Raw genomic sequence first — 57,671 nt, forward strand, 5'->3', positions numbered from 1 at the left:
CCACCGCCTAACCCACCGCCTCATTACCAGAGGAAGTGAAGCATATAAATATACAGCCCCGAACAAACGGCTGAGACCGGAGCGCACGATGCTAGCGGCGAGGATGTTTAAATTCATCGAAAATTCGTAGCATTTCTCAGGAGAGATGTCGTAATGATATTTCATCCTTTTTTCTTGACTAACCCTAGTCCTAAAGGGGGGTGGAAACGCGGATGGAGAATCTCAAAGTGTCTGTTCGCAGGAGAGCAGTAACCCTTAGGTGCTACATGCAGAAGGGCAGAAACGGGTTACAGTAGAGTATGAGGCTTTAACCCCATTGCTTATGGTTGTGCGTACTTTATATGGATGATAAAGATGGATTTTTCTTCTCTTCCTCTCTCGTTACATCCCGAATCCGAGCGCTTCCGGTTGCTCGTGGCCAGCGTAACCGATTATGCGCTCTACATGCTAAGTCCGGAGGGTTTTGTGGTCAGTTGGAACGCGGGTGCCGAGCGGTTCAAGGGCTACACGGCCGACGAGATTATCGGGCAACATTTCTCACGGTTTTATATCGAAGAAGATCAGTCCACCAATCTTCCCGCCAGAGCGCTGCAAACGGCGCTTAGCCAGGGCAGGTTCGAGGACGAAGGCTGGCGGCTGCGCAAGGATGGCAGACGGTTCTGGGCCAGCGTGGTCATTGATCCGATTTGGGACGATGAGCGTGCTTTGGTTGGTTTTGCTAAAATCACCCGCGACATCACTGAACGCAAGGAGGCAGCGGAGGCCCTGCATGCCACTGAAGAGCAGTTCCGCCTCCTGGTCCAGAGCGTAACGGACTACGCCATTTACATGCTATCGCCAGACGGCGTTATCACCAACTGGAATGCCGGCGCGGTGCGTATCAAGGGCTACCAGCATGCCGAAGCCGTGGGCACCAATTTCTCGCAGTTCTATACCGAAGAAGACAGGGTCGCGGGCTTGCCAATGGCCGCGTTAAAGACTGCAGCGGAAGTAGGTCGTTTTGAAGGCGAAGGCTGGCGTATACGAAAAGACGGCTCCAGGTTTTGGGCGCATGTGGTTATCGATCCGATTAAAAACGCATTAGGCGTTTTAATTGGTTATGCGAAAGTCACGCGCGATATTACCGAAAGGCGACAGGCAGCGGAGGCACTGGAGCGCGCCAAGGAAGCCTTGTTCCAATCCCAGAAACTGGAAGCGATCGGCACGCTGACCGGGGGTATTGCACATGACTTTAATAATTTGCTCAGTGTCATCATCAACGGCATTGAAATTCTAACTAAGGAAATTCCAACGCCAATTTCTGCCAAGGTTCTTGAGACGATGCGGCGTTCTGCCACTCAGGGGGCCAATTTAACGCAACAGTTATTGACGTTTGCTCGTAAACAACCCTTAAAGCAAGACAAATACAACGTAAACAGCGTAATAGGTTCTTTTGAGGCAGTACTTCGCAGAGCCAGTAAAGGTTCCATTAATTTTAGGATGCAACTGGATCCGCTTTTGCCTCTAGCAATAATCGATGTGTCGCAGTTCGAGGCCGCGTTATTAAACTTGATTATCAATGCGCGTGATGCCATGCCTGACGGCGGAATCATTACGCTGAGTACTGAGCAGGTCGAGCTTCATGAAAACGCAGTGGAGCAACTACCTGCAGGCAGATATGTGAAAGTCACCGTCAGTGACACCGGGATGGGCATGACGCCTGCGGTGGCGACTCAGGCAGTAGAGCCTTTCTTTACGACGAAAGAGGTCGGCAAAGGGACGGGCATGGGCTTGAGCCAAGTGTACGGTACGATCAAGCAATTCGGTGGGGGCTTGAAAATTGAGACAGCAGTTGGCAAGGGTACCGCTATTTCATTATTCGTCCCCGCGCAGGAAGGGGACGCAAATGAAGGACGGGAGGATTCGACAACCGGCAATGAAACAGCGTTGGTCGTGGACGATCAGCCGGAGGTTCTGGACATGACCCTCCAGCTGTTTCGCAACATGGGTTATAAGGTGCTATCCGCCAATAACGGTGAGGACGCGCTCACCATCCTCGAAAGGATGCCGAATGTCGATGTACTGTTTAGCGATGTGGTCATGCCAGGAATAAGTGGCATTGAACTTGCCAGAAAAGCACGCGGCCTTATTCCCAATATAAAAATCATCCTGGCTTCAGGCTATCATGGCCGTTCTTTGACGACAGAAAATGCTGACGCCGAAGACTATAAATTTATAAAGAAACCTTACCATTTGTCGGAAATAGCCAAGATTCTTCGAATGGCGAGCTAGCGGGAACGCAGTCTGGCTGTTTTTTATCTCGCTAGCCAAGAAAAGCGCGATCAGAAATGTTCTACCCTTCAGTAGTAGCCTGAGCTGCCAGAATGGGTGATGTAAACAGCTGAATAAATGACAAACACTGAATTCAACACGCTTCCGACCCGCGGTTTCGCCCGATAAAATGCCTCATCAGCAGCAGCGATGAGAGTAGAGGGGTCTTCACGCCCGCTCCCGCTGATTACGACCCCCAAGCTCGAGATCACGGCGATTTTCCCAGAAGACCAGTCCATAGCTCCTTCACCGAAAGAGCACTTCCGCGTGCGGCAATTTGTCACATGCGGCAATATGCCACATTGATTTATACCCCCTATGGGTATATCGTGAGATTCATCTCCTGCTAGCGGCGCATAGAAACGGTTCTTCAGGAGTTATCTCGATTGTCTTCTTAAAGAATTTTCTTTCAAACCGAAATTGGAATTTTTCATGGAGAATTTAAATGACTACAGGGTGCGTCACTACGTTTCTCTTCAGCGCTGCGTTGGCGAGCATGTCTCTCCTTGCAAGCGCCCATACCGAAGAATTTTTTGATTCCAGACCGTCGCCGCACGGCGGTCAAATGCGCATGACCGGGCCTTATCACTTGGAGCTCGTTTCCAGGGATAATGAGATCGTGGTGTATGTGATGGATCATGCCGATAGCGAGCTCAGCGTCAACGGTGGCTCAGGCAAGGCAATTATTCAAAGCAGCAAGACCAGGACTAAAACCTCGGTGAAACTGGAACAGGCGGGTGACAACATTCTCAAGGGGAGCGGAGATTTTTCCATCACGCCGGAGACCGTCATTACCGTATTCGTTACGCTACCCGAACAGGAAGCGTACGCTGCCAGCTTTACCCCTCTTAAGCTCAAGGCCAAACTCTCCAATAAAGCCAAGGTTACCAAACGGCAAGTAGATAGTAGTGAAGGACATTCTCACCATATGCAGCATTAAGTGTCGCAAGGCGGGACGTGGCCTAGGATGAGCTGCGTTCCGCTTGGGCGCATCAACAAGAAATACGCGGTTAAAAAGAACCTGCCCCCACCCACTTGACAAGGGACTTGAGGATAAGCAAACCCCGGCCGGGCTCCTAACCGGTTTTGAGAAGGAATCGAAAAACTAAAGTTAATGTCAGAAAGATTTCGCGAAATAATGGGCCTAAGCATAAGCAGGCCGATAGCACGCGGCTCCAGCACCTGGAGCCGGTGTTGGCAGGACGCGAATGGCTAGCCGGGACCTTCTCCGTCGCCGACATACTCATGGCGGATGTGCTGCGCCTTGTCCATCGGTTCGACGGCTGGCGGGACATCCCGCCTGTCGTGACTATGTCGCCCGCGCTACGGCCCGTCCGTCTTTCGTGAAGGCACACGCAGACCAGATGGCGCATTTTGCTGCGGCAGACTGAGCAACAACAGTATCCGCTTTATTGACGGTGCTCGCCGGAACCTTCGTGCCGCTCTTTCGGTGGACCAGCCCCCATTCCCTCCCCTTCACTGTCGCCTCGCGCACTGAGTACTGGCTGTTTGCATACAACTCGAATAGTTTCGAGATGATTGGCGCGACGATCGGATCAATGTCTACTGTGCGTTGGCGCACCGATAACATCGATATATCGGCGTGATTGTTTATGTGTCTAGCATGTTCTGGATTGTGTGCTGGATTGGATTGCCAAAGCAGAACCATTAAATGAACTATTCTTCCGTTAACATTTTTTGTTCAATAACGAGAATGGAAATCACATTAGATCAAACAGATGAAGTGCTACGTAAGGCGAAAGCGAAGGCGCAGGAAATCGGTGTTGCCGTAAATATCGCCCTTTTGGATACTGGCGGGCATCTCAAATCACTTCAACGGATGGATGATGCCTTTATAGGCTCCATTGATATTGCCATCCGGAAGGCGAAAACAGCCATGCTTTTTCGTATGCCTTCTGAACAATTGGGCGAATTTCTTAAGCCGGAAGTAGCAGCCTATGGCCTCGAATATACAAATGGCGGCCTTGTAGGCTTTGCCGGTGGCTTGCCGATCAAGCAGAACGGTGAAATTGTTGGCTATATAGGAGTCTCCGGCGGCGCAATTTCCCAGGATGCTGCAATCGCTACTGCGGGCAGCGTAATCTAAGATCGAAATTAAACCCACCAAATTATGGAAAACAAAACAATTCTGATTACCGGAGCCGGTTCCGGATTCCGTGAAGGAACAGCCATAGGATTGGCACAATCAGGGTATCAAGTTATAGCCGGGGTACAAATTTCTCCCCAGGTAACGTCACTCCGCAATAAGGCCAAGGAGTTGGGATTGGAAGGTAACCTTCGTGTTGAAAAGCTCGATATCCTTGATCACTTTGATGTCGAATATGCGTTAACCTGGGATATCGACATCTTGTTTAGCAACGCGGGCAAGGGTGAAGCCGGCCCGGTGTTTGAAATCCCAATTGAATTAGTTCGCAGCAATTTTGAAACCAATGTATTTGCCCCACTAGACCTTGCCCAAAAATTCATTGCCAAATGGATCAATGAAAAAAGAGGAGGTAAAGTGGTCTTCACTTCTTCCATGGGCGGATTATTTACGCCTCCTGGATTTGGCATTTATGTTGCCACCAAACATGCATTGGAAGCGATTGCTGAAGCTATGTTGGATGAGCTAAAAAAATATAACATTAAAATTCAGACTATTAATCCTGGTGCATATCTGACCGGATATAACGAAACAATGTCTGACAATGCTTTCCGCTGGCTGGATGATAGTAAAAACTTTACTAAACGTGATGAAATGAAGGCAACTTTCGCATCATTATTAGACAAACCGGAAGGCAGGCTGGATCCCAAGGAAATGATCGACGCAATGATCAAAATTGTTCCTTCCGACACCGGAAAATTCCGCAATGTTGTTCCCAAATTTGTTGAAGATATGATCAAGGAACATCAGATAAAAGCCTGGGATGTTGAAATATAACATTCATTTGTAAATCCTATGGCAGTGGCCGGATAGAACCGAAAAATGCAGATCGGGTTCATAAATTCTTTCCCGACCGGATCGGTAGGCTCGCTTTACTCAGATCGGAGAGAAGCCATGTCTATGGAGAATCGATACTTCACATCCGACTTCACCAGTCTTTCGTAGGCTTCGTTGACCTTCTGAATCGGGATCACTTCAACATCGGCAGTAATGTTGTGCGTGCCGCAGAAGTCGAGCATTTCCTGGGTTTCCGGAATACCGCCGATGTGCGAGCCGGAGAGGCTGCGTCGGCGCGCGATGAGGCCGAAGGCGACGACACTGAGGGGATTTGAAGGAAGGCCAACAATAGTGAGGTTGCCGTCGAGGCTAAGCAGGTTGATATAGGCGTTAATGTCATGTTCGGCGGAGACCGCGTCGAGGATAAAGTCAAAGCTGCCAGCATGCTTCTTCATCTCGTCCGCATTGCGAGAGATCACGACTTCATCGGCCCCGAGCCGGAGGGCGTCTTCCTTCTTGTGGGGCGACGTGGTGAAGACGACAACGTGGGCTCCGAGCGCATGTGCAATCTTCACGGCCATGTGGCCCAGGCCGCCGAGACCGACGACGCCAACTTTCTTACCCTTTGTGACGCCCCAGTGGCGCATGGGCGAGTATGTCGTGATCCCAGCGCAGAGGAGTGGCGCCGCCCCCGCGAGATCGAGATTGGACGGGACGCGCAGCACGAAATGCTCGTCGACGACAATGCTGTCGGAGTAGCCGCCGTAAGTCCTGCCACCCAGATACCTGTCGGGAGAGTTAAAGGTAAACCTCAGGTTTGGGCAGAAGTTCTCAAGGCCTGCTTTGCACTGGGGGCAGGTGCGGTCAGAATCAACCAGGCACCCGACCGCTACGAGGTCGCCGGTCTTGTATTTAGTGACGGCGGAGCCGGTTGCAGTGACACGGCCCACGATCTCATGGCCAGGAACAATCGGGTAAACAGTCGGCATGAACTCGCTCCACTCGTTGCGGACGGAATGAAGATCGGAGTGGCAGATACCGCAGAAAAGAATTTCGATCTGCACGTCATGTTCGGTTGGGTCGCGCCGCGCAATTGTCGTTCCGGCAAGGGGGGAGGTCGCACTGGCGGCGGCGTAAGCTTTTGAGTTGTGCATGGCTTTATGCTCCTGTTAAGTTGCACATAAGGCTTGAAGCGCGGCAAAAAAGTATTTTTGGTTTCTTATCTCTTCCCTTCTTAATCTTTATCAACACCGTTAATTTCAACGAAGTGATGATGTGTCTTGTTTTTCATTTTATTCTACCCTCCCATAAGAAGTGAATTTCAAGGCTGGCAGTAGCGCTACGAAGCTATAATTTTTTATAGACTCAAAACGCCGAATAGCAAAGAAAAACGACTCCTTCGTGATAAAGGCGGTTCTCCTTGAGATATTAGGGCAAAAAAGAGTCGCATGAGCTAAGAGCCCTGGTACGGATAATCCCCTTCTGAAGCCAGTACCGGTAAATTGCCGGACGAGGACTGATTCATTGCATGCCGGTTTTTCGGTAAAGAGGATTTTTATCCTACGCTTCTATAACTGATTGCAGAGGTCTTCACGCCGTGAAAAGCCAGGTGGCGAGCTTCCGATTAGCGCTAAGGTCGAGGCGCTGATGGGTGGCTCGGTCCACCATCAACGGTAGCTATGCTGGATACACCCGTGTACGGGCATCGAACGTTACTTTAATTGAGTCTGACCTATCATGGGCCGAGTTGGCCGCGGCAAAATGGCCGTCGTCCTCGCCTGACCCTTTCACGTATTTTATCAGCCGTTGAATTATCGAATAGTCTGTTATTCATAAGATAACGTTATGCTCCGCCCGTGGAGACGCTACTTATGGGGATGAACGATGAGTCTCTGCACTGCTTCCGCATCCGATGAGTCCGCGATCCTGGCCGCGCCAGCCGATGCGCCATGCGCCGAGCAGGTTCGCCCCATGGTGCTGGCGGCGACAATACTCGCTTCCGGTATGGTCTTCATTGACGGCACAGTCGTCAATGTTGCCCTGCCAGCGCTGCAGCACGAATTCGGCGCAAGCGCAGCACAGGTCCAGTGGGTCATCGAATCATATGCGCTGTTTCTGGCGGCCCTGCTGTTGGCAGGAGGCAGCGCTGGCGACCGGTACGGCCGGCGCCGAGTATTTCTGGCCGGCGTCATGCTGTTTGCCGCGGCATCTGTATGGTGTGGCATGGCAGCCAGCATGCAACAGCTCATCTGCGCCAGGGCCATGCAGGGCGTGGGTGGAGCACTGCTGGTTCCCGGCAGCCTTGCGCTCATCAGCGCCTCGTTCCCGACGGATGTTCGCGGCAAAGCCATCGGCACCTGGTCCGGCTATACCGCGATCACCGCCGCGCTGGGACCAGTGACAGGCGGCTTTCTGATAGAGCAGTGGTCGTGGCGCGCCGCCTTTCTAGTCAATATCCCGCTGGCGCTGGCGGTGCTGTTCCTCACTTTGCGCTACGTGCCTGAAAGCCGGGGCAGGGAAAAGGGGCCCCTGGACTGGCTGGGCGCCGCATTGGCAAGCATCAGTCTTGGCTCGCTGGTATTCGCTCTTATCCTGTCCTCTACCGCCGGCTGGCTCAATTTGCGGGTTGCCGGTTCCCTTTTACTGGCTGCCGTCGCTTCGGTAATTTTTGTGCTGCAGGAGCGTCGGCATCCGGCGCCCTTGCTTTCGCTGGAGCTTTTCCGTTCGCACGACTTTTCCGGTGCCAACTTGCTCACTCTGCTTCTATATGCCGCCCTGGGTGGGAGTTTGTATTTTCTGCCGCTCAACCTGATACAGGTGCAGGGCTATACTGCCGTGGAGGCGGGCGCCGCCTTGCTGCCCTTCATACTCACCATGTTCCTGTTGTCGCGCTGGGCAGGCGCGCTGGTGGACCGTTACGGCGCGAAGAAACCGTTGATGATCGGTCCGGCTATTGCTGCGCTGGGGTTTGGCCTATTCGCATTGCCAGCGACCGGTGGAAGCTATTGGCTTACGTTCTTCCCGGCTGTGATGGTTCTGGGCCTGGGCATGGCGATTAGCGTGGCGCCGCTCACGACCACTGTGATGAATGCCCTGGACAGCAGCCAGGCCGGCGCTGCGTCCGGCATAAACAATGCCGTCTCGCGGCTTGCTGCGCTGCTGGCGATTGCGCTGTTTGGCATCGTGATGAGCGTGGCCTTCCGGCATGCGCTAGTTGATCTCGAACACAAAGTGTCGCCTGTGGTGAGCAGGGAAGTCTTTGCGCATTGGGACAAGCTGGCCGGGATCGATGTGCCGGCCGCAGCGACCCGGGACGAGCAAATTACTGTAAAGGCCGATGTCGGTGATGCTTTCGTCTATGGATTTCGTTGGGTCATGCTTTTGTCGGCCGTGCTGGCGCTGGCAAGTTCCTATAGCGCATGGCGGCTCATAGGGCAGCGTGGTCAACGCCGACCGGAGCAGTTTTATAGCGAATAGCCATCGGCCCGGACTGCACTGATTCACATGGTAGACACGATATCAACCATGGGCCCTTGTGCTTCATGCTTGCCGGGGAAAGGAAGGGCCCGCATCCGGCCAGGAGCGGTCTTTCTGGACTGGTCTTGAGGCTCAATACCGGACATTCGAGCGCTAATGAGTCATCGTGGAATGCCAGCAACGCCGAGCTACACGCTGTAAGGCAGACCGATCATGCCGGATTTGAGCAGTTTCGGCTCAAGAAAGGTCAGCGCATGTCGCTCCCTTACGTCCTTGAACTGCGCCTTCCGTACCCTCAGACAAGGGGTGCAACGACAAGCCGGAACACATCGATCGAACCTGTGTTCGATGTCTACATAGATACGGCATGGACGGCCGCAGCGCAGTCTGCCAGCAGATTTGCGGGGCCACGAATAGGGGATGTTAAACGACAAGGTGCCATGTGAAATTGGCATTTTGCGATTTATAACGAGTTAGACTTATAAGGAGAAATACGATGGCAGCGGTCAAACAAAAGATCGTTCCGCACCTGTGGTTCGATAGAGAAGCAAAAGAAGCGGCACACTTCTATTGCTCGGTCTTTCCCGATTCAGGAATCACGAGTATGAATACGCTGCACGACACGCCGTCGGGTGACTGCGATGTTGTTTCGTTTACTCTTTCCGGCCAGCCGTTTATGGCTATCAGCGCTGGACCTTTATTCAGATTCAATGAGTCCATTTCCTTCATGGTCTATTGTGAGGCACAAGAAGAAATAGACTACTACTGGGAAAAGCTTTCTGCTGTTCCGGAGGCCGAACAGTGCGGCTGGCTCAAGGACAAGTATGGTCTCTCATGGCAGATCGTACCCATTGTCATGGACAAAATGATGCAGGATCAGGATCCTGCCAGATTGGCCCGAGTTACCCAGGCATTTCTCAAAATGAAGAAATTTAATCTTGATGCGCTGCAACGGGCATATGATGGGAATAAGCGAGAAAAGCGAAATCGTGGCTATCAGCTGGTTCGGCGGACGGCACTTCGCGTCGCCGCTGAGCCGGAGCGTTAGGTGGCGCTGTCAAGTTTGCGCCAAGAGGATGGCGATTTCCTAAAGGCTCGTTCGACTACGTGGCTCTAAAACGCGTCCTGGTGAAACCACAGCCGCTATCGACCACCAACCGACAGGGGAAACGATGATGAAAGCTGTCAATATCTACCTTAACTTTGCAGGCAACACCGAAGAGGCATTCAACTTCTACAAATCCGTCTTTGGCGGCGAGTTTATGGGCGGCATCATGCGCTTCAGGGACTTTCCGCCAACGGAGGGCATGGAGGATATGCCGCCATTAAAGGAGGAGGAAAAGGACCTTGTCGGGCACGTCGCCCTGCCTCTGACAGAACGAGTCACGTTGATGGGAACGGACATCACTTCAAACATGTCGGAGAAGCTAATCGTTGGCAATAATATCCAGATCACTCTTGAGGCCGATAGCGCTGCCGAGGCGGAATCGCTTTTTGGTAAGTTATCCGAGGGCGGCAGGGTTGTGATGCCGTTGAGCGAGATGTTCTGGGCAGAGAAATACGGCGCGTGCGCGGACAAATTCGGCATACACTGGCAGATCAACTACACCGGCGACAAGGTTCCGGGGTCATGAGCCTAGCCCTTGGCACAGGTGGAAGCATGTTTGGTCTGGGTTGACTCATCCGGGTGATCACGACCCCAAGCCCTGATCCCATGCTCGAGCGATGTCCGAATCGGTATCGATGATAAGGGGCTCAACATAGAGGATGACTCGCCCTCCTTTCTCATGCACCGCTCTGATCGCTTCCTTGAAATCCTCTTCTGTCCCGAGATCCTTTGAATCCTTGCCACAACCTGATGAAATATTTTTGCCCATTCTGAAGCCATCCGATCCGCAAAAACAGCTATGGGTGGTACCGCTTACGGTTTGAGTTGCTAACCAGGTGAGAAGCTTATTCAGCCAGCCAAGTTTGGCTACGCGTTGCCAAGTCAGCGATGCCGATGACCATGCAAAAGAACGGGCGGGAACGAAAACGAGCTGCACACGACTCATCAGTTAACTCGCTGCAAGAGTCCGTTATGCTCCGTGGTCTACTGGCATAGCTTCATGCGATGCAAGCCAGGCATGCACCTCGGCGACCACTGCGGCGCCTTCACCCACCGCGGCGGCAACACGTTTGGTTGAGTTGGCACGTGCATCGCCGATCGCGAATACACCTGGTATGGAAGTTTCGAGCTGTAGCGGTTGACGGCCCTTTTTCGAGTTCGCCGACCCAGCATATTCGTCCAGCGATAAGTCGAAGCCGGTACAGACGAATCCCTTATCATTTAACTTTACGCCGCAATTGGCGAGCCAATCGGTGTTCGGATCGGCACCAACGAACAGAAAAATGCGCCGGGTTGATTTCGTCTCCATGCTGCCGTCTGGGCGATGGCGCCAATGAACGGCGCTCACTCCTTCTTCGCAGCCTTCGATTGCAACAATCTCGGATTCCGTATGTAAGGTAACGTTCGCCAGCGCCCCGATGCGGTCGATGAGATATTTCGACATGTTTTTTGTCAGATCGGCTCCTCGAATCAAGTGATGCACGTGCGCCGCGTGGCTCGCCAGGAATACTATGGCCTGGCCGGCCGAATTGCCGCCGCCGACCAGCACCACCTCTTCCTGTCCGCATAGCGAGGCCTCGATCGGCGAAGCCCAGTAATAGACGCCGCGACCTTCGTATTTCTCAAGTTCGGGTATGGCGGGACGCCGATATTTTGCACCGGTGGCGATAATCATAGTTTTTGCAGAAACCCGTACGCCGCAATCAAGTTGGAGCGCGTAGGGAAAGCCAGAGCAATCGAGCGCCGTTACTTCGACGGGGACCACCATTTCGGCACCGAATTTCTGCGCCTGAACATAAGCGCGCCCCGCCAGCGCTTGACCGGAGATACCGGTGGGGAAACCGAGGTAATTTTCGATCCTCGCACTTGCACCCGCCTGGCCGCCGAATGCATGAGTGTCGAGCACCAATACGGAAAGCCCTTCCGATGCAGCATATACCGCAGCAGCAAGACCGGCGGGCCCAGCGCCAACGATCGCAACGTCGTAGACACGGTCTGCGCTTAGATCTATATACAAACCGAGGCGACGCGCGAGCTCCCTTTCGGTGGGGCATTTAAGGACCGTTCCATCGGGACAAACAACCAGGGGCACTTCATTTGGCCGCGGTTGGTGTAGCCTCATCACATCTTCTGCAACGTTATCCAGTGCCGGATTCAGCACCACATAGGGATGACCGTTCCTTGAAAGAAATTCCTGCAATCGCACCATGCCCGCACCGTCCGGAGAGCCAATCAGTAGCGGGCCGCCTCCTCCGATTTCGATCAGTCCTACACGTCGCAAAATCAGGGCCCTCATAATGCGCTCTCCGAGCTCAGCCTCGGCCACGACCACTGCGCGCAACGAGGGAGGGTCTATCACCAACGCTTCGACCACCTCCAGGGCGCGCCCATAGGCAAGGGGAGGACGACCCGAAAGCTGGCCCACTTCGCCCGTGAAGTTGCCCGGTCCGCTTTCAATTATGGGAATCTCGATGCCGAAGCCATCTTTGCGCGTGGTCAGAATGCGTCCACGCAGCAAAACGAACATGCCAGTCCCGGGCCTGTTGGGTTCGAATAATAGTTCACCCGGTTGCCAGGTGTGCACTGTGCCAAAACGCCGTAACCGGGTAACCTCTGCGGGGGCGAGCTTGGGAAACATCTGCTCTCGGCGCGACTCCAGGTCTGGCGGCAATGGAAAGTTTGCCGCGTTGGGTGGAACATCGTCCACTTGACCAGACGCTGGCGAGAGCGAACTGTCAGGGACTTTTTTCATCGTAGCTTGGGATCCCCGAAAGCAACCGATGAAGTGTGGAGGTGTACGGTCGGGCTGCCGGTGAAATCGAGCCTCTCTTCTTCGATGTAGCACCGGTCGCGCGGGTCTGGTGTGCTATCACAGCAACCGACGTGACCACACTGGCGGCCCACGCGGAAGTGTACACATGAGTCTCCGGTCTTAAGACAATCCTCACAGCCATTCGCGGAAGGTATGACGTCGCGAATGCTGTCGAGATGCGTACAAACCATACAACTCCCAGGCTCAATATGTTTAAATCCATCAAACCGTGCATTTCGTGAGGACGATAGCGAAATTCGCTTGACCATGATTTGCGCCTTTTGAAAAACCACGAACCGCTAGTTTTACTGTGTCATCAGAAGCATTATAGGCATCTTCAACTCCCCTTGTTTGAACGATTGTAGTCATAGCCCTTTACAGCCTCACGTCCTCGTTTATGCGTTTAGCTGCCCCGTCCGCGTTCCATAAGATAGCCACGCCGAGGATCGCCGATGCTATTGAGGCGGCAAACACCGCGATCTTAGCCACGGCAAAATCGGTCTCTGTCGGGAATGCCTGGCTGGCGATAAACAGCGACATGGTGAAGCCGATCCCTGCCAGTGCGCCGGCTCCGATTAATTGCCGCCACGAATATTCGTCGGGCTTGGTGGCGATTCCGAGCCGGACAGCGAGGACCGATGCCGACACCAGCCCTAGAGGCTTGCCAATCACCAATCCGAAGAAAACCGCAAGCATGAGAGGTTCGTGGCCGACGAGTGCGTCCGCCGCAACCGCGACTCCGGCATTGGCCAAGGCGAACAGCGGCAGCACAACGTAGCTGGACGGGGCACCAGCTTTTCGCAGCAGGCGATCAGCCGGCGATTCCAGGCGGTCGTGGATTGCGTCGAGCGCTCGCATAGCCGGAAGAGAAGGACCGTGCCGCAAGACCTCGCCGCTACGTCGTGCCTCGGTAGTGAGGATTGCATCCGCCTGGGTCATCAATGCCGTCAGATTCGGGGGGGGCCTCGTCGGAATGAATAGCGCCAGGATCACGCCCGCCATGGTGGCGTGAAGTCCGCTTGCGAGCACACAGGCCCAGAGCAGGACGCCCAGAAGCACGTAGGGCGTGACACTATAGATGCGGGAACGGTTGAGCAGAGCCAGAGCCAGAGCCGCAACAATGGCCATGGCGCCTGCGAAATAGCCGAAGTTCATCGTGCCAGAGTAAAAGATCGCCACCACGATGATCGCGCCAATATCATCCACGATTGCCGCCGCCGTCAGGAAGATGCGCAGCTCGGCCGGCACGCGGTTTCCCATCATCACGATCAGCGCGACGGCGAACGCGGTGTCGGTCGCCATTGGAACGCCCCACCCGTGCGACCAGGCTCCCGCGGGAGTCAGCAGCATATAAAGGATCGCCGGCACCACCATGCCGCCCACAGCTGCTGCAACCGGGAGGGCTCCCGATCGTATACTCGCGAGGCGGCCCACTGTAAATTCGCGCTTGATTTCCAGTCCCACGACCAAAAAGAAGATCGTGAGCAGACCATCATTGATCCAGTGGAGTAAGGACATCCTGAACTCGGCGGTACCGAGTGAAACGCCCAGATACAGCTCCCACAGCGCCACGAAGTGGGTGCCGAGGCCGGAATTTGTAAAAGCCACAGCAAGAATTGTCGCCAGTAGGAGCAGGACGCCCGCCGAAGGCGCCCAGTCGGCAAAGTCGAGCGCTACGCCCCGCAATCGGTGGGCGGGCGCACCGAGCATTGCATCAGCGAAAGAGCTCTCATCCCAGGGGTCATCATAGCGCCGACCATTGATAAAGAATGTCGGCGTGACCAAGGCGTGGCTGACTTGGGCGCTCTTTACGTCGGACTGGACGCGCGCCTTGGCACGCTCATCGGTCTCCGTGGCTTCACCAGGATCTGGTAGCGGCATTTCCAGATCTCGGGCAACCGCAATCAGATCCTCCTCTGTCAACGTCTCCGAACGCGTCATCAACGCGATATGAGCGTCCCAGAAGCTGTTGGTGTCTTTTGCATGCTCCACTAACTCGGCAGCCCTAAGAGCAATATCGCTTCCTGTTAGAGGGTAATGCCGGAATACATAACGAAGGCGGTCACCCAGTTGATCACGAACCTGCGCGATTCTCTCATTCGCTGCCCGGCAATGCGGGCACGCGTAGCTTCCGTACTCTACCAGCGTTATTTCAGCGTTCGCTGGACCGAGCGTGTGGTCGTAGTCGTTATCGACCGGACGATCGAGCTTGCTGCTTAGTTTCATCTGCGACACTGAATGGCCTCATCCTATGAACAATATGCCCAATCACTTCGTCTTTGGCTGAGTAGCTGATGTAAATATTATAGATAATAGCTCCGGGAAACCTGAGGCTATAGGTGCTCAATATCATTCGAGGCCAGGGAGAGCTGATAATCATGAGTCTCCGGTTTACCGCAAAACTCCGTCCCTCTATCCGTTAGGATGCGGATCAGGGCAGATGGCCTGTTCTGCGAAGAAAGGTGGCACCTGATCATTTAGCAGACTAGCTGCACTAAGGGGGGGCTGGTCGTATAGAGCTTGGGCTGCAGCCCCCTTGGAATAGGTATCAACTAACGTTTGCTGATAGACACGCCCGACACTCTTGATCTTCCCACTTAATAGGCGTCCTGACCGTGAGCTTTGCCGGAAGACATGATGATTTGCTTGAACGATTCCGATCGCCCATTTTAGGGCCATTTCGGTCGATGGGCCTTCATTGGGGCTTACGGGTTTCATCTGCCTCAACCAGCTATAGGTTGGTCACTTCTAAAAATAATGATCAGTTGTCTGCTAGCGAACAGATGCAACCTCTTCAATTCTTCATTATCCCTGCCACTGCGCTACTGTGGTGACTACAAGGTGCTAAATAATGAATTCTGATCAATCCAAGCTTAAGAAGAACCTACGAAGAACGTTCGGCTTGCAATCGTTAAGGCCCGGACAGGAGCAGGTTATCCAGAACGTATTGGATGGACGCGATACCCTGGTAATCATGCCGACCGGTGGAGGCAAATCTCTGTGCTATCAACTACCGGCCCTTAGTCTGCCCGGGATTACACTTGTCGTCTCCCCTCTAATTTCTTTGATGAAGGACCAGGTGGAGAAACTTGAGGAGATTGGAGTGGAGGCCGGTCAGGTTAATAGCTCTCTGAGTGTGCAGGAAGAGACGGAAGCATTACAGAATATCTCCGAAGCCCAAAGCGACATCGTATATGTAACGCCGGAACGCCTTGCTGATCCGGAATTCATAGCGAGGCTGCAGAGCCTCACCGTCAGCCTTTTCGTCGTGGATGAAGCTCATTGCATTTCACAGTGGGGTCATGACTTTCGCCCCGCCTATCTTGAACTAGGCAATGCCATCAGGGCGTTGGGAAATCCACCCATACTTGCCTTAACCGCGACGGCCACGCCAGAGGTGATGGATGATATAACGAAGCAATTGGGACGCAGATCGGTTGAGCTCATAAATACCGGTGTCTATAGATCGAACCTCCACTTCAAGGTGATACATACCACCAACGCCGAGGAGAAAATCGATGAGCTCAAGAAGTTGATCCGGACGACCGATGGCAGCGGAATTATCTATGCAGCCACGGTAAAAGCGGTGGAAGATCTTGCCGCATCACTTCGTGAAGTGGAGCCAACCGTTACCCTCTATCATGGCCGCCTGCCAAAAAAGAATCGCAGCGAAAATCAAGACTATTTCATGCAAGGCGAAAGCCGGATTATCGTAGCCACCAACGCTTTTGGGATGGGTATTGACAAGCCGGACATTCGGTTTGTGGTGCATTTTCAAATACCAGGAAATCTGGGTGCGTATTATCAAGAATGCGGTCGTGCGGGCCGCGATGGAAAGGATGCGATATGTACGCTCCTTTATGACCTAAACGATAAACGAATCCAGCAATTCTTTTTAGCGCGCCACTATCCAACCTTTGAGGAATTGAAGGGTGTCTACAGGGGTATCACGGAGCTGTTGGAGCATCACAGTGTTGTTGAGCTAAGCCAGATACAGGAGAGGTTTAGTCAGTTTTCCAAGAGAAAACTGCAAATATTGCTGAAGCTATTACAGGATCGCGGAATAATCGTTCGCAATAAAAACCTAGGCTATCGCCTCGGGAAAAAAGAGAATCCTTCGGAGAAAATTCTCGAGGTCGCAAACACGGCACATGAGAAAGATGTCCACCACCGCAAGGCACTGGAAGACATGGTTTTCTATGCCCAAGCGGGAGCTTGCCGATGGAAGGTATTGCTTAAATATTTTGAGGAAGAGTCGGCCTGGGAGCATTGTAAACACTGCGACAATTGCCTGGAACCTCCGGAGCAAGCGCTGGAACTTGCTCCGCCTGATCAATGCACAAACCTTCATGAAGAACAAGCAAAGGCTCCCTCTCAAGAAGAACTCGCCATCGGGGTTAGCGTTTCGGTTCCAAAGAGAGGGCAAGGTCAGGTTATTGGCTGTACTGCCGATATGGTCACGATAGCTTTCCCCGAAGGGGAAGAGGGGACTTATCTTAGAGATCACGTCGAAGTTGCAGGAAGCTCATCTCAGGAAAACGTTACGGCTTGATCCCATATAACCCGGAACTGCTCAATAATGCAGCATGTTTCGCCAGAGAGTTGCAGAGGAAGCCAAAAGTCGCTCTGGCGAAAGCCATAGCCGGTGGGTGAGAAATTCCATTGCAATACTACATCCGCACTCACACAGTTGAACCTCGGCTTAATACCAGGAGCAGTTGAAGATACAATGAGGGCGTTAAAAGATCTAGTGATCTTCTATGAATCTGCAATACGTACAACTTTGCGCAGAGGCCAAAGAATGAAGATGTCTGCACATAGCTGAAAAACAAAAACCCCCAGCCCTTCCGGCTGGAGGTTTCTCTTGGTACTGCGTTCCATGCAACTAAAGGATAGCTGCTGGCTACGGGTTTATGCACTGCCCGAGTGATAAGACCTATTTCCTAACGCACTGAAGCGTGCCATCACTAATATTACACCGAGACCCTTCGAGGTCATCTGTCTTCACTAGCGGTGAAGCAGCACCTGGCCGCAATCCGCTTGGTGTCCGACTAGCTGTTGATCGCTCACGTCCTTGCATGAACCCTGCCTGTGCGGTACACGGACCGAAGCAGTGGGTTAGAAAAGGTAAAACTGCTGTTCTCGGCACGGACGCAAGGAGTGAAACGATCAGGCAACCGTGGCGCGCAAGGTTTTTGCCGCCGCGACGAGGTTGGTCAGCGCCGGGATCACTTCGCTCCACTGGCGGGTCTTCAGGCCGCAGTCCGGATTAACCCACAGGCGCTCGGCGGGAATGCGCTCGGCCGCTTTTTTAATCAGCTCGACGATGTGCTGCTCACTTGGGATATTGGGCGAATGGATGTCATAGACACCAGGGCCGATCTCGTTCGGATATTTGAAGTTGTCGAAAGCGTCTAGCAGCTCCATGTCGGAACGTGAGGTTTCCATCGTGATCACATCGGCATCCATGTTAGCAATCGACGCGATGATGTCGTTGAACTCCGAATAGCACATGTGGGTGTGGATCTGAGTCTCGTCTTCCACGCCGTTGGCAGTGATGCGGAACGATTCGACGGCCCAGTCGAGGTACTCCTTCCACTGCGACTTTCGTAGCGGAAGGCCTTCGCGCAGGGCGGCTTCGTCGATCTGGATCACGCGCACGCCTGCTTTTTCCAAGTCCAGCACTTCCTCGCGGATCGCTAGCGCAAGCTGGTAGCAGGACACTGAGCGCGGCTGGTCGTCGCGCACAAAGGACCAGTTCAAAATTGTGACCGGACCGGTCAGCATGCCCTTCATGGGTTTGTCGGTGAGGGATTGGGCGTACTTGATCCACTCGACCGTCATGGCCTTGGGGCGGCTGATGTCGCCGAACAGGATGGGCGGCTTCACGCAGCGCGAGCCGTAGGACTGCACCCAGCCGAACTGGCTGAAAGCGTAACCATTAAGCTGCTCGCCGAAGTATTCGACCATGTCGTTGCGCTCGGCCTCGCCGTGCACGAACACGTCCAGTCCCAGCGCTTCCTGCTCGCGCACGCTGCGGGCGATTTCCGCTTGCATCGCTGTCTTGTAAGCTGCCTCGTTAATCTCGCCGGCCTTGAACTGGCTGCGTGCCTGGCGGATTTCCGTTGTCTGCGGGAAGGAGCCGATGGTGGTGGTGGGGAATTTTGGCAGTTTCAGCAGCGCGGACTGCCTGGCGGCGCGCTGGGCATAGCCGTTCTTGCGTTCGCCGAGTTTGCCGTCGATTTTGGCGATGGCCGTCTTGACTGCGGGGTTGTTGACCCGGGGCGAGTTGCGACGCGCTGCGATGGCGGCCCGGTTAACTTCCAGCTCGGTCTGGACCGCGGCGCGTCCCTGATTGAGGGCGGTAGCGAGCACGCGCAATTCATCGAGCTTCTGCTTCGCGAAAGCGAGCCAGGACTTTACCTCGCCGTCGAGCTTTTGCTCGCTGTCCAGATCGACCGGCACGTGCAGCAGCGAGCACGACGGTGCGATCCACAGACGCTCGCCCAGGCGCTCGTGCAGTGGCTGCAGCCAGTCGAGCGCGGCGTTCAAGTCGGTCTTCCAGATGTTGCGGCCGTTAATCACGCCCAGCGAAAGGACCTTATAGGAGGGCAGCAGGTCGAGCAGACTCTGCACTTCGCTGCCGGCATTGATCGCATCGATGTGCAGACCAGCCACCGGCAGGTTGGCGGCCAGAGGCAGGTTCCCCTGCAGGGCGCCGAAGTAGGTGGCCAGCAAAAGCTTCACGCGGCAAGATTTGAGGTGGTGGTACGCCAGGTTGAAGGCTCGCGTCCAAGCGGCATCGAGCTCGGTAACAAGCACAGGTTCGTCGATCTGCACCCACTCAGCGCCTGCGGCGGCCAGCCTCTCTAGCAGTTCGACGTAGACGGGGAGCAACCGCTCCAACAGGGCCAGCTTGTCAGAATCATCCTTGGCTTTGCCCAACCACAAGTAAGTAACCGGACCGACGATCACCGGCTTGGCCTTGACGCCCTGCGCCTTGGCTTCCGCCAGTTGTTCCAGTAGCCGCGAAGGATCCAGCTTGAACTCGGTAGCGGCGCTGAACTCTGGAACGATGTAGTGATAATTGGTATCGAACCATTTGGTCATTTCGCCGGCTGCGACACCGCCGCAGCAGTGGGCATGTTCATCCGCCGACTGGGCCGAACGGCCGCGCGCCACACGGAAGTAGTTGTCCAGGGCATCCCCGTGAAAGCCGCGTACGCGCTCCGGAAGGTTGCCAAGCGTGAAACTCATGTCCAACACCTGATCGTAGAAGGCAAAGTCGCCAACCGGCACCAGATCCAATGCTGCCTGGTCCTGCCAGTGCCGGCGGCGGAGTTCGGTACCCAAGGTCTTCAATTCGTCACGGGAGGATTGTGCTTTCCAATAAGATTCGAGGGCGAATTTCAATTCGCGCTTGGCGCCAATGCGCGGAAAACCGAGGTTGTGCGTGAGTGTCATGATGCTTAGCCTTGAGTGAGTGGAAAACAGCGCCATTCTAGGCCGCATAATTCATGAATAAAAATGGTATTATTTCATCCATTAATTAACCTTGCTCATACATGATGATACGGCATGACCATACTTGAACGCGACCACCTTGAAATCGTTCGCGCGGTCGAGCAACACGGCTCGTTAACCGCCGCAGCGAAAAAACTGCATCTCACGCAATCCGCGTTGAGCCATGCCGTGCGCAAGCTGGAGGACCAGCTCGGCGTAGCCATCTGGCATCGCGAGGGCCGCAGTCTGCGCTCCACACAGGCAGGAGAATATCTGCTTGCGGTGGCCAACCGGCTAGTGCCACAACTCTTGCATGCGGAAGAGCGCCTCGTACAGTTTGCGAAGGGCGAACGCGGCACGTTGCGTATCGGTATGGAATGCCACCCCTGCTATCAGTGGCTGCTCAAGCTCGTGTCGCCCTACCTCGCCGCCTGGCCGGCAGTGGATGTGGATGTCAAGCAAAAATTTCAGTTTGGTGGCCTCGGTGCCCTGTTCGGCTATGAAATCGATATCCTGGTGACACCCGATCCACTCTACAGGACCGGCCTGCATTTCGAGCCCGTGTTCGACTACGAGCAGGTGCTGGGCGTCGGCCCACAGCACCCGCTGCGTCATGCAGCATTCGTACAAGCAGAGCAACTTGCCGACGAGACGCTGATCACCTATCCTGTCGCTATCGAGCGTCTTGATATCTATACGCAGTTCCTGATGCCCGCCGGGATCAGCCCGAAACGGCACAAACCCATCGAGACTACTGACATTATGTTGCAAATGGTCGCAAGCGGCCGCGGCGTAGCTGCACTGCCGCGCTGGCTGGTCGAGGAATATGCGGACAAGCTTGACATTGCGCCGGTTAAGCTGGGCCGACAGGGCATTGCCAAGCAGATCTTCCTGGGCATCCGCAATAGCGATGCCGATATCGACTACCTGCGCGCTTTCGTCGAACTGGCGCGCGCGCACCGTAATCAGCCAAGGTGAACGACATGCACGACAAACCAGACTTTATGCGTAATCCCCTGCCATTGCCAAATGGCCACGACAAAGTGCTGCTGCATTCCTGTTGCGCGCCGTGCAGCGGCGAAGTGATGGAAGCAATGCTTGCCTCCGGCGTTGATCTCACCATTTTCTTCTATAATCCAAATATCCATCCACTGAAGGAATACGAACTGCGCAAGGACGAGAACATCCGTTTTGCCCAACAGTTTGGCGTGCCCTTTATCGACGCCGACTACGATCGCGACAATTGGTTCGCGCGCGCCAAGGGCATGGAAAACGAACCGGAGCGGGGCATCCGCTGCACCATGTGCTTCGACATGCGCTTCGAGCGCACCGCGCTGTACGCGCACGAACACGACTTTCCGGTCATTACCAGCTCGCTCGGCATCTCTCGGTGGAAGAACATGCAGCAAATCAACGACTGCGGGCACCGCGCCGCCGGACGCTATCCGGGCCTGCTGTACTGGGACTACAACTGGCGAAAGGGCGGCGGTTCGGCACGCATGATCGAGATCAGCAAGCGCGAGAATTTCTACCAGCAGGAGTACTGCGGTTGCGCTTATTCGCTGCGTGACACCAACAACCATCGCGTCGCAATGGGGCGGGAACGCATCAAGCCAGGCATACTGTACTATGGACAGGAAATCGGCACTCCGGCGACCCCTGCCACAGCCGAACCCGAGGCCAAGGCAATGCCTGGGGGCGACGATAATTGCTGATTGCGTGCCGATGCCACGCTGGATAGCTGGAGCCCAGACCGTGCGGAATCGCGGGCTTTTTGTTGTTCGTACCTGAGCAAATTCCGCACTCGGCGACTTCCCTCGATTCATCTGCCCTTCCGTTTATATATTCTGCAGCTGAGACTAAGTTAACATCCTTGCATGCCATTCCGGATTGCAAACGCTGCTTCAAAAACATTGCGTACGGTCGCGCTTCTTGAAGCGTTCAAAGGCGCGGTGGTATTGCTAGCAGGTTTTGGCGTGCTGTCCTTGGCTCATCACGACGCTCAGCGGGTTGCCGAACAGTTGGTAGCGCACTCCCACCTGAACCCGGCTTCCCGGTATCCGCGTATCTTCCTTGATTTGGCTGGGCAGATAACGGAGCCGCAGATACCCCTGATTGCAGCGGGTGCGGGGCTATATGTCTTTGTCCGGTTTATCGAGGCATATGGTCTCTGGCATTACCAGAAGTGGGCCCAGTGGGTTTCGGCGGCAAGCGGAGCGATTTATGTGCCTTTTGAGCTTCTGGAGCTGCGCGAACATGTTACCTGGCTAGGTCTCGCCGCACTGGCACTAAACGTGCTGGTAGTTATTTTTATGCTTCATTTTGTGCTCCACGGGAAGGAGATAGTGAAATAGAGCCTGCCGTAGCAGTGAATCCATGTTTTACGTTACAGACTTGAGACCAGTAGGAAAAAAAGCCCTCGGTTAAGGGGGAGAAAACGGGCCTCCGCTTCTTCGACATCACCCGAAACGCTGTAAGCGGAATTTGATGCTGCTTTTCTGCTGGTTGAGCAGGAAAAGGTGTGCAGTGCTTGAAACCGGCAGAGTGATATCTGCGCTGGTTGATTTTTTATCATGAAAAAAATTCTGTTGTTGCTATGCTTGCTGACGCTTGCGGCGTGCGCCGCCCAAAAGGCATTGAAGGGATTTGATACCGATTTTGATGGTGACAAACCCTGGGCTGAACTGCAGGTACAACTGCCTGCTTACCCCAAAGCGGAGAATCTGCTGCCATTTGACGCCGGCCCTGCCAGCAATAATCTTTATTACATCGATGCTCCCTCTCTCGTGGTCGGAGAGGAAGGCATAGTGCGCTATACGCTGGTAATCAAATCACCCGAAGGAGCGATGAACGTAAGCTACGAGGGAATGCGGTGTGCAACCGATGGCGTGAGAGAGCAGGCGAGACTGAAAATATTAATACTTAAATTTCAGGTTACCGAAAAAAGGCTCTACGCCATTGGCCGTGACGACAGGACCTGGGTACGGGCACGAGTATCAAAATGGGAGGAACTCGAAGATATCTCTCAGCATTATGCGCAACGGGCGCTTTCCAGATATTTCTTCTGCCCGGCTAATGTTATTGTGAGAAATAAGGAAGAGGCCATTCAAGCGTTGAAGAGAGGCAGCCATCCACGCGTGATTCAGTAGCGAGCGATAAGACTGAACTCACATGTTGAAGAGCCCATCGGGACAGGCAGCTCTATGTCGAGTTGCGACTTTCGTCGTGGCACGGCGCTGCACGCCTTCGTCACCGCTTTACTGCTTCATTCGGTCGATCTCATTTTCCTTTCAGACAAATTATTTACTGCGGGCGTGCTCTGGTAACTCTTTCGAGATCGTGGCAGGAGGCGGATCCAGCGGCTACAAGTAAGTAACTCTTTCGAGATCGTGGCGGGAGGCGGATCCAGCAGCTACAACTAATCCGGCAGCAGCGGGCGCAGTTGTAGGGAATGAGGATTTATACTCGCGATCACGGTGTAATCGATGTTTCCGGTTGTACCCTTTTTAATAGACGCCGGCGGTTGCTGAAAGGCCCACAGTCCCAAGTTGTCGTTGTGCAGGTTCTGGCTGCGGTTGAAAAATGCTCGAACCATAATCGGCCCCGTCATGGGGCCTGTAGTTGAATTAATCCTGATTCTGTAGCTCGGTGTATTCCCGTTGGGCTGTCCGACATCATCTGTATGGACAGAATCGAACATCGGCATTCCTTGATCCAGTGAGGTGGGTGAAATGGGCAGCAGCAGATTTGCCAATGCAGGGCTGTAGGATAACGTCACCACATTCCCACCAGTGAGGAAACGGAGCGCGTCAACATCATGCCGGACATTATCAATATACATGGTGGAAACCTGGAGGAGCCGCACTGACTCGAACTTTTCCGTCTGCACCGGATCGGGAACCACATCCTCTGTTAATTCAAACGTCCCCGCCACATGGAGCGTGGTTGCCAGGTCAGATGGGTCTTCCAGGATCAGCGCCCAAGAGAGATTCATGATCTGACTCGTCGTGGCGCTGTTGCGGGAACCTGAGCGCGAGCTCGTAATCCGGATCAGCATCCTGCCCGTACCATCCCGACCGAGTTGGGATGTGTCAATAGCGATGCGTTGTAACTGGGGATGGAAGAATAAGGTTCTCTTCGGAAATGAGGTTGAGGTACCGGAGATTGCCGGCCCGAGGACGAGGCTCTGGCCGAACGGCAACGGTGGGGTAGGATCAGTCCCGACCTTGAGCCGCAGATAACCGGAAGAGTAGATAACAAGAACCTGAGGGAAACGGTTTGTATTGGGTACGCGTTTCGCAAAGGACAGGAGCTTGGTCTTCCCCATTGATTTGCCATCGATTAACACTTCGAATGGATCTTCCGGGATCGCCGCCCGCAGCTTTTTTATCACCCAAACGTTGTTGTTAAACATCCCTATCTGCTGCAAAGCGTCCTTGTTTTTCGGAATTTAGTTACCAGGGCTCATATTTAGCGCTACGAGAGGAAAATCATAGTCCTTTATTTCACGGATGAAGTTAAATACTGCCAGCCTCAGATCCAAATTGGCTTAGTTTAGTTAATGGATACATGGAACGTATACATGGTGCGCTGTTCGGATGGCAGCTTATATACTGGTATCGCCCTTGATGTAGGGCGGCGTGTGGCTGAACACAATACCAATGATGTGCTTGCCGCCAGGTATACCCGCTGCCGGCGTCCGGTCATGCTTGTTTACCAGGAAAAATACGATACCCGCTCAGCAGCAAGCAAGCGCGAGTACGAAATCAAGCAGATGGGCAAGAAAGAAAAATTGATGCTGATTAAGGCTGAATTAACCTCGGGAAAATGACAACGACCTGTTCCAAAAGACTGCCATGCATTTATGCAGTTCTCTGAGAAATCCTGCCCATCCGGCTATCCAGAATCATACTGCAGCTCCAGTAAGACAGAAGTAGCTTACCAATACGTATCAGTATCGCTGCGGCAAGTAAGCCTGCTGCATACCCGCGCGCCCGAGCCGTGCTTGGCTGCCAACCCAACCCACGGTTCAGCAGCCAGTCCAGAGGAACGAGAAGATAGCCGCAAGTCATGCCAGTCGATTAGAAGCGAATTCTGGGGACGTCGTATGGGAGGCCTTTGCAATTGCCTTCTCCGATATATGAAAGCTGTTCAATAAAACTGGAACTGGCAGGGCTGCCACCCATACACAGGAACTATGAAGTGGCAACAAGTTTTCCTGTTTTCACCAGTGCCATGTAATTGGAGACCCCAGCCATGAAAATTGGCTGAGCCGTTCGCCTTGTGATGTACCAGGCAGCTTCTAACCATTCTCACCTGTCCATTCATATCAGCACCGCCCGGTTCTGATAACTCGTCCTTCTCGGAACATAACCAGGTAAGCAAAACCCGCTCGTTTGGCCCGAAGTACGGGCGCTTCAGTGCGGCACCTTATATCTGCGTCAATATGCCGCATGCGGCAATATGCCACATTCCTAATTTAAATCATTTGTTTTACAGTTGGTCCCCAGCCATATGACTTTTTGGAATGGCGCAATGACTTTTAGTAGGGGCTCTCCAGCCATTTAGACGCGGCGCCACGACAACCGAAATGAATATTTCAAAAGTTTCCATGTTGACAGGAAAATGGAAAAAATTAATCGTTTTGCATAGTCTGGATTTTATGATCCAGACCAAACGGCAATGACGGGTTTCCGTTACCAGCCCGGCACTTCAAACGAATAAGAAAAATGAAAAGCAAGAATTACTCGGCAATCGTGTCATTCGCGATGTTAATAATGATTTTCCCCGGTTTAGCAATGTCACAGAGTACAACACCCTCTCCAAAAACGCCGCTTTCTCCGGTTGTCGTGACGGCTAATCCGATTATTGATCGCGTCCGTATCGATCCTTTCTCCAGCACGTCCGCTGTGGTCACTGAGAGTCAGTTACGTGACCAGAATGCATTCGATCTGGCGACTGCATTGCGACGTACCCCCGGGGTGCAGATATCACGTTACAACCCGGTCGGTGGTTTTGGTGGCGACCAAGGAGGTGCTGTCTATATTCGCGGGATGGGCGTGAGCCGTCCTGGCAGCGAAATCAAGACTTATATTGATGGCGTTCCATTCTATATGGGCGTCTGGAACCACCCACTGCTCGACCTGTTGCCGGTCAATGGCATGCAGTCCATTACGGTCTACAAGAGCCCGCAGCCGCAAATCAACGGCAACAATTTCGCATCGATCAATCTGGAAACCAAGCGTGCGTCCGACGATGGCGTACAGGCTAACGCAAGGATTTCCGGGGGCTACTTCAGTACTTTTATCGAGCAGGTGGATCTCGTCGGTCGCCGCGGAAACGTGGACTTTATGCTGGCACAAGGCCACGCTCAGTCAAATGGGCACCGGCCCAATGCGAGTGGGGAACTGAATAATGTAATGGGTCGTGGCGGTCTTCGGCTGAATGACAATTGGGCGGTTGGGACCAGCTTTTTGTATGTCACCAACCAGGCACGAGACCCAGGGGACAACCGTCTCCCATCCCCAGCCATTGCACCGCAATATATTACACAGGCGGGAATGGTATCTGCCTTCATATCCCATAAGCATGGCAACTGGCATGGCGATCTCCGTATTTACCACAACAGGGGTGAAGGCAACTGGCTGCATCAGGCCGGATTGGAAGGAAATCAGTTTAATAATTTCCAGATGACGGGCGTGCGCTGGAAAGAACAGTTCTCTCTATGGAAGGGAGGGGCTATTGTTGCCGGACTGGACAGCGACTGGGTCTCGGGCGAATCCCGATTCAATCGCGTAGCGCCGGCGCCGTCGGGCACCTTTAACTCGCCGACTTTCCGTGTTACATCGCCTTACATAGCGCTGAGCCAGAAGATCGACCTGGGTAAAAGCTGGTCGCTCGTCCCGGCGATTGGTATACGCGTTTATGATCATAGTGAATTCCAGACAAAAACCTCGCCGCACGCCGGCCTATCCCTGATATCCGAGAGGATAACGATATTTGGCAATGTCTCGCGTGGCATCAATTATCCGGGTTTGGAAGCTCCCGTCCTGTCGTCTCTGATTCCCCCGCTCGGACAGACCTGGAAGCAGCTCTCCGCGGAAGAGCTCAATCATGCGGAAGTCGGTGTGAAGCTGACCCCCACGGAATCAACGCAAATCGATATCAGCGTATTTATCGATCAGGTGAAGAATCGTTATATCTTCGGCTTCCCGCCGAATGTGCCGCCCCCTCCCCAATTCATAAATCTCGGGACCTACGTTATGCGTGGCGCCGAAATTGCGATCCGACAAAATATTACCTCTGAGTGGACGATATTTGGGGGCTTGACGCTGCTTGATCCTAGCATCGACAACTTGCCCTATACACCGAAGAGGGCCGTTACAGCGGGTATAAACGGGCAAATCGGCCCTGTCCGTCTCACGGTTGATACCCAGTATCAATCAAGCGTATTGGCGCTCAGCCGTCCGCGGGCGGCGGGGGCCGTCAATACTGAGCAAGTGGATTCATTTGTGATCATGAATGCACGCGTATCTCATCGATTGCCAATACTCGGTAAAAGAGGGGAGATTTTCGTGGCCATGGAAAACCTCCTGGATGCGAACTATGCCTATCGCCCAGGTTATCCCATGCCCGGGCGCTGGGGGCAGATCGGGCTATCCGCAAGCTTCTGAACTGAGACTGATATGACTGAGCATTTAATTTAAGAGTGAAGGAAAGTACAAAAAATTATTTTTGTCGGAAATGTATTAGTGCCCGATATAAGTGCCGAGCTTTAGGTTTAAAACATGGAGGTTTTAATGCAACTGTTACCGTTAGTACGTCCTTCAGGAGAGCTAAGTAAAGATGAAATTGCTCGTTATAGTCGACATCTCCTCATTCCCGATTTCGGCCTGGAAGGGCAGAAATGTCTCAAGAACAGTAAGGTCCTGGTAATAGGCGCAGGTGGACTTGGCTCGCCCGTACTTCTCTATCTCGCGGCAGCCGGGGTTGGGACATTAGGAATTATTGATTTCGATATCGTCGACGAATCGAACCTGCAAAGACAAATCATCCATGGGCAATCGGATGTCGGCCGTTTCAAATCCAGGAGCGCAAAGGACTCGGTCAATGAATTGAACCCTTATGTTCATGTTCAGCTTCATAACGAACGCCTGGAAGCAACTAATGCCATCGAGATAATTTCGGGCTATGACCTCGTTATAGACGGAACGGACAACTTCGCGACGCGGTATCTTGTGAATGATGCCTGTGTACTTGCAGGAAAGCCGTATGTCTGGGGATCAATCTTTCGGTTCGAGGGACAGGCTTCGGTTTTCTGGGAAAACGCGCCGGGCGGACTGGGCCTTAACTATAGAGACCTGTATCCCGAACCGCCTCCATCTGAAATGGCCCCTTCATGTGCCGAAGGCGGCGTACTAGGCATCCTTTGCGCTTCGATCGGCGCAATTATGGCGACCGAAGCAATCAAATTGATCACCGGCCTAGGTGAAACTTTGCTTGGCCGCCTCGCCGTTTACGATGCGCTGGATATGACGTATAGATTCATTCCCCTGCGGCGGGCGCCGATAAGAACTCCTATAACGGGATTGATCGATTATCAGGAATTTTGCGGATCGGGGAAACCCGCTTCCGACAATAAAACAAATGTTCCGGTAATCAGTGCACTGGAATTGAAACAACTGCGGGAAAGCGGCATGGAGATGCAGCTCATTGACGTCCGAGGAATCGAAGAATGGAACATTGTTCGTATTGAAGGTGCAAACCATATTCCTAAAAACAAGATCATGACGGAAGAAACTTTATCCAGGCTGAATAAAGAGGATCTCATCATCCTTCATTGCAAGATGGGCATGCGTTCCAGGGATGTTCTGACGGAAATGCAAAAACATGGCTTTACAAACGTAAAGAGCCTGGACGGAGGAATTCTGGCGTGGATAAGGGATGTGGACCGCTCATTGCCGAGCTATTAGCTGAGCCGGCAAACGGTTACGGCTTTCACTTTTACTGACCTGGTCACGCAAGCATCACATTTTTGCATTTCCCGAGACTCATACAGTATCGACAATCCGTCATGTTTAAAAAATCCCGTCTCTCCGGCACGAAAATTCTGTGTGTCATTCAATGAACCTACTACTCAGGAGTTGAAAATTATGCTGACCATACACGCCAAACTTGTTGAAGCGATGCTTGCTCAAGCACATAAAGATCACCCTATTGAAACCTGTGGAATCATCGCCGGACCCACCGGTTCAAATCTTCCGCTTCGCTTGATTCCGATGCGTAATGTAGCCCAATCGGAAACCTTTTTTAAATTTGACCCGCAGCAGCACCTTCAAGTGTGGAGAACAATGGAGATGCGAGGCGAGGAGCCCATTGTTATCTACCATTCGCATACCCATACGCAAGCCTACCCCAGCCGTACAGATGTCCAGTATGCAACGGAGCCGGCGTCTCATTACGTCATTATTCCTACAGGGCCGGCATATACAGAAGAGATCCGCAGCTTCCGCATCGTGGACGGGATGGTGACCGAAGAACGAGTCAGGATGTTGGGTTCCTATAAAACAGAATGGGAACTGTCGATGGTTGCCTAGTTGTATAACCCGCGCAACAAACCGAGCCGATTTATACGTATCCCCAAGGGAAGGACGAAAAATGAGTAAATCAAGAGCCGTCGCGTTACTTGTCGCTGTTTTGCTGTCAGGGATATCAATGTTTGCCGGAGCCCACGATGAAGCATATTTCGATTCCAGGGAATCGGCGCACGGTGGGCAAACGCGAATGGCTGGCCCTTACCACCTGGAGCTCGTCGCCAAGGATAAGGAAATCGTGCTCTATGTAATGGATCATGCAGACCGTCCGTTGAGCACCGAGGGGGGCGGTGGCAAGGCAAACGTTCAAATCGGCAAGGGCAAGGATAACACCTCTATCAAGCTGGAACCGGAGGGTGAAAACCTGCTAAAGGGTAAAGGGGATTTTTCTGTCACTCCCCAGACAGTGGTCACAGTATTCGTTGACCTTCCCGGACAGGAAGTCACGACCGCCCGCTTTATCCCGCTCAAGGCCACGGCCAAGACTGCCAGGAAACAGAACGCCGCCAAGCCCCAGGCCGGCAGCAAGAACGGACATGACCACCATCACATGTGAGGTTTGACCAATCGTAATGGAGCGTCAACTTGAGTTGAAGCCGGTTTCCGCAAGCTCGCCTCTACCGTAGTTTTCGGGTTTTGTGATCATAAATCGAAAAGGAATAGCTATGCCTATCACCGTAAATGTCCCAACCATACTCAGACCGCTCACCAATAATCAGAAGCGGATTGAAATTTCTGGTGTCAACGTTCTCGAAGTCATCGATCAAATAGAGCACCAGTACCCTGGCGTGAAGGAAAGACTGATAACCGACGGGATGGCACACAGTTTCATCAATATCTACGTAAACGATGACGACATTCGTTTTGGTAAAGGGTTATCAACAGAATTGCGAGATGGCGATTCGCTGACCATTTTGCCCGCTGTCGCCGGGGGGCAAGCCGAGCCTGTTCGCGCTCCACATATAAGATGAATATGAACCGTACCTTAACCGGTTGCGGGATAACCGGTCCATTAGATGGTCATGGTCCGGAGTTCGCTGCTATCGCATCCTCACTGCTTTACCAGTCCACCGCACTGGGTATGCACATTGAGTCGAGCAAAAGCCCTGCGGAAAATCGCGCCCTATCTTTTGAATTCAGGACCCCGCATACCCGGCCTGTCGTATGCGTCGTGGATAATTGGAGCGACGCATCCAGGCAAGCGTTTGCGACTGAAAATATTATGCAGGCGGCATGTGGGCTTATGTCGGTTCATGGTCGAGCAAGCGGCAAATATCGGCCTCTGGGGTTGAACTACGTCTCGACCTTAACGGCCGCGCTGGCGCTTCAAGGTGGAGCTGCGGCTTCAATCGGTCAGCTGCGCGGTCTGCCCATACGGCACAGCAGCGTTTCGATGGCAGCGGCAGCGCTATTAAGTCTGGGACAGTATATAGCGGGAGCAACAGCGTGCGAGTCTCCGGAAGTACTGTTGCCGGACAACAGCGCCCATACCCCCTGTCTTCCCCTGGTTTCGTCGGACGGTATCATCTTTGAACTCGAAACCCTTGATGTCGGTCCTTGGCAGAAATTCTGGACCGAGGTCGGTGTGAGTTCAACAGTGGCCGGCAAGGGATGGGCCGCTTTTCTGCTGCGATATGCTAAAGCCATATCTCCTCTGCCTGATGAACTAGTCAGCGCGATATCAAATCTCGCTTACCAGCATATTTCACAAATATGTGCTCGTACTGGCATGTCAATCTGTCCCATACGATCCATTGATGACAGAGCGAAGGATGACGACTGCAGGCACGTGTGGCTCCAGGGACCCTGGGAATTCCTTTACGAGAGAAGTCCGGACAGCAGGGCATCAACCCGGGCCAGTGGTGACCTGCCGTTAAGCGGGCTTACCGTCATAGAATCCTGTCGGCGAATTCAAGGTCCTCTCGCGGGACATCTTCTCGCACTTCTGGGCGCAACAGTTATCAGGATCGAGCCGCCGGGTGGAGACCCGCTGCGAGGTATGCCGCCAATGGCGGAGGGTTGCTCGGCACGATTCCATGCGCTTAACCGTCTTAAAACTATTCAGGAAGTGGATATCAAGTCTCCAGTTGGACAAGCGAAAATCAAGGAATTGGTGCGGGATGCGGATGTGTTTCTGCACAACTGGGCACCCGGTAAAGCGGTGCTGTTAAATCTGGACGATGAAGACCTGGCTGCGGTTAATCCTTCCTTGATTTATGCCTACGCCGCGGGTTGGGCAACAGACAGGGCGGCTCATTGCCCCTCGAACTCAAGACCCGGCACGGATTTCATGACTCAAGCCTACTCCGGGGTTGCCAGAAAGATCGCGGACACTTCAGGGAATCATGGCGGCTCTCTATTTACGGTATTGGATGTACTCGGAGGGGTGGTTGCAGCCCAGGGGATTACCATCGCACTGCTTAATCGTTATATGAATAAGGTTGGTGCGAAAGTCACTTCATCGTTGATGAGCGCCGCCACGCTTCTGTGTGCGGATGATTTCCGTGAGGTATATAACCTGCCCACTACTCTCAAAACCTCAAAAAGTATTATCGACAAGATCTATGACACCAAGCAGGGAAAAATCGCCGTTGAATGTTGCAACGTAGCAACGTTAATGCGATTAGCTGAGGCTCTTGAAATTGAAACTGATACTGAAACGGCCGATTTTGAGGAGCACCTGGACTCTTTGTTCCGGTCAAGAACCGCTACTGAATGGGCTGAAGTGCTGGAAGATGCATGCGTTCCTTCAGCTGTGGTTATCGAAAACCTGGCTGACCTGCAGAACATAGCATATCTGCAGCCGGGCTTGAGTCCTGGCTCTTATACGAGCGTGAATTCTCCCTGGAGTTTTAGATGAATCACTCGGGCATCGTAGACATGGTTCCTGCTGAAGTTCGCCGCGAGTGGACTCTAAATGGGATCTATCCAAATAAATCCGTATACGAGCTGTTTTGCGAACATGTATGTCAGAACCCTGACAGCCCTGCGGTTGTATCGTTTGATGAGACGATCACTTACGCAGCACTATTAGACAGGGTGCGTCGTCTTGCAGCCAGCTTCAAAGCAGTGGGAATTGTTTCCGGAGATGTCATCGCTTATCAACTCCCGAATGGTTGGCAGAGTTGCGCGATCGATCTCGCTGCCGCTGCAATAGGAGCGATTGTGGCACCGTTCCCCCCAGGGCGTGGGCGCCTTGAAATTGTGTCATTGCTAAGACGGTGCGCCGCGCGCGTAATTATTGTTGAGCATGAATACGCCGGGGTTGACCTCTGTGAACTTATTGAGTCAATACGCCCAATTCTGCTGTCGCTCCGTGTTCTCGTCGTGGACGGAAAAGAGCGAAACGGGTGGCACACGATGGATAGCTTGTTTGGAGCCGAGCCGATTGAATCAAGCCAATTACCCACCGTTTCCCCTGACTTCCCCGTTCGGCTGCTCATCTCGTCCGGAACAGAATCCGAGCCAAAGTGGGTTGCTTATTCCCACAACGCGCTGATTGGCGGACGAGGACGTTTTCTGCAACGAATACACGTCGATGGTAGTGCTTTCAGGGGCCTCTATCTGGTGCCGCTGGGCACGGCGTTCGGTTCAACCGCAACATTCGGGGTTTTATCCTGGCTCGGCGGAGTCGTTGTTCTGCTGCGTCAATTCGACGTCGCCGCTGCCATTCAAAGTATTGCCGAATTGAAGCCGACCTACATCTTTGGTGTTCCCACCATGTTCCAACGCATCGCCGCTGATCCGGCATTATCAAAAGCGGATACGTCCAGTCTGATCGCTATTATTAGCGGTGGAGCGAAAATTGATGAAACGTCAATCCGACGATGTACCGAGGCGTTTCGATGTGGCTTTATCAGTTTATACGGATCTGCGGATGGTGTTAATTGCCACACCACCCTTCATGATGATTTGGAAGCGGTTTCTTGCAAGGCAGGGAGGCCTAACCCGGAGGTTTGCTCTATCCGGATAGTAGATGACGAGAAGAAGGAGGTTCCCCAAGGTTGTGTCGGAGAAATAGCTGCCAGAGGTCCGATAAGTCCTATGCAATATGTGAATGCTCCTGACCTGGATGCGCTATATCGAGACGCGGATGGCTGGGTTTTTACCGGTGACCTTGGTTTTATCGATGATGATGGGTATCTGGTGCTATCCGGGCGCAAGAAAGACATCATTATTCGCGGTGGTCTCAATATCAGTCCTGCCCAAATCGAAAACATCGCCGTTTCCCATCCGGCTGTTGTCAGCGCTGCCTGTGTACCTGTAGCCGATCCGGACGTTGGCCATCGGGTTTGCCTTTGCCTGGCATTGAAGGATGGGATTGAACGTCCATCGCTATCCCAATTCACTCGTTACTTGCATGAGAAGGGCCTGGATACGAACAAATTGCCGGAATATTTGCGCTATTACCGCCAACTGCCCCTCAGTCCGGCAGGAAAAATCGATAAGAAGCGCTTATCCGCCGAGGTGGAGTTCAGCAACTACACGGCCAAAGCTGGCCTTGCCCAATTGGCGAATCAATTGTGAAAACACAACCGCGCTGTATGGAATTGGCGCGATCCCTTTCGGTAGAGGTGAGAGGCTTCGTCGATGAGCAAATCCTTCCCCATGAACCAATGTTGGCCGATGGCGGAGATCTGGCGGCCGGATTGCAATCCGAGCTTACCGAAAAAGCCCGATCTGCCGGGCTGTGGGGCTTGTTTTACCCATTGTCTCATGGCGGAAAGATGGCATCGCTTGAAGAGTACCTTATTGTTGCGGAACAGGAAGGGCGTTCGGAATTCTCTCCGGCAATTCTTGGGAGCCATTCCGCATTGGACGCGCATATGCTCCTGGAATTTGGTACCAACGAAATCCGTAAAAATTTCCTTGAACCAATGGCGGCCGGGAAAGCCGTTCCGGCTTACGGGATGACTGAGCCGGGACATGGCGGATCGTTCCCCGGCTTGATATCGACGACCGCACAGTTCGAAAACGGGAATTGGACGATCAACGGCAGAAAATGGTTTGTTGGCAACGCAGACCGCGCCACTTTTGTTACGGTCCTGGCACGCACCGCCGGGGAAGATTTGCCGCTCGGCAAGTCACACTCCATGATTCTGGTCCCGACAGATACACCCGGATACAAGGTCGAGCGCCAAATCTCGATATTGGGTCGTTTCCTCGGTCAGGGCGAGATGTCTTTCACAGAGGTCGAAGTCCCTGAGAGCAACCTCTTGGGATCCAGTGGCGGCGGGATGGATTTGATGAGCCGACGCCTTCGAAGGGGGAGGCTGCTACGCTCGATGAATTGGATAGGACTGGCCCAACGATGTTTCGATCTCATGGGCGCCCGGATAAATTCCGGCCGTGGCCTCTCGGCGCGACTGCATGAAAAGCAACTGGTCCGCCAACACCTCGTCACGGCGTACCAATCCATAGCAAGTGCGAGGGAATTGATTCGAGTCGCTGCCCGCGGCGTTGACGGGGGATGTCCAAATGATGTCCAGATCAATGTCGCGAAAATCGCTGCGTCGCAAGCACTTTGCATTGCCTCGGACTCGGCAGTGCAAATCTATGGCGCGGAAGGCATTAGCGATCTTACCCCGCTCTCCGGCATTTATAGAATTGCCCGGACGTCACGCATTCTGGACGGTACCGACGAGTCCCTTGTCAGCTCAGTGGGGCGCCGGCTCATCAATTTCTTTAAAGAAGAAGACACCTATCACTTTGCCTGATCCCATGGTTGCCGATCTGTCGAAATTTTTCTACGAATTGGGGTCTGGCTTCGCGGCTCGGACGAGGGGCGCCCCTCTCCCGACGGGATCAGGTTATAAGTGCAAGGCATGATGGCTATCTGGTTTCGCGTTGTACTGGTTCTTGCCATGGCCATGCCCATGCTGGTTTTATATGCAATCAGCGCGCTCGGGCCATTCCTGACACTGGACCTTCATTTCAAGCCCGAGTTACTCGGCTACCTGTTAATGAGTTCGTTCGGTCTGGCAGCCGTTTTATCGCTATGGGCAGGTGCGTTCGTCGATCGGGTTGGTACGCGTTATTCGCTGATCGTACTTTTCTCGACTATTGCATTTGCGTTCACCCTGATCGCAACGGTCCAAAATTTTTATGGTCTGCTGGCCGCCACCGCTATTTGCGGGATCGCTCAGGCTCTCGCAAATCCGGTAACAAATTTACTGATCACGCAACAAGTTCCCGCGGAGAAAAAAGCAAAAGCTGTGGGGCTGAAACAAGCTGGAGTTCAGCTCGCGGCTCTCTTCGCGGGTCTGGTGCTCCCAGGCATTGCATTACGATATGGCTGGCCGACCGCATTCGGGCTGATTGTTCCGGTGGCAGTGTTACTCGGTATAGCGGCCCCGCTCTTTACGCCCGGGAAACATAGCGGAACAAACAGGGGCTTCTCGCTCTCGCCTCCAAATTCGCTGTTAATGTGGTTAATCGTTACCCAGTTTTGCGTTGGCGTTTCGCTCTCTGCTTTTGTCACGTTTTTACCAACTTTTGCCGCCCGGCAAGGTATGCCGCTATCGCTGGCTGGCTCTCTAATTGCCGTTTTCGGTGTTATGGGAGTGATTTCCCGGATTGTATTGACACCAATAGGGGCAAAACTTAAAGACGAGTCGGCTCTTTTGCTGTTACTGATCGCTATTGCGGCTTGCGCAATAGCAGTGACGATGCACGCCGATCTGGAAAATCATTGGCTGTTATGGATAGGGGCCGCAAGCATGGGGCTTACCGCGGCAGGCACGAACGCAATAGCGATGAGCATGCTGGTAAGGGACCCGAAATTTGGTCCGGTAACGATCACATCCGGATATGTCTCGGTTGGATTCTTCAGCGGTTTTGCACTGGGTCCGCCGCTTTTCGGCGTTTTGTCGAGTTCTTCCCCGGATATGTCGTCTGGGTGGGTCGTGCTCATTGGCGTGCTCATGGCCGCGTGCCTCACGGTACTGGCGCTCGCCTCTGCCCGTCGACGGAAGACTCAGGCGTTAGCAGTTGCAGCCAGCCACGGCCAGCGTACTTCCACCGTGAAGATGTAAAAATGTCAGGATTTCACGAACGAATAAATCGGGTGCGCTTCGCATCGCGCTGTGCTGTTGTCCCTTGAGAACCGCAGTCTGACTGGGAGATAGGGATCGATGAAGCATCTCGGCGATAAGGTGGCGGCGATGTGGGCTTTCGCCGCCAAGGAGGAGCAGGGCCGGAATTCCGAGCGCGGTGAAACGGTTCGGTTCAAAAGTGTAATGGCTGATACTCCGCAATTCGCGATGAATCGTATGAGCAGCGGCCAGGCGTCCTGGCCAGCTCGGTCCCGCTTGCAGGGCAGCAAGCTCATGGGGCGGTGATTTGACGATTTCGCGAAAAAAAAACAGAAGCGCTTCTTCCCGGTTTCCTGAATCGAGCAGGGCTTGCAGGTGTGTGTCGAATTCAGGCGACCAACCGCTGCCAGCAAGCGAAATGGACGGTTCGTAGAGGAGAAGCGAGTCAATGTTGGAGGTCAGAAGTGCCGCTTCCAGGGCACACAGCCCTCCAAAAGAATGTCCGAGAAGATGCACCGGCTGGCCTATGGCGTCAATGACAGCGGCGATATCTTCGCTTTCGCGCTCAAGAGCGTAGTCGTGGCGGTCGCCGCTGCGTCCGCGTCCTCGCCGATCAATGGTCCAGACGCAGAAGTGCTGTTCGAGCGCGGCCAATACCGGGGACCACGCAAAGTGATCTCCAGACGTGCCATGCACAAGTAACAAGGGTCTACCGGCGCCGCTACGCCAACACGCGATGGGAACCCCATCCTTGGAGGAAATGAATTCCATGATTGCCCAGATTGTAGATTCTTTGCGCGGAAAAACAAGACTCGCTGGAAGGTAAGAATTTAAACGTGGTGAAAGTTAATCATCAGAAATGGTTGCAATCGTTAATTCTGTGGGTGTCAGCCGCCATCATATTTATATTTCTAACCAGCGATGCCTGGGCCGGGGACGGGAGCAAGCCACTAGGTCATATCAATCCATACCTGCGCACGACCGGCGAGCTTTACGGCAGCTACGAGGCATGGGATTTCTTTCGCCCAAGCCCCGCAATAAACAATGACAATTCCTATGATTTGTGGGCGTTGCGAGCCAGGCTTGGTGCATTGCTCACTACTTCATATGTTGACGGTTATGCGCAAGCCCAATATGTCGGTTTATACGATCTCCCGAATGATGCGGTCGCGTCCCCCGGCGGCCCGCTTGGCCTCGGCGCCGCCTATTTCCAGGCAAATCAATCCACCAATGTGAGTAATATTTTTTTAAGGCAGGCTCATCTTGACTTCAAATTCAGTTCGCTGGGCGTTCCGGGAGCGTTTCTGAAGATTGGCAGATTCGAATTTATGGATGGCATGGAATACAAGACGGGCAATGAGAAATTCGACAGCCTTAAAAGATCTCGTGTCGCTCAGCGTCTTCTGGCCTCGAATATTGTCCATGTGGGTCGAACCTTCGACGGATTTGCGGCGGTTTATGATCAAGCCGGCTTCAATATGACAATGACCGCTACTCGCCCAACTCAAGGCGGCTTTACTGCCGAAGGACAAAGCCAGATCAGCGATATCAACCTGTTCTATGCGGCGGTAACGAGTAAGAAGGATGTACTGTTGCCCGGAACCGAAGGCCGGATTTTCTATGTGAACTACGATGACAAGCGCAACACGCAGGTTGTGGATAATCGCGCCGCCGCCGATCGGCCCCGTCTTGACAGTCAAAACCTGAATATCCATACCGTTGGCGCACACTTGCTGGCGCTTCATCAACTGAAAGGGGGCAGCGCAGACGCTTTACTTTGGGGGGCCTACCAGTTCGGCGATTGGACAAATCAGAAGCATCAAGCCTGGGCCTTCGCTGCAGAGGCAGGTTATCAATGGTCTGATGCAGCCTTCAAGCCATGGCTCCGCGCGCTCTACTTTGTCAGCTCAGGCGACGATGACGCGGCGGACCTGAAGCATAAAACTTTCTTTTCCCTCCTTCCAAATGGCCGCGGCTATGTCAAATTCCCTTTCTACAATCTGATGAATATGCAGGATGCGTACATACAGCTGAATTTGTCGCCCACCCCGCAAACCAGGGTAACAATAGACCTGCATCATCTGTCGCTCACCAGTTCCAGCGATCTGTTCTATAAGGGACTGGGTCCTACGATGAAATCGGGAGCCTTTGGCTATTCGGGGCAGTCTTCCGCGGGCAGTAGCGATGTAGGTCAATCGCTTGACATCAGTTTCACGCATACCCTTACAAAAGCCTTATCGTGGAGATTCTATTACGGGCACGCGTTCGGTGGCACTGTCCTCAGAAGCATTTATCAGGGGAAAAAAGACGCAGACATGGTCTACCTGGATTTCAACCTCGTATTTTGAGAAGCCTTATGCATCTAATGAAAGAAGGAAGCAGCAACGAACAGGCACAGATGCTGAGCCGGGAAGAAGTGCTAAAGGCGCTTGAGTCGTTAATTCGTCGCATGGACACCATTGACGCTCAGTGCAAGGATGGTTTTCCGCTTTATTCCCCAGGATCTACGGACCAATGGACCGTCTCTCCGGGAGGTTCGTGGGTTGGCGGCTTCTGGAGCGGATGGTGGTGGCTGCGCGCGCGAGTCACGGGGTCAATATCGGATAAATGCAAAGCTGCCGAAATCTGCGCGCGCTTGTCGTCCAAGATCGCCGCCGATTCCATCAATCGCTGCCAGATTTTCTGGTATGGCGCGGCGCTCGGGAATCTCTGGTTCGGCGACATCAGCGCGCGCTCGTTGGTCGAAGAATCCATCGCAGCGATCGGGGCCTCCTACGATCGAAAAATCAATTGCATTCCGCTTGGTACCGGCATGGGTGGAGGACGGGAAGGAAATCAATGCGTCACGATAGACACGCTTGCGTCCTTGATCCAGCTTCTCAACCGCGGCGAGCACAGCGTCTATCCTTATATCTCGCGCTGTCATGCCGATACCATACTGGATACCTGCTTTACCAAGAACGGGGCGTTTCATACAGCGGCACACCTCCGCGCTGCGCGTCTAAGAGCAACCGATCGGGCGGGTATGTGGTCTCGCGGTCAAGCGTGGGGAATGTTGGGATTAAGTCGAGCCGCAGCGCAATGGGGCGAGCCCTACCTGACTTATGCCCAATCCGCATGTCACTACTGGCGGCAGTCGCGCCATAACCTGCTGGCGCCCAACCGGTTGGATGATCCGTCCGGTCCTCCCGATCCTTCGTCTTCCGTGATCGCATCCCTGGCAATGCTGGTCCTGGCCGATCTTGTGCCTGACGGGGATGAATGGCGTCTCTACGCCCATCAGCAGATTACCGCGGTCACTCTCAGCCGGTACTTCATCGGCTTCGAGGAAAATCACGGCCGGGAAAAATATAAAGAGGGGAAAGCCCAGGGAATATTTTGGGGCTGTTGTTACAAAACCAATCGTGGACACGATGAACTGGTCGAGTCGGCATGGGGCAGTTTTTTGCTCATGGCGGCGCTCTGCGTTCTAGCCGATATCATCGAGCCAAGCGATTGCTAGCAATGGTCACTATTCAAACGGTGGATTCGTAAGTAGTCGTTTAAGGAGTTACTTGAAATGCTAAAGAATATACCCTGCAAATCTGTCACACAGACGCTGTTCTGCTTGTATTTGATTTTGAGTTTCGTTGCCTCCTCCCCGGTTGCCGCTAAAGAGCCCCCCGATGCACCCATTCTCCTGCATGCGGCGCGGGTTTTTGACGGCAGCAAGATGAGAACGAATACTTCGGTACTGGTGATAAATGGAAAGGTCGCAGAAATCAACACCCGCGACTCGTTCAAGTCCAACTCCGCGCGCACTATTGATCTGGGCGATGCAACCATACTGCCTGGCTTTATCGAATTGCACGCGCATCTCGCATTTCAGAATATTCCGGCCGCCACCGTTCTGAAGCATGGAATCACAACTATTCGCGATGTGGGTGGGCCCGTGCATATGCCGTACGGGGGAGATGGAAGCTTGCGTGTTCTCACTTCGGGACCGATTATTACGGCACCAGGCGGATATCCCATCCCCATGATGGGAGAAAAAAATATCGCCAGGGCAGTTTCCACGGAGAAAGAAGCCAGGGATACAGTTCGCGATCTGATCAATGGCGGTGCGGTCGTCATCAAGATCGCGCTTGAGCCCGGCGGCGAACAGGGCGCCCCTTGGTCGTCCAGTCACGGTCATAGTCAGGGTGCTGCCCACAACCACCACTCCGGTCATTCGCACCATGACATATCGGATGCACAACAGACGCACATCCATGATAAGCCTGCCCGACATGCTTCCCAATCAAAGAAAACCTGGCCGCTGCTGCCTGAAAATATTGTAAAGGCAATTGTGGATGAAGCACATAAGAACAACCGTAAGGTAACTGCACATATTGCCGAAGAACAGGGCGCGCAAATTGCCATCAATGCAGGCATCGATGAATGGGCTCACGTGCCTTGCGACATCATTCCCGAAACATTATTGAAAAAGGCAGTGGAGCAAAACGTAAAAATAGTCACGACATTGGACACCTTATCGAAATGTTCGGGTATTGCTGCTAATGCCAGTACCTGGGCGGCACTGGGGGGTGAATTTTTATACGGCGCAGAAGTGGCGCATCCGGACATCCCTTGGGGTATCGATGTGCAGGAGCTTATATATATGAGGCAAATGGCGAAGATGGACCTTACAGATGTTCTGCGTGCCGCGACCTCGAAGGCAGGCGAGCATCTGAATTTCCCGCTATTGGGTACGCTGCAACAGGGTGCGCCCGCCGACATTATTGCAGTGAAAGGCAATCCTGCTCATAACCTGAAAATTCTGGAATACCCCGATCTTGTCCTTTCGGGCGGCAAGATCATAGTTAATAACTTTGACTAAACATTGGCCCGTTCAGGATATTCCGCTGATGCGCTGTTGCGAGGACAGGCCTGCAGGGTCGGAATTTTCCCCTGGGGGACGTTCATTAAGATCTTTACATGTTAAAGACAACTCTGAACCACAGCGCTCGCCCGGGCTCATTGACCCGGCCGAAATTGACAAACCCTGGCGGGACGTCCCCGATCCGTCGGCTAAGGTGTTCGTAGTACGTGCGATCGAAGATATTTTCAATGCCCATGCTCAATTGAACCGGTTTGATCGGTTTCCAGGTCATGGACATATTCGCCGTTTCAAATCCCGGTGTAGGCGTGGGGTTATCGATACCAAGCGAATTACCGTAGCCGGGGTCGATACGGTCCTGTTTCATCACGGCACGTCCGGCCAGGGTAAGCGAGAAGGTTCCCTGCTGAAAAATGAGGCCAAACCTGCTATCGAGCGGTGGCGTTTGTGCAAGCGGTACCGAGCCCTGTCCATGACCGGTCAGATTCTCGGCCCTTATCCAGGCAAGGTTACCAAACAGCCTCCACTGAGGTGTAATCTGCTTGGTCACATCAAACTCGGTGCCTACACGGTCTACATCCACGTTTTGTGAGTTAATGCCCTGGCTGACCAGAATGTAATCATTGATGCGGCTGCCGAACACCGTGACTGATCCTTGCCATGTGGATTTACTTACAGTTAGCCCTATATTTATTTCGCGGTTTTTTTCTTTTTTGAGATTGAATCCATTAAAACTCGCGCGTTCCAGATTGCTCGCCGGACGCTCCCCGTTTGCCAGAGAGATGAAAGCGGTGGCGCCGGACAGGATCTCCTTTTCAATGCGAATGAAGCCGCTATTGGTTATATCATCGCGCTGGCTATTTGAAGTAGGCAGCGGCGCGCCAAGGAAGGTGGTCAGCTCTCCCGAGTGGGTATTAAAATAGTCTCGCCGCGCACCCGCCTTAATAGTGGTAGTGGGATTCACGGTATACGTCACCTCTGAGAATGCGGAATTGGTGATTGTGTGAAGATCATAGAAAGGAACAAATATTCTACTGGTAGTGCAGGAGGTGATGATGCATAGCGTTCCCGCCGTCTGGTTATCACCGGCGAATTTTTCATCCTTGTGTTCGTAGCCAATCACGCCCTCTGTTTTAGCGTTCAGATCGAATGTGGCAACAGTTCGCGCGGAGCGTCCCCTGAAAGTCTGCATCAAGGTTCTGCGATTGGTATTGGTGATGAGTGGTCCAGGTGGATCTGGATTAAGTATGTCCACTGTTACCGGTCGGAGGGTAAAGTTGTCCATATGGTGATCGAGATTCCGGTCATAAATCTGCAATTCCAGTTTCCTGAATTTTTCTGAAATATTTGCCACCGTAAAACGGCTTCCCAGGATTACCCGCTTGAAGTGAATCCCATCGCCCATCAGTGAAAATGCGGGGAACGCAACCTGAGCGTCACCCTGTTCCGCACTGAACTCGGCAGTAATGTCTTTTGTGGGTGTAAATGTCGCGATCAGCTTATTTGAGTTGCGTTTGAAGAAAGAAAAGAATTCCTGACCCGAGCCGTCCTTGTAGTTGTCGCCCCGGTTAAAACTCGAGATACCTCGCAACTGGACCAAGGGAGCCCCGATCGTTACGTCCGCCGTCAAATCGCGGCGGCCGAAACTGCCCAAGCCACCCACCAATCGAGCGCGTACATCAGGCTTCTCAAACTTTTTTGGGGTTTCATTGAATATGACCAGCCCGCCCATGCTCGAGCCGTACAGGACGCTGTTGGGTCCTTTCACTACCGTGACGTGGTCGTGGGCGTCCGGCTGGATATAGGACGTCGCCGGGTCGGTCCCGTGGTTGGCGCCGGCCTCCTCCAGGCTGTCGTTCATGACGATACCCAGGCGAGGGCCACCCAGACCTCGCAGGTATATAGTCCCGGCGGTGCCGCCGATTTTGGCCGCGGAAAACTCTGGCTTCTGTCGTAGAAAGTCTGCCGCATCACTACTTGGACGCGGGTTCCATTTGAGCGCCTCTTTCTCGATCAGGGGCTCCTTCACCCGAGTGGTCGAGACATTTACCTCGCGTAAAACCTCCTGCCCCATTGCCTGGCCTGACAAAGCAGCAAGAACGAACCAGCCACAGGAGAGGGCACGTAGTTGAGAGGAAAGACGCACGTTAGTTATCTAATGAATAGCCAATTGATCATCGGAAGTGATCATCATAAAAAGGCCGCCCCTCCGTGAGGAGAGCGGCCTCTAGTGCCAAACTGCAACAATCAATCGCTGGCTATTTTTCAGTGCGGGCGCGGCGTCTGCGTAAAACTGCGCCCATCAAGCCAATTCCAGCCAGGAACATGGCATAGGTTTCCGGCTCAGGGATGGCGGGCGCGAAATTGACTGAGAGCGCGATCTGATCACGGTAGGGATCGCCCATGCTCGCCATGGGAGTTTCGTGCCACATGGCGGTGTTCAGGTTGACGTAGATATTATTGGCGTCAAAAGTGACCTGGGATGGCGAAAACCCTTCAACCAGATTGCCATAGGTCGACGGGGTGTAAGTCGTGTTGGTAACTGAAGCACCGAGGATGTCGGCTAAATGACCGCCAGTATCGGAGATCTTGAAACCAATGAATGCGGGACTGCCCGAATTCATGAATTCGTCAGCCTTATTCCAGGTGAGCGATAAGTTATTGCCCACGGTATCGATCTTCCAGCCCGACAGATTGGGAATTTCCACAGCGCTTGCGCTGCCTGTGGCGTCCGCCTTCGAAAGCGAAAAGAAAGAGCTTGTCGGGCCAACGGCTGAGACACCGTAATCCACTGTAAAGGTGTTGCCATCAAAAGTATTGGTTGCCGCATAAGCGGCAGGCGCCAGGGCGAACAACGAGCTTACGGCGGCGAGACTGAGACGCTTCTTGAATTTAGTCATGTTTATTCCTCCATGGGTGAATCAATAACATCGCTAACATCGGATAGTTAGAGCCACATTTGGCAAGCTACTTTAGTATTAACTATATGCTATCTTCGGAATTGCGCTTTGATTCACGCCGGCGAACGATGGCTCCCATCAGCCCCAGGCCGGCGAGCAGCATGGCGTAGGTTTCTGGTTCGGGCACTACGCCAGCCACCAATGTGCCGCTGACTCCGTACTTGGTGAGAATATTAGGATTCGAAATCTCCTGAGCCAGATAGTCCGACCCTCCCACAAATACCGAGTAATCCCCGGCTGCCAGATTCGAGAAGGTGTGGGAGACCTTACCGTCAGCGACACCGTCGAAACCGGAGACCGACCCACTCGCAGTACCATCATAGGCATGGCCTATATGTTTGAAAAAGCTCAGGCTTGCCGGAACTCCATTGACGGTGTCCGCGTCATTGCCGATCTTCCAATCGTCCAATGCTCTGAAGGCACCTTCGGTGCCAGCCGGGCGGTGTGCCTTGGACATAGCGGACGAATCATAGTCTGCGCCCATAGGGGCAAGATGAGCCAGCCCTTGATAAAGCGAAAAACCCGGCGTCAGTCCCAGCTCGGACGTGGAGGTGATTCCGCTGTGGTCCGTGACTGTGGATGTTGCTTGCTGAAACGTAAGTGTTACATCAGCGGGGTTTAGCAATGTAAACCGGTAAGACGCCGTTTTATGGGCATCGCCATAGTCCGCGTCGGTGCCGTCGATCCAGCCATAATTGCCGGTAACCCCTTGGCCGGATAAGGTGGACGTCGCCGAAGTACCATCGAATGTACCGAAGTTACGCCCGGTATAGCCGACGTGCGCCATTGCCGGCAATGAAGTCATGCCGACGAGAAGCAATGCATACCTTAAAGTTTTTTTCATATTGTTCGTTAAACTCCCATTTGATATTCAAGATTGAAATACACGTCACGTTGGTGCGAGGATTGACGCGCGTAAGGGAGTATAACGAGCCATGGCAATCAATCAGTGCGGCATATTGCCGCATGTGACAATATGCCGCAGGCACGGAAGTGCTTGAGTGGAAACGAGGCTCAGCTGCTTCCAGGAAGCAGGGCGGATAGATGTGATAAAGAATTGTTCTGTATTAGATTCTACTGTCTTTTACCGATGGCGCTATACTACTTTCAAAGCAGCCAACCCCATGGTGTGACATATTGTCGCGCGGCAATATGTCACATTCCCAAGCTGGTATCCCCCCTCTATAATCGGGCTGCTTCTTGTTGCTAAGCATTAGTGCGAGTAAGCGTTTGTATCTGTACTTTCATTGTTTTTCCCCCCTAGGTTTCATTACCTATTTAGGCTCGTGACATTCGCCCAAGGATGTTACGAGCCTGTTCTTTTCCCCTTTGGTCACGATCAGGACCCGGGGCTATCAAAATCGCTGGGCAACCACAGTTAGAGAACCGTTTGGAAAGCGAATCCAAGTAGAGACGGGTCTTAGCCATGTTGTTTCGAGCAAATAAATAGGAATACAGGCTTTATATTTTCGGTTTCACTTTGAAACGGGATGAGTCCTTATGCCTGACCTGCCTGCAGCTCGGTCCCATAAGACCAAGTATTCACCAAGGGGAGCAATAACAAAGCGAGCGGCTTATTTTGTTGAGGGCATGGTGCCCATGCTCGGCCGAATGAAGTCAGCCTCTCGACGACTTGATCTCAATATTCAGCACGATATTGCTCGCTACACCTGTCAGCTGGGACAGAAGGATTAGGAATTTTCTTCGCCTGCTAATGCAAGCCCTCCAGCCCCGTCCGGTCAAAGGCTTCTCAACTCGCGCGCATATCCATGGTTTCTTCTTCCCAGCTGCTTCGTTCGGAGTTCGATAGCCCCAGGTCGTGCCGATCAAGAGCAGTTCGCCAGTGTGGAGCATGATCATCCATGGAGATTGCCCAGGGTCGACGTTATAGGAAGGGCTATTGTCTCCCGGCCTTGTGAGGTGTTCCTTAATATGGACGCGAAGCGATTATTGGCTAATGCCGGGGCGTCTCCGATTGTTCAAGTCTGCCGCACATTGCTGTTCTTTCGCCATTGCCAAGGCGGAGTAGGGGAAGAATCCGCCCATAGTCCCCGCTTTCCTACTTTTGCCCCGTGCTCCAGCACATACAGATCGTGGTCCTTTGCGTAGCGCCGATACACCCAGGCCATGCCGCGATTAACCTGTTCTGCATTGGCATCAACGCCAGCACATTTGACACGGGCTACGATTCGCTGATGACGGTCTTTTACACGTGGGGAGACTTCCGCCTCCTTGCCGAAACATAGATCAGAGAGGGACTGCCTCGACTTTGCCCCGATCTGGGGCATCTATCTCAGCCAGGCGTATCTCGTGTTGCCGCTTTGATGCGGTCAGGACTGTTAAGGTGTCCCCACCTGTTATGCCCACGACCCTTCCACTGAACGTTGCAGCTTGTGCGGCTGAAAGACAAAAGCCAAACATTGCGATGATTACTAACCTCGATGCTGGGTCAAAGTGTGGCATTTTGAGCAGGGATAAGGTATGGCTGACCTATCGACATTGAACAATACTACAAGCCGGCTAACTTTCTAATCGTGCGCAATTAATATTATTGTGAACGTTCGCCCGTCATGGCTGTTCGATGAAGTGCTGGTTATTCATTTTGCTCTCCTTTTGCGTGATTAACATTGTCTGGAAAAGCCGTCCGCATCCGCGAAACCCCTTGGCCTCAATTCCCTCAAGTTCAGCCTCCGGGCAGATAGGGCAGAAAAGGGCTTGCCTGTTTGGCGGAATGGGTTTGGGCCTTACAGGTTTGGGGAAGGTTTGCGGATATAGGGAACCGCCCCTATAGCGCCATCAGCTTGCTCCGTTAACTCAAATCCATGTTCTAAAGCAATTTCTCTCACCTGTTCATTGTTCACGTGTTTTCCTCATGTCCCTTTCTTTAAGATCCACCTTCTTTCTCTTGATTATTTCATTTCGCATTTCGTTGAACTGCTCCCGCATCTCATGCTGGATGAAGACCTTTCCCACTGCCGCAGGAATCCAGATTTTCGGGATCGCATTGGTGCGATGGATCACACGGGTTTGTCCGCCTTCGTCAATCAGATAAGTAGCACCGTCCAATTTGCGCATATTGCCACTGATCAGGTGCGACCGTATTTCATGGTAAGGAATCAATCTTACTTCCCGGGTTGACTCGAACGGATAGCTCAGAGGGCCGTAACTCCCAGCGCCGCGCTGAAAAATCGTAAGCCTGGCTTCAGAAACACTGACCACCTTGCTCTCCTTCAAGTTGGAGACAAAATCAGCCATGCGGTCGAAGTCGGTCAGCACGTCCCAGACCTCCTGCTGGGTTGCCGCCACCGCAAAATTAAGGTCAATAATAATGTTTTCTCCAGCTATGTTTACCTCAACTTCAATGTCCTTACCCTTTAGGGAATCTGCGGACAACCCCGACGCAAATAGCATTGACCACATGAATAGCAAGAAGGAAGCGTTTCTCATTGGCACACACAAGAGAGGGAGCCGGGTTACTTGCTCGTGGAATGGGAGGGAATTCTAAGCTGCTACAAAATTATAAACAGATCACTTGGGCTGTGGTAATTGAACGCCGTTACAGAGTTCAGCGAAGGCTAGTCATGGGCGCACGCGGCGGCAGAAGGGAAGGGTCAGGTCCGAAGAAATCCATGAGTCCGTACGGGGAGAAAACATCCGTGATACGGGTACCCCTCAGCCTCAAGTCGGGCATTCTGCTCTATCTCGAACCGTTTAGAAAAGCGTCACAGCAGGGGAATGCGGATACGATCGCTTTCCCCATCGCAAGCCTGGATCCCGCGTCCCTGCCTCGTCCCATCTACAGCGGCAAGATACTGACAGGCCAATCCCGCTTTCCTTCTCCGGCCCGGGACTATGAACAGAAAACCCTGGACCTGAATGACCGCTTCATTGCCAACCCGCCCGCCACGTTCTTCTTCAACGTCAAGGGACGTCTCCATGGTCGGCGCTGGCATCTTCGATGGCGCCACATTGATCATCGACCGCTCCATCAAGGGCAAATCCTACAGTATCATCATAGCCGATGTGGATGGCGAATGGATGGTCAAGCGCCTGTACCAGCGCAGCGGGGTTATCAAGCTCCTGTCCGAGAACCCGCTCAATGAACACACTATCCTCAAGGGAGGACAGGAACTGGTCATCCTCGGCGTGGTGACCTATGTCATCAACGAAGCGAAATAGACCGGTCTTTGCGTTGGCTGATGCCAACTCCTTCTATGCATCCTGCGAAAAAGTATTTCGTCCCGATCTCAGGAATTCAATGAGCAGTTGACCCTTTGCACGTCCGGAGTCTCCCGGACCCGCGTAAGATTCCCGCTGCGATTGGGCTTGCTCATGATGGGGTAAAATGGACCCATCCGGGGTGTTACGCCGATCTGAAAGGAATGACGAAACCGGTACCCAGGCGATAGATCGACCTGAAATAGTGGAAAAATGTGAATATCACCAAATCAACATAAAGGAGTCATCATGGAAATCAACGAACAACATAATGCCGCCCTGGCTAAAGTGGCTGAAATGGTGGGCGATGCCAGATTCGCGATGTTGACTACCCTGGAAAAAGACGGGGTCTTGCGTAGCCGCCCTATGGCGACCATGCAACTCGACGGCGAAGGCAATCTTTGGTTTTTTACATCGCTGTCATCGTCAAAAATTGCGAAAGCGCAGCCGGATCAGCAAGTCAACCTCTGCTATGTTCGCGCAGATAAACATGATTATCTGTCCGTATCCGGTGCTGCTGAGCTGGTCGATGACAAGGAGAAAATGCAGGCCTTATGGTCTCCTTGGATCAGACCCTGGTTTCCAAAGGGGCTGGACGATCCAGACCTCGCGTTGCTCAAAGTCAGCATTATGGAAGCCGAATACTGGGATGCGCCTGATAGCGCTACCGCGCGTGCATACGGACTTGTCAAAGCGCTTGCGACAGGGGATACCGATGCGCTGGGTGAACATCGCAAGATAGATGTGAAAGAGGAGTAATCGGTACAGCCTTTTAACAACGTCTCCCGGGCGCCCGGTCAAGACGGGGCGGCAGGAAGTTTCGCCGCTTGCTGCTTCAACTCTCCCGTACATGGATTCTGGCCTTCTTCATCGCCCATATAGCCGATGCTGATTTTCAGCTCGTTTTTGCTTCGAAGTATATTTAACGGCGTTGCCGATCAAATTTACACATACCTATTCAAGCGTTGCCAGGTCACCCATCACCTACTGCGGCAAGGACCCGAGGTTTCATGAGACCTGCCGGTCTCTAACCGTCGTTTCGAGCTTCCCGACGATTCTCTGACTACCTGGTCCAGGTAGAAGGAGGAAATAAGCAGAAGCACTGGCTGCGGGCATTCAAAATAACCCGGATGCGCTCCCGGTGACAGCGCCGTTTTCAGGTAGGCGGCCGGAATTTCCACTTTTGACCGATGCTGACTTTGGCGGCAGGTCCGGGGTCGGGTTTTCCGTTTCGGCCCCAGTACTGATTCTGGGGCGGGCCAGGTTAATGGCTTGAACCGTGAACGGTTTGCGCTCCGGGTGGTCAACTTCGTTTGCCTGTGAGCGCAGCGAAAGAAATTCTATTGTCCAGTACGGCGCATTAACCGCTACCTTCGTCACCTTTTCTCATCCCGTTGCCCGCCTTGGGCTCACTCTCCACTTCCGCAAGTTCTAGCGGGGACGGATGCAAACCTACATTATTGATGGAAATAACATGGCTCTCTCACCTGCCTTACTATCATGTCGCGGAGAACTGGCATCTCTCATACAGGCATTCGACTGGGCGGCCACGCCGCTGGGGCCAACTGAGCAATGGCCTGTCTCTCTTAAGACGATACTAAATGTAGTGCTGGACTCCAACCATCCCATGTTTGTCTGGTGGGGGCCGGATTTAATCCAGTTTTATAATGATGCGTATCGAAAGACCCTTGGGCCTGAGCGGCACCCGAGTGCGCTAGGCCAGCCTGGCCGGGAGTGCTGGGAGGAAATCTGGCCCATTATTGGACCACAGATCGAATCCATCATGGCCGGCGGTCCACCGACCTGGAATGAAGACCAGCTCGTACCCGTAACGCGGAACGGCACGCGGGAAGATGCCTGGTGGACGTACGGCTACAGCCCAATCCGTGACGCTATGGGTGTACGCGGGGTGCTGGTCGTATGCAATGACGTCACCAAAGAACATTTAGCCAACGACGAGCTGAAACGTGTGAATGAGCGCCTTGCGGAGGAAATTCTGCGCCGCCGGCATGAAGCCGACCGCCTGAAAGTCTTGTTCCAGCAGGCCCCCGGGTTCATGTGCGTCTTGCGCGGCCCGCAGCATGTTTTCGAGTTTGCAAACAATGCCTATATGCGACTCGTTGGGCATCGCGAAATTTTGGGTCGACAGGTCCGCGAGGCCATTCCCGAAGGCGAAGGGCAGGGCTACTTTGAACTTCTCGACGAGGTCTTTACGACTGGGCGGCCTTTCTTTGCAAACGAGGTGCCGCTTTTGCTTCAACGGGGTTCAGGATTGCCTTTAACGCAATTGTATATCGACTTTGTCTATCAGCCCATCATTGAGTCCGATGGCTCCATCTCAGGTGTATTTGTCGAAGGAGCGGACGTTACCGAGAAAAAACATGCACAGGACGCACTCCGGGTAAGCCAGGGACGATTAGAGGAGGGAATGTTGGCAGCCCGCATGGTAGTTTGGGACTGGAAACTGGCTAGCGGAGAGCTGAGCTTTTCTGGAAACGCTTCGGAAATATTTGGCGCCGATTTGGAAAGAGTGGCGCGGCCCTGGGAGTTGCTGCATCCGGAGGATCAGTCGGTCATGAAGAATGCGTGCGAGGAGGCAATCGCAGAACGGGGGAAATTTCAAGTCGTGGTACGAATTATTCATCCCCAAAACAGTGGGATTTTTTGGTCGGATGTCCGCGGAAAAATCATCGTCGACGAGGCAGGCCAAGCCCTTGCGATACGAGGTATCGCCCTGGATGTCACGGAACGCAAACGTGCAGAAGAAAAGCTGCAGGAAGCCGACCGGCGTAAAGACGAGTTCCTGGCGATGCTGGCGCATGAGCTGCGCAATCCGCTGGCGCCCATCAGGGCAGCGGCCCAACTTCTAAAGATCGACACTGTTGACGAGCAACGTCTAAGGCAGGCCAGTGAAATTATTGGCCGCCAGGTCGAGCATATCACGAGCCTCGTTGATGACCTGCTCGATGTAGCCCGCGTTACTCGTGGGCAGGTATCTCTGGAAAAACATCCGGTGGATATCAGGAGCCTGATATCCGATGCTGTCGAGCAAGCAGGCACGGCAATCGAGAGCCGGGGACATCGGCTCGTATTACCTCAGGCGACGGAATCGTTCCAAGTTCTTGGAGATCGCAAGCGGCTGGTGCAGGTGATAGTGAATCTTTTAGACAATGCTGCCAAATACACTCCGGAGGGCGGGAACATCGTGGTTCACCTCGACGCGCATCGTGAGCAACTGATGCTCGTCGTTCAGGATGATGGGATCGGCATCGAGCAAGAGCTTCTTCCGCGCGTGTTCGAACTGTTTGCCCAGGCAAGACGCTCTGCCGACCGGTCACAGGGGGGGCTGGGAATCGGTCTTTCTCTAGTCAAGAGTCTTGTAGAGTCTCACGGGGGCAGCGTAACAGCAGACAGCAAAGGGACTGGTACCGGGACCAAATTTACCGTCTTGCTTCCCCGTTATATTGAACCGCAAGCTCCTGCCCTTCAAAACGAAGATGTGGCTATTTCTTCGCCGGGTAAAGCACTACGCATAATGATCGTTGATGACAACCAGGATGCGGCGCTTATGCTGTCCATGTTACTGCAAGCCGCAGGGCACGAGACAGTCATAGAGCACAATCCCTACCGCGCTCTTGAACGAGCACCTCTGGAATTACCGGATGTATGCCTGCTTGATATTGGCCTGCCCGACATGGACGGAAATGAACTCGCGCGCCGGCTTCGGTCGATTCAAGCCCTGGCGCAAACGGTCTTGATAGCAATAACCGGATATAGCCAGTACGAGGATCGTAAAAATTCACTTGAAGCGGGCTTTAACCATTACCTTGTGAAGCCTGTCAATGTGGAAGAGCTTGTCGCCTTGCTGGCTGAGCTTCGGACTTAGTGAAGCGTTGGCTCTGCAAGTTCGAAGGAACCAAAGCCAGGCAAGGGGGTAGCCTTACATACATTGATGCCGCCTCTTGTCGGATCCTGCTTCGATCCCCGAGATTTAATGGTTACAAGCGTCGGCCGGCAGCAGGTTGTTATATTCCTCCCTAAGCATTAAGTAGCCCTCGTGTACTCGGTCTTCCATCAGCTTTCGATTCACTACCGTGATATGTCCCCGTCGGTATTGTATTGCACCCTCCACCTGTAGCATATGGGCCGCCATGCTCACACTCTCACGCCGCACGCCGAGCATCTTGCTTACGAACTCATGAGTCATCGTCATGGAGTCGGTTGGTAAACGGTCCAGAATCATCAGGAAAAAGCAGCATAGTCTTTGCTCAATCGTCAGGTAGACTTCTAACGCGCTCTGCTCCGTTTGAAGAAGCAAAGTTCGACTGAAACGTAACAACAACTGCTGTAGAGCGCCTCCCGACTCAAATTCCCTTTTCAAGGCATTTGCTTTAATACGGTACCCATAGCCCGCGCTTTGTACCAGCACGGTGGCCGGGGTGCCATCCCAGCCGAACAGTAAAAACATATCGGTCACTCCTTCATTGCCGGTCATGGAAACGAGTCTGCTGATACCCGACCTAAGCTCGTAGACTCGCGCAGCGATGAAAGTTGTAGGAAAATAAAGCTGCGTTATCCGGGTGCTTCGTTCGTGGATGACGTAACCCAGGGGCAGGTGGACCAATTCAAGAAATGGTAGTAAACGCCTGTATTCTTCATCGGGTAAAGCCCCGAGAATCTTGTTTTGCGTTGGGCTCTGTAACAAGTGAGTCACGATGGAAGGTCGATCTTCAAATAATGCAATCCAATGCTGCTCCGGGCTCGTTCGCGATCAGTTCAAGCGTATCTAATAACCCGTCAATAATATCAAGCGTTAATCGGAGCTACTACTGGACTTCAGTCCAATGGCTACCCCTCCATTAGCCGACATATCACTGATAACGCGCAGGCGAACAGCAAGTTCGTGTCGCCAGGACCACCCGTTGCCCTTCCGCATGCTCCAGCATCAAATTGAATCTTTCCAATTGAATCAAAGTAGACGGCGTGCCCTGTCGCGAGTGCCGAAAAATCCTCCGCTCGTCACGCACTCTTCCCTGTAAGGTTTTACAGTATTCACATCCCTGATCACGTGATGTAATCCTCCTACGAACTTCCACTCAGCGATTGCCGGACAGGTTACCTGTTAACGCCATGCCCATCGGGGTCTTTTCCCGGCCAGATTAACGGCGACGTTTCGCCGAAGATGTGCGACAGGGACAGCCGTTGTAATTGAGGCGTAAGAAAAGCCAATTAAGTAAGGAAGCTGGATGATGATAACCCTTCACCAGATATCCCAATCGTATAAAACCTGGAAGAGGGGTTCATATGAAAGAACACGTGTGGGAAATCGCTATATGCGGGACCTTCGACGTCCAGAACTACGGAGATTTGCTCTTTCCTATCGTTGCCGAGGCAGAATTGACGAAGCGGCTGGGCGCGGTGAAGCTTCACCGATTTTCCTATCACGCTAAATCTACGCCGGAGTGGCCCTATACCGTTACATCGGTGGCGCAATTGCCCAACCTCGCGATGCGCCTGGACGGTGTCCTCATCGGTGGCGGATTTATTATCCGGTTTGACAAAGACGTTGCCCCCGCCTATGGTCCGCCAACTCCCGAAATACATCACCCCACCGGGTATTGGCTAACCCCGGCCCTGATTGCCTTGCAGCACGGCATTCCACTGATCTGGAATGCACCGGGCATGCATTGCAACATTATCCCCAAATGGGCAGAACCATTAATGAGGCTGGTCCTTCAAAACAGCCGCCACATCCGGGTGCGTGACAAACCCTCGCAAGAGGCGCTGACGTATTTTTGCAATGACCCGCAGATAGGGGTGGTGCCCGATACCGCGTTCGGAATTTCCCGAATGGTCAACCCCCAGTCGTCAGCAGAACTTAAAATTCTGAGGGAGCTTTCGGGATTGACGGGGCCCTACATTATTGTCCAGGCAATCCATTGCATTGCCCCCTTCATTCGCTTCGTACAAAAACATCCGCAAATATTTGAAGGCTTACGCGTCCTGCTCCTCCCTGTCGGGCCAGTACTGGGGGATCACGAGGCCGTGATAGAGAGCGGGTTTCCGAATGCTGTGCGGCTGCCGTCATGGCCACCGCCACTTCTACTTGCAGAGTTAATCAGTCACGCGGAAGCCGTGGTTGGTCACAGCTACCATCTGGCGATCACAGCGCTTGCGTGCGGAGTGCCGGTCTTCAGTTCGGCTAACCTTTCGGAGGGCAAATACACGGCCCTGTTGGAGTTTGAAACCATCTTCCCCCTTCCCCGGGAAAATGAGGATGAACCGCAGTGGTTTTTGTCACGGCTTGGAAAAAGCCGTCCCTCGTCAGCTGCTCTAAAGGCTTTGGCGCAACTCGATGAACATTGGGATCTCATTGCAAACATTATCAGAGAGGGGAAAGTTCACACTCAACCAATGCTGGGACGATTTTTGCAGGATCTTCCCAATTTACTCGAAGCTGGCACAGTACAGCCTGTCGCGTCTGTCCCGGATCAGCGTCAAGTTGATCAACTCAAGCGTGACCTGTTTCTCGCTCACTCCCAGATCACGGCGTTATACAGTTCGCGTTCATTCAGAATCACGGCGCCGCTGCGGCATATCGTTCGCAGGTTAAGCACTTATAAAACAAGGGAATTGGATGATTAATTTCACTGAAATCTCAAGAAAAGAGCTAAATGTTCAACCTTTTGCCTGGACCGAGATAGGAAATCTCTATTCCCCGGCGAACGCAACCGCGCTGGCATCGTCCTTTCCCTGTGATAACTTCAAGACAATCGCGGCTTACGGCGGTGAGAAAAGTTATTTTTATGAGGCGCGTGCATTGATCGGGATGGGCTCGAACTCGGTCGCGAATCCAGAGCAGCTAAGCGGAGCATGGCTGGAGCTTGCACACGATTTGCTCTCTGATAGTTACCGCGAAGCTATGTCCTCACTGACTGGACTTGATCTCAATACCCGGCAGATGGAGGTCAATGTCTTTCACTACGGGCCAGGAGCTCATCTCGGACCGCACCGTGATCTTCCTGAGAAAATCGCCACGCATGTATTTTATTTCAATGACGAATGGAATCTCGCAGATGGAGGCTGCCTGGCCATCCTGAATTCATCCGACGCCGCAAATGTCGCGGCACACGTCCTGCCGATTGTCGGAAACTCGGCAGCTTTCATACGATCGGAACATTCCTGGCACGAAGTAACGCGCGTCAGGGATGGTTGTAAGCAGTCACGGCGCAGCATGACGGTTACGTTCTATCCCACGAGTTCTATAAGTTCGATGTGGCCGCCCGACGAAGTTCCCCAATTACACAGTTACGGGAGCGCCGGTGACTGATCGGGATTCTCGATTAGCCGAGTGCGAGCCGGCGGTAATTGAGCGAGATGCGGCCCTGGCGCACCTTGATTTCCTGAAAAATACCCGGTCATGGCGAATCACGAGTCCTTTGCGTTTTCTCATGCGCCTGATGCGATGGGGCCTAACGTCGGAAGATCGAAGCCGCATCATGCGATGGTGGAAAGATCGCAACCGGAAGCAGCGCATCGCCGCAAATGTTAAAAGTGATCCCACCGCACCTGCAAAGGGCGGGCGGGTTCGATCTTTCGCTGACCTGCCTGCTCTGCGTCCCCTGCGTAGTCGTAAACCTGCTGCCGCCGTGAATAACAAATTCGACGTTATCTGCTTCGCCAACATCGAATGGTCGGCGCGATTCCAGCGGCCGCAACAAATGATGCGTCAGTTCGCGGAACACGGCTATCGGGTTTTTTACGTCGTCCCCTCCCGTGTTTCATCGGGTAGGCAGGCTTATAGCGTCAACCAGGTTTTGCCAGGGATATTTGAGGTTGCGCTGTCGAGGCATGCGGTACAGGATTTTTATACCGAAGGCATGAGCGACGAGAACGTCGACGCCTGCTTGCTATCTCTGGAAAAGATGTCTGAGGCCTTTCGTATCAAGACCGCAATCTCCGTCATTCATCTATCATATTGGACACCTCTTGTCTTGCGGCTCAGAATGGATTTGGGATGGCGCATCCAATATGACTGCATGGATGACTGGGTGGATTTCCCGCATATCGGAACAGCATTATTACGGCAGGAGGAGGTGCTTGTAGCGGAGGCCGATCTGATAACCGTCACTGCCTCCGTGTTGAACAAGAAGTGGTCTGCGCATAACCCGATTTGTTCGCTAATCAGAAACGGCGTGGACTTTTCATTCTTCACGCGCCACTGCGTTCCAAATAATCTGCTGCCGGAAATCAAGCGACCGATCATCGGATTTTATGGCGCGCTGGCAGAATGGGTGGACTATCAACTGCTCGCCGATGTAGCAATGAGGCGACGCGACTGGAATTTCGTGCTCGTCGGAGACATTTTTGTATCCGATCTCGCGGGGCTTGAATCCATGCCCAACGTGCACTTGATCGGAAGAAAGCCCTATGCCGAGATGCCGCATTACCTTTATCGTTTCGACGTTTGCCTGATTCCGTTCCGTGTTTACAACGTTACCCACGCGGTTGATCCGGTCAAGTTTTACGAATTTATGAGTGCAGGAAAACCGGTCGTGTCGGTGCCGCTGGAAGAAATGAAGGTCTATGAAGAATTCGTCTATTTTGCCAATAGTCCCGAAGAATTCATCGAAAAAATTGAACTGGGATTAGATGAGCGAGCGCTTGAGCTCGTAACAAGCCGTGTAGAGCTTGCCCGCGCAAATGACTGGAAGAACCGGTTCGACGACACGCTCCGCGCCATAACCGATGTATATCCAGGGGTTTCGATTATCATCGTCACCTACAACAATCTCGAGCTTACGCAGCGATGTGTCGAGAGTGTTTTCCGGAATACAACTTATCCAAACTACGAAGT

The 57,671-nt window shown here is 53.2% G+C and carries 48 protein-coding genes and 1 pseudogene (1 of these 49 running past the window's edge); 32 read left to right on the forward strand and 17 right to left on the reverse strand.

What is annotated here, in order from left to right; translation table 11 throughout:
• Positions 1 to 354: 354 nt before the first annotated feature.
• Entirely contained in the window at positions 355 to 2,271 is a 1,917-nt protein-coding gene (locus C8R31_RS03370) for a PAS domain-containing sensor histidine kinase (protein ID WP_107692626.1), read from the forward strand.
• A 68-nt stretch (positions 2,272 to 2,339) separates the two neighbouring features.
• Here C8R31_RS03370 and C8R31_RS03375 read toward each other — a convergent pair whose 3' ends face one another.
• Positions 2,340 to 2,549: a hypothetical protein gene (locus C8R31_RS03375; RefSeq protein WP_107692627.1), complete on the reverse strand. Its 210-nt coding sequence runs from the start codon at positions 2,547 to 2,549 to the stop codon at positions 2,340 to 2,342.
• Between the two features lie 206 nt (positions 2,550 to 2,755).
• Here C8R31_RS03375 and C8R31_RS03380 point away from each other — a divergent pair, with 206 nt between their 5' ends.
• Together C8R31_RS03380 and C8R31_RS16715 are read left to right on the forward strand one after the other, a co-directional pair.
• Positions 2,756 to 3,250: a hypothetical protein gene (locus C8R31_RS03380; protein ID WP_107692628.1), complete on the forward strand. Its 495-nt coding sequence runs from the start codon at positions 2,756 to 2,758 to the stop codon at positions 3,248 to 3,250.
• A gap of 251 nt (positions 3,251 to 3,501) precedes the next feature.
• The gene (locus C8R31_RS16715) at positions 3,502 to 3,657 is read left to right on the forward strand and encodes a hypothetical protein (RefSeq protein ID WP_375136104.1); all 156 of its coding nucleotides are present in this window, start codon (positions 3,502 to 3,504) and stop codon (positions 3,655 to 3,657) included.
• Here C8R31_RS16715 and C8R31_RS15965 read toward each other — a convergent pair.
• Positions 3,620 to 3,892, reverse strand: coding sequence for a hypothetical protein (locus C8R31_RS15965; RefSeq protein WP_181320375.1), 273 nt, complete (start codon positions 3,890 to 3,892; stop codon positions 3,620 to 3,622). The genes C8R31_RS16715 and C8R31_RS15965 overlap by 38 nt on opposite strands.
• A 90-nt stretch (positions 3,893 to 3,982) precedes the next feature.
• Between C8R31_RS15965 and C8R31_RS03390 the strand changes: the two genes are divergently transcribed.
• Both C8R31_RS03390 and C8R31_RS03395 read left to right on the forward strand, forming a co-directional pair.
• Positions 3,983 to 4,417, forward strand: coding sequence for a heme-binding protein (locus C8R31_RS03390; protein WP_219907433.1), 435 nt, complete (start codon positions 3,983 to 3,985; stop codon positions 4,415 to 4,417).
• 24 nt (positions 4,418 to 4,441) lie between these two features.
• Positions 4,442 to 5,251, forward strand: a complete 810-nt coding sequence (locus C8R31_RS03395) for an SDR family oxidoreductase (protein ID WP_107692629.1) — start codon at positions 4,442 to 4,444, stop codon at positions 5,249 to 5,251.
• 95 nt (positions 5,252 to 5,346) lie between these two features.
• Here the strand turns inward: C8R31_RS03395 and C8R31_RS03400 are convergent, their stop codons facing one another.
• Positions 5,347 to 6,405 (reverse strand): NAD(P)-dependent alcohol dehydrogenase, encoded by a 1,059-nt coding sequence (locus C8R31_RS03400; protein ID WP_107692630.1) that lies wholly within the window; start codon positions 6,403 to 6,405, stop codon positions 5,347 to 5,349.
• A gap of 730 nt (positions 6,406 to 7,135) precedes the next feature.
• Between C8R31_RS03400 and C8R31_RS03410 the strand changes: the two genes are divergently transcribed.
• The 3 genes from C8R31_RS03410 to C8R31_RS03425 all read left to right on the forward strand — a co-directional run bounded on the left by C8R31_RS03410 (position 7,136) and on the right by C8R31_RS03425 (position 10,362).
• The gene (locus tag C8R31_RS03410) at positions 7,136 to 8,728 is read left to right on the forward strand and encodes a DHA2 family efflux MFS transporter permease subunit (protein ID WP_107692631.1); all 1,593 of its coding nucleotides are present in this window, start codon (positions 7,136 to 7,138) and stop codon (positions 8,726 to 8,728) included.
• 496 nt (positions 8,729 to 9,224) lie between these two features.
• Complete coding sequence (locus C8R31_RS03420; protein WP_107692633.1) at positions 9,225 to 9,776, forward strand: VOC family protein; 552 nt, start codon at positions 9,225 to 9,227, stop codon at positions 9,774 to 9,776.
• Between the two features lie 124 nt (positions 9,777 to 9,900).
• Positions 9,901 to 10,362 carry a VOC family protein gene (locus tag C8R31_RS03425; protein WP_258192511.1) on the forward strand — a complete coding sequence of 154 codons (462 nt, stop codon included), beginning with the start codon at positions 9,901 to 9,903 and terminating at the stop codon, positions 10,360 to 10,362.
• A gap of 57 nt (positions 10,363 to 10,419) precedes the next feature.
• Here C8R31_RS03425 and C8R31_RS15970 read toward each other — a convergent pair whose 3' ends face one another.
• The 4 genes and pseudogenes from C8R31_RS15970 to C8R31_RS16420 all read right to left on the reverse strand — a co-directional run.
• On the reverse strand, positions 10,420 to 10,605 hold the full coding sequence (locus C8R31_RS15970) for a hypothetical protein (RefSeq protein WP_181320377.1): 186 nt from the start codon (positions 10,603 to 10,605) through the stop codon (positions 10,420 to 10,422).
• A 201-nt stretch (positions 10,606 to 10,806) separates the two neighbouring features.
• Positions 10,807 to 12,588: a cyclic nucleotide-binding domain-containing thioredoxin-disulfide reductase gene (locus C8R31_RS03435; protein WP_107692636.1), complete on the reverse strand. Its 1,782-nt coding sequence runs from the start codon at positions 12,586 to 12,588 to the stop codon at positions 10,807 to 10,809.
• Positions 12,589 to 13,023: 435 nt separating this feature from the next.
• Entirely contained in the window at positions 13,024 to 14,874 is a 1,851-nt protein-coding gene (gene nhaA, locus C8R31_RS03445) for a Na+/H+ antiporter NhaA (protein WP_107692638.1), read from the reverse strand.
• Positions 14,875 to 14,987: 113 nt separating this feature from the next.
• Positions 14,988 to 15,243 (reverse strand): annotated as a pseudogene (locus tag C8R31_RS16420) (IS481 family transposase); the annotation flags it as partial.
• Between the two features lie 256 nt (positions 15,244 to 15,499).
• On the opposite strand from C8R31_RS16420, the gene C8R31_RS03455 reads away from it, so the two are divergent.
• Entirely contained in the window at positions 15,500 to 17,200 is a 1,701-nt protein-coding gene (locus C8R31_RS03455) for an ATP-dependent DNA helicase RecQ (protein WP_107692639.1), read from the forward strand.
• A 617-nt stretch (positions 17,201 to 17,817) separates the two neighbouring features.
• On the opposite strand, the gene metE is transcribed toward C8R31_RS03455, so the two are convergent.
• Complete coding sequence (metE, locus tag C8R31_RS03460) at positions 17,818 to 20,112, reverse strand: 5-methyltetrahydropteroyltriglutamate--homocysteine S-methyltransferase (protein WP_107692640.1); 2,295 nt, start codon at positions 20,110 to 20,112, stop codon at positions 17,818 to 17,820.
• 120 nt (positions 20,113 to 20,232) lie between these two features.
• Here metE and C8R31_RS03465 point away from each other — a divergent pair, with 120 nt between their 5' ends.
• The 4 genes from C8R31_RS03465 to C8R31_RS03480 all read left to right on the forward strand — a co-directional run bounded on the left by C8R31_RS03465 (position 20,233) and on the right by C8R31_RS03480 (position 23,300).
• The gene (locus C8R31_RS03465) at positions 20,233 to 21,129 is read left to right on the forward strand and encodes a LysR family transcriptional regulator (RefSeq protein WP_219907444.1); all 897 of its coding nucleotides are present in this window, start codon (positions 20,233 to 20,235) and stop codon (positions 21,127 to 21,129) included.
• 5 nt (positions 21,130 to 21,134) lie between these two features.
• Positions 21,135 to 21,866, forward strand: coding sequence for an epoxyqueuosine reductase QueH (locus C8R31_RS03470; RefSeq protein WP_107692642.1), 732 nt, complete (start codon positions 21,135 to 21,137; stop codon positions 21,864 to 21,866).
• 162 nt (positions 21,867 to 22,028) lie between these two features.
• Positions 22,029 to 22,505 carry a DUF2127 domain-containing protein gene (locus C8R31_RS03475; protein WP_107692643.1) on the forward strand — a complete coding sequence of 159 codons (477 nt, stop codon included), beginning with the start codon at positions 22,029 to 22,031 and terminating at the stop codon, positions 22,503 to 22,505.
• Between the two features lie 219 nt (positions 22,506 to 22,724).
• The gene (locus C8R31_RS03480; RefSeq protein WP_107692644.1) at positions 22,725 to 23,300 is read left to right on the forward strand and encodes a CNP1-like family protein; all 576 of its coding nucleotides are present in this window, start codon (positions 22,725 to 22,727) and stop codon (positions 23,298 to 23,300) included.
• Positions 23,301 to 23,569: 269 nt separating this feature from the next.
• Here the strand turns inward: C8R31_RS03480 and C8R31_RS03485 are convergent, their stop codons facing one another.
• Positions 23,570 to 24,565 carry a hypothetical protein gene (locus C8R31_RS03485; protein WP_107692645.1) on the reverse strand — a complete coding sequence of 332 codons (996 nt, stop codon included), beginning with the start codon at positions 24,563 to 24,565 and terminating at the stop codon, positions 23,570 to 23,572.
• Between the two features lie 168 nt (positions 24,566 to 24,733).
• Between C8R31_RS03485 and C8R31_RS03490 the strand changes: the two genes are divergently transcribed.
• From C8R31_RS03490 to C8R31_RS03535, 10 genes are all read left to right on the forward strand, one after another.
• On the forward strand, positions 24,734 to 24,982 hold the full coding sequence (locus C8R31_RS03490) for a GIY-YIG nuclease family protein (protein ID WP_375136105.1): 249 nt from the start codon (positions 24,734 to 24,736) through the stop codon (positions 24,980 to 24,982).
• Positions 24,983 to 25,949: 967 nt separating this feature from the next.
• Positions 25,950 to 27,824: a TonB-dependent receptor gene (locus C8R31_RS03495; protein ID WP_107692824.1), complete on the forward strand. Its 1,875-nt coding sequence runs from the start codon at positions 25,950 to 25,952 to the stop codon at positions 27,822 to 27,824.
• 126 nt (positions 27,825 to 27,950) lie between these two features.
• Entirely contained in the window at positions 27,951 to 29,123 is a 1,173-nt protein-coding gene (gene moeB / locus C8R31_RS03500) for a molybdopterin-synthase adenylyltransferase MoeB (protein ID WP_107692647.1), read from the forward strand.
• 180 nt (positions 29,124 to 29,303) lie between these two features.
• Entirely contained in the window at positions 29,304 to 29,747 is a 444-nt protein-coding gene (locus C8R31_RS03505; RefSeq protein ID WP_107692648.1) for a Mov34/MPN/PAD-1 family protein, read from the forward strand.
• Between the two features lie 61 nt (positions 29,748 to 29,808).
• On the forward strand, positions 29,809 to 30,300 hold the full coding sequence (locus C8R31_RS03510; protein ID WP_107692649.1) for a hypothetical protein: 492 nt from the start codon (positions 29,809 to 29,811) through the stop codon (positions 30,298 to 30,300).
• Positions 30,301 to 30,409: 109 nt separating this feature from the next.
• Positions 30,410 to 30,715 (forward strand): MoaD family protein, encoded by a 306-nt coding sequence (locus tag C8R31_RS03515; RefSeq protein ID WP_107692650.1) that lies wholly within the window; start codon positions 30,410 to 30,412, stop codon positions 30,713 to 30,715.
• Between the two features lie 2 nt (positions 30,716 to 30,717).
• Positions 30,718 to 32,604 (forward strand): CoA transferase, encoded by a 1,887-nt coding sequence (locus C8R31_RS03520; protein WP_107692825.1) that lies wholly within the window; start codon positions 30,718 to 30,720, stop codon positions 32,602 to 32,604.
• On the forward strand, positions 32,601 to 34,271 hold the full coding sequence (locus C8R31_RS03525) for a class I adenylate-forming enzyme family protein (protein ID WP_107692651.1): 1,671 nt from the start codon (positions 32,601 to 32,603) through the stop codon (positions 34,269 to 34,271). Before C8R31_RS03520 ends, C8R31_RS03525 begins: the two co-directional genes overlap by 4 nt.
• Complete coding sequence (locus tag C8R31_RS03530; RefSeq protein ID WP_258192512.1) at positions 34,268 to 35,461, forward strand: acyl-CoA dehydrogenase family protein; 1,194 nt, start codon at positions 34,268 to 34,270, stop codon at positions 35,459 to 35,461. The genes C8R31_RS03525 and C8R31_RS03530 overlap by 4 nt, the downstream gene beginning before the upstream one ends.
• A gap of 108 nt (positions 35,462 to 35,569) precedes the next feature.
• Positions 35,570 to 36,778 (forward strand): CynX/NimT family MFS transporter, encoded by a 1,209-nt coding sequence (locus C8R31_RS03535; protein ID WP_107692653.1) that lies wholly within the window; start codon positions 35,570 to 35,572, stop codon positions 36,776 to 36,778.
• Here C8R31_RS03535 and C8R31_RS03540 read toward each other — a convergent pair.
• Positions 36,728 to 37,549 (reverse strand): alpha/beta fold hydrolase, encoded by an 822-nt coding sequence (locus C8R31_RS03540; RefSeq protein ID WP_107692654.1) that lies wholly within the window; start codon positions 37,547 to 37,549, stop codon positions 36,728 to 36,730. The genes C8R31_RS03535 and C8R31_RS03540 overlap by 51 nt on opposite strands.
• A 65-nt stretch (positions 37,550 to 37,614) precedes the next feature.
• On the opposite strand from C8R31_RS03540, the gene C8R31_RS03545 reads away from it, so the two are divergent.
• The 3 genes from C8R31_RS03545 to C8R31_RS03555 are packed head-to-tail and all read left to right on the forward strand — an operon-like array spanning position 37,615 to position 41,636.
• Entirely contained in the window at positions 37,615 to 39,126 is a 1,512-nt protein-coding gene (locus C8R31_RS03545; protein ID WP_258192513.1) for an alginate export family protein, read from the forward strand.
• Positions 39,127 to 39,134: 8 nt separating this feature from the next.
• Positions 39,135 to 40,280, forward strand: a complete 1,146-nt coding sequence (locus tag C8R31_RS03550) for a glucuronyl hydrolase (RefSeq protein ID WP_258192514.1) — start codon at positions 39,135 to 39,137, stop codon at positions 40,278 to 40,280.
• A 57-nt stretch (positions 40,281 to 40,337) separates the two neighbouring features.
• Positions 40,338 to 41,636, forward strand: coding sequence for an amidohydrolase family protein (locus C8R31_RS03555; RefSeq protein ID WP_107692655.1), 1,299 nt, complete (start codon positions 40,338 to 40,340; stop codon positions 41,634 to 41,636).
• Positions 41,637 to 41,730: 94 nt separating this feature from the next.
• On the opposite strand, the gene C8R31_RS03560 is transcribed toward C8R31_RS03555, so the two are convergent.
• The 6 genes from C8R31_RS03560 to C8R31_RS16425 form a co-directional block, all read right to left on the reverse strand.
• A complete protein-coding gene (locus tag C8R31_RS03560; RefSeq protein WP_146164541.1) occupies positions 41,731 to 43,782 on the reverse strand; it encodes a TonB-dependent receptor in 2,052 nt (683 codons plus the stop codon).
• Between the two features lie 112 nt (positions 43,783 to 43,894).
• Positions 43,895 to 44,536, reverse strand: coding sequence for a PEP-CTERM sorting domain-containing protein (locus C8R31_RS03565; protein WP_107692657.1), 642 nt, complete (start codon positions 44,534 to 44,536; stop codon positions 43,895 to 43,897).
• A gap of 82 nt (positions 44,537 to 44,618) precedes the next feature.
• Positions 44,619 to 45,440, reverse strand: coding sequence for an FxDxF family PEP-CTERM protein (locus tag C8R31_RS03570; RefSeq protein ID WP_107692658.1), 822 nt, complete (start codon positions 45,438 to 45,440; stop codon positions 44,619 to 44,621).
• 1,135 nt (positions 45,441 to 46,575) lie between these two features.
• A complete protein-coding gene (locus tag C8R31_RS03580) occupies positions 46,576 to 46,884 on the reverse strand; it encodes a thermonuclease family protein (RefSeq protein ID WP_258192515.1) in 309 nt (102 codons plus the stop codon).
• Positions 46,885 to 47,446: 562 nt separating this feature from the next.
• On the reverse strand, positions 47,447 to 48,043 hold the full coding sequence (locus C8R31_RS03585) for an SRPBCC family protein (RefSeq protein WP_258192516.1): 597 nt from the start codon (positions 48,041 to 48,043) through the stop codon (positions 47,447 to 47,449).
• Between the two features lie 275 nt (positions 48,044 to 48,318).
• Positions 48,319 to 48,534, reverse strand: coding sequence for a hypothetical protein (locus tag C8R31_RS16425; protein WP_258192517.1), 216 nt, complete (start codon positions 48,532 to 48,534; stop codon positions 48,319 to 48,321).
• Between C8R31_RS16425 and C8R31_RS16430 the strand changes: the two genes are divergently transcribed.
• The 3 genes from C8R31_RS16430 (at position 48,533) to C8R31_RS03610 (ending at position 52,700) form a co-directional block, all read left to right on the forward strand.
• On the forward strand, positions 48,533 to 48,775 hold the full coding sequence (locus C8R31_RS16430) for a LexA family transcriptional regulator (RefSeq protein WP_258192518.1): 243 nt from the start codon (positions 48,533 to 48,535) through the stop codon (positions 48,773 to 48,775). The two genes, C8R31_RS16425 and C8R31_RS16430, sit on opposite strands and share 2 nt — an antisense overlap.
• A 288-nt stretch (positions 48,776 to 49,063) precedes the next feature.
• Positions 49,064 to 49,573, forward strand: coding sequence for a pyridoxamine 5'-phosphate oxidase family protein (locus C8R31_RS03600; protein ID WP_107692660.1), 510 nt, complete (start codon positions 49,064 to 49,066; stop codon positions 49,571 to 49,573).
• Between the two features lie 715 nt (positions 49,574 to 50,288).
• Positions 50,289 to 52,700 carry an ATP-binding protein gene (locus tag C8R31_RS03610; RefSeq protein WP_181320384.1) on the forward strand — a complete coding sequence of 804 codons (2,412 nt, stop codon included), beginning with the start codon at positions 50,289 to 50,291 and terminating at the stop codon, positions 52,698 to 52,700.
• Between the two features lie 105 nt (positions 52,701 to 52,805).
• Here C8R31_RS03610 and C8R31_RS03615 read toward each other — a convergent pair whose 3' ends face one another.
• Complete coding sequence (locus C8R31_RS03615) at positions 52,806 to 53,309, reverse strand: Crp/Fnr family transcriptional regulator (RefSeq protein ID WP_258192519.1); 504 nt, start codon at positions 53,307 to 53,309, stop codon at positions 52,806 to 52,808.
• A gap of 809 nt (positions 53,310 to 54,118) precedes the next feature.
• Here C8R31_RS03615 and C8R31_RS03620 point away from each other — a divergent pair.
• The 3 genes in view from C8R31_RS03620 to C8R31_RS03630 are tightly spaced (each overlapping or abutting the next) and all read left to right on the forward strand, a layout consistent with a single transcriptional unit that may run on beyond the window.
• Positions 54,119 to 55,459, forward strand: a complete 1,341-nt coding sequence (locus C8R31_RS03620; protein WP_107692664.1) for a polysaccharide pyruvyl transferase family protein — start codon at positions 54,119 to 54,121, stop codon at positions 55,457 to 55,459.
• Positions 55,452 to 56,144, forward strand: a complete 693-nt coding sequence (locus C8R31_RS03625; protein WP_107692665.1) for a 2OG-Fe(II) oxygenase — start codon at positions 55,452 to 55,454, stop codon at positions 56,142 to 56,144. Before C8R31_RS03620 ends, C8R31_RS03625 begins: the two co-directional genes overlap by 8 nt.
• Positions 56,137 to 57,671, forward strand: the 5' portion of a protein-coding gene (locus C8R31_RS03630) for a glycosyltransferase (protein ID WP_181320386.1). It continues 664 nt past the right edge of the window; only the first 1,535 of its 2,199 coding nucleotides appear in the window; it begins with the start codon at positions 56,137 to 56,139; its stop codon lies off the right edge, out of view. The genes C8R31_RS03625 and C8R31_RS03630 overlap by 8 nt, the downstream gene beginning before the upstream one ends.

This window comes from Nitrosospira sp. Nsp2 (assembly GCF_003050965.1).
In the GTDB taxonomy this organism is placed as follows: domain Bacteria; phylum Pseudomonadota; class Gammaproteobacteria; order Burkholderiales; family Nitrosomonadaceae; genus Nitrosospira.

Excerpts from the sequence above, each read along its gene's own strand:
- C8R31_RS03535 (WP_107692653.1), top strand. The coding sequence starts at position 35,570 with ATGATGGCTATCTGGTTTCGCGTTGTACTGGTTCTTGCCATGGCCATG.
- C8R31_RS03520 (WP_107692825.1), top strand. The coding sequence starts at position 30,718 with ATGAACCGTACCTTAACCGGTTGCGGGATAACCGGTCCATTAGATGGT.
- C8R31_RS03585 (WP_258192516.1), bottom strand. The coding sequence starts at position 48,043 with ATGAGAAACGCTTCCTTCTTGCTATTCATGTGGTCAATGCTATTTGCG.
- C8R31_RS03550 (WP_258192514.1), top strand. The coding sequence starts at position 39,135 with ATGCATCTAATGAAAGAAGGAAGCAGCAACGAACAGGCACAGATGCTG.
- C8R31_RS03455 (WP_107692639.1), top strand. The coding sequence starts at position 15,500 with ATGAATTCTGATCAATCCAAGCTTAAGAAGAACCTACGAAGAACGTTC.
- C8R31_RS03485 (WP_107692645.1), bottom strand. The coding sequence starts at position 24,565 with ATGTTTAACAACAACGTTTGGGTGATAAAAAAGCTGCGGGCGGCGATC.
- C8R31_RS03470 (WP_107692642.1), top strand. The coding sequence starts at position 21,135 with ATGCACGACAAACCAGACTTTATGCGTAATCCCCTGCCATTGCCAAAT.
- nhaA (WP_107692638.1), bottom strand. The coding sequence starts at position 14,874 with ATGAAACTAAGCAGCAAGCTCGATCGTCCGGTCGATAACGACTACGAC.
- C8R31_RS03565 (WP_107692657.1), bottom strand. The coding sequence starts at position 44,536 with ATGACTAAATTCAAGAAGCGTCTCAGTCTCGCCGCCGTAAGCTCGTTG.
- moeB (WP_107692647.1), top strand. The coding sequence starts at position 27,951 with ATGCAACTGTTACCGTTAGTACGTCCTTCAGGAGAGCTAAGTAAAGAT.
- C8R31_RS15970 (WP_181320377.1), bottom strand. The coding sequence starts at position 10,605 with ATGGGCAAAAATATTTCATCAGGTTGTGGCAAGGATTCAAAGGATCTC.
- C8R31_RS16425 (WP_258192517.1), bottom strand. The coding sequence starts at position 48,534 with ATGGAGACGTCCCTTGACGTTGAAGAAGAACGTGGCGGGCGGGTTGGC.
- C8R31_RS03495 (WP_107692824.1), top strand. The coding sequence starts at position 25,950 with ATGTCACAGAGTACAACACCCTCTCCAAAAACGCCGCTTTCTCCGGTT.
- C8R31_RS03525 (WP_107692651.1), top strand. The coding sequence starts at position 32,601 with ATGAATCACTCGGGCATCGTAGACATGGTTCCTGCTGAAGTTCGCCGC.
- C8R31_RS03480 (WP_107692644.1), top strand. The coding sequence starts at position 22,725 with ATGAAAAAAATTCTGTTGTTGCTATGCTTGCTGACGCTTGCGGCGTGC.
- C8R31_RS03615 (WP_258192519.1), bottom strand. The coding sequence starts at position 53,309 with ATGACCGGCAATGAAGGAGTGACCGATATGTTTTTACTGTTCGGCTGG.
- C8R31_RS03505 (WP_107692648.1), top strand. The coding sequence starts at position 29,304 with ATGCTGACCATACACGCCAAACTTGTTGAAGCGATGCTTGCTCAAGCA.
- C8R31_RS03625 (WP_107692665.1), top strand. The coding sequence starts at position 55,452 with ATGATTAATTTCACTGAAATCTCAAGAAAAGAGCTAAATGTTCAACCT.
- C8R31_RS03620 (WP_107692664.1), top strand. The coding sequence starts at position 54,119 with ATGAAAGAACACGTGTGGGAAATCGCTATATGCGGGACCTTCGACGTC.
- metE (WP_107692640.1), bottom strand. The coding sequence starts at position 20,112 with ATGACACTCACGCACAACCTCGGTTTTCCGCGCATTGGCGCCAAGCGC.
- C8R31_RS03570 (WP_107692658.1), bottom strand. The coding sequence starts at position 45,440 with ATGAAAAAAACTTTAAGGTATGCATTGCTTCTCGTCGGCATGACTTCA.
- C8R31_RS03475 (WP_107692643.1), top strand. The coding sequence starts at position 22,029 with ATGCCATTCCGGATTGCAAACGCTGCTTCAAAAACATTGCGTACGGTC.
- C8R31_RS03400 (WP_107692630.1), bottom strand. The coding sequence starts at position 6,405 with ATGCACAACTCAAAAGCTTACGCCGCCGCCAGTGCGACCTCCCCCCTT.
- C8R31_RS03600 (WP_107692660.1), top strand. The coding sequence starts at position 49,064 with ATGGAAATCAACGAACAACATAATGCCGCCCTGGCTAAAGTGGCTGAA.
- C8R31_RS03490 (WP_375136105.1), top strand. The coding sequence starts at position 24,734 with ATGGTGCGCTGTTCGGATGGCAGCTTATATACTGGTATCGCCCTTGAT.
- C8R31_RS03510 (WP_107692649.1), top strand. The coding sequence starts at position 29,809 with ATGAGTAAATCAAGAGCCGTCGCGTTACTTGTCGCTGTTTTGCTGTCA.
- C8R31_RS03425 (WP_258192511.1), top strand. The coding sequence starts at position 9,901 with ATGATGAAAGCTGTCAATATCTACCTTAACTTTGCAGGCAACACCGAA.
- C8R31_RS03515 (WP_107692650.1), top strand. The coding sequence starts at position 30,410 with ATGCCTATCACCGTAAATGTCCCAACCATACTCAGACCGCTCACCAAT.
- C8R31_RS03435 (WP_107692636.1), bottom strand. The coding sequence starts at position 12,588 with ATGAAAAAAGTCCCTGACAGTTCGCTCTCGCCAGCGTCTGGTCAAGTG.
- C8R31_RS03555 (WP_107692655.1), top strand. The coding sequence starts at position 40,338 with ATGCTAAAGAATATACCCTGCAAATCTGTCACACAGACGCTGTTCTGC.
- C8R31_RS03420 (WP_107692633.1), top strand. The coding sequence starts at position 9,225 with ATGGCAGCGGTCAAACAAAAGATCGTTCCGCACCTGTGGTTCGATAGA.
- C8R31_RS03610 (WP_181320384.1), top strand. The coding sequence starts at position 50,289 with ATGGCTCTCTCACCTGCCTTACTATCATGTCGCGGAGAACTGGCATCT.
- C8R31_RS03390 (WP_219907433.1), top strand. The coding sequence starts at position 3,983 with ATGAACTATTCTTCCGTTAACATTTTTTGTTCAATAACGAGAATGGAA.
- C8R31_RS03410 (WP_107692631.1), top strand. The coding sequence starts at position 7,136 with ATGAGTCTCTGCACTGCTTCCGCATCCGATGAGTCCGCGATCCTGGCC.
- C8R31_RS03580 (WP_258192515.1), bottom strand. The coding sequence starts at position 46,884 with ATGCCCCAGATCGGGGCAAAGTCGAGGCAGTCCCTCTCTGATCTATGT.
- C8R31_RS03540 (WP_107692654.1), bottom strand. The coding sequence starts at position 37,549 with ATGGAATTCATTTCCTCCAAGGATGGGGTTCCCATCGCGTGTTGGCGT.
- C8R31_RS03380 (WP_107692628.1), top strand. The coding sequence starts at position 2,756 with ATGACTACAGGGTGCGTCACTACGTTTCTCTTCAGCGCTGCGTTGGCG.
- C8R31_RS03370 (WP_107692626.1), top strand. The coding sequence starts at position 355 with ATGGATTTTTCTTCTCTTCCTCTCTCGTTACATCCCGAATCCGAGCGC.
- C8R31_RS03395 (WP_107692629.1), top strand. The coding sequence starts at position 4,442 with ATGGAAAACAAAACAATTCTGATTACCGGAGCCGGTTCCGGATTCCGT.
- C8R31_RS16430 (WP_258192518.1), top strand. The coding sequence starts at position 48,533 with ATGGTCGGCGCTGGCATCTTCGATGGCGCCACATTGATCATCGACCGC.
- C8R31_RS03375 (WP_107692627.1), bottom strand. The coding sequence starts at position 2,549 with ATGGACTGGTCTTCTGGGAAAATCGCCGTGATCTCGAGCTTGGGGGTC.